The sequence below is a fragment of the Halobacillus sp. B23F22_1 genome (genome assembly GCF_043497005.1).
Lineage (GTDB): Bacteria > Bacillota > Bacilli > Bacillales > Halobacillaceae > Halobacillus_A.
Genome location: NZ_JBIEKE010000002.1, coordinates 115,344 through 173,014, shown reverse-complemented (window position 1 = coordinate 173,014; position 57,671 = coordinate 115,344). Strand labels below are relative to the sequence as shown.

At 38.8% G+C, this 57,671-nt stretch carries 57 protein-coding genes, 2 tRNA genes, 1 pseudogene and 2 other annotated features (2 of these 62 cut by a window edge); of the genes and pseudogenes, 3 read left to right on the top strand and 57 right to left on the bottom strand.

Annotation, left to right across the window (positions count from 1 at the left end):
* The 20 genes from obgE to ACGTNH_RS08495 all read right to left on the bottom strand — a co-directional run.
* A protein-coding gene (obgE, locus tag ACGTNH_RS08590; protein WP_394586319.1) for a GTPase ObgE crosses the window boundary here: on the bottom strand, nt 1-355 show its 5' end (the start). The gene continues 929 nt to the left of window position 1, outside the view; only the first 355 of its 1,284 coding nucleotides appear in the window; the start codon lies at nt 353-355; its stop codon lies off the left edge, out of view.
* A gap of 13 nt (nt 356-368) precedes the next feature.
* Nucleotides 369-884 (bottom strand): Spo0B domain-containing protein, encoded by a 516-nt coding sequence (locus tag ACGTNH_RS08585; RefSeq protein ID WP_394586318.1) that lies wholly within the window; start codon nt 882-884, stop codon nt 369-371.
* Nucleotides 885-1,029: 145 nt separating this feature from the next.
* Entirely contained in the window at nt 1,030-1,320 is a 291-nt protein-coding gene (rpmA, locus tag ACGTNH_RS08580) for a 50S ribosomal protein L27 (protein WP_079530402.1), read from the bottom strand.
* A 13-nt stretch (nt 1,321-1,333) separates the two neighbouring features.
* Nucleotides 1,334-1,663, bottom strand: coding sequence for a ribosomal-processing cysteine protease Prp (locus ACGTNH_RS08575; protein WP_394586317.1), 330 nt, complete (start codon nt 1,661-1,663; stop codon nt 1,334-1,336).
* 8 nt (nt 1,664-1,671) lie between these two features.
* Entirely contained in the window at nt 1,672-1,980 is a 309-nt protein-coding gene (gene rplU, locus ACGTNH_RS08570) for a 50S ribosomal protein L21 (RefSeq protein ID WP_394586316.1), read from the bottom strand.
* A 13-nt stretch (nt 1,981-1,993) separates the two neighbouring features.
* Nucleotides 1,994-2,066 (bottom strand) — a sequence feature (ribosomal protein L21 leader region).
* Between the two features lie 35 nt (nt 2,067-2,101).
* A complete protein-coding gene (locus ACGTNH_RS08565; RefSeq protein ID WP_394586315.1) occupies nt 2,102-3,517 on the bottom strand; it encodes a ribonuclease E/G in 1,416 nt (471 codons plus the stop codon).
* 16 nt (nt 3,518-3,533) lie between these two features.
* On the bottom strand, nt 3,534-4,391 hold the full coding sequence (locus tag ACGTNH_RS08560) for a site-2 protease family protein (protein WP_394586314.1): 858 nt from the start codon (nt 4,389-4,391) through the stop codon (nt 3,534-3,536).
* A complete protein-coding gene (locus tag ACGTNH_RS08555; protein ID WP_394586313.1) occupies nt 4,378-5,130 on the bottom strand; it encodes a peptidoglycan DD-metalloendopeptidase family protein in 753 nt (250 codons plus the stop codon). Before ACGTNH_RS08555 ends, ACGTNH_RS08560 begins: the two co-directional genes overlap by 14 nt.
* Before the next feature lie 118 nt (nt 5,131-5,248).
* A complete protein-coding gene (gene minD / locus ACGTNH_RS08550) occupies nt 5,249-6,046 on the bottom strand; it encodes a septum site-determining protein MinD (protein WP_394586312.1) in 798 nt (265 codons plus the stop codon).
* The gene (minC, locus tag ACGTNH_RS08545) at nt 6,039-6,725 is read right to left on the bottom strand and encodes a septum site-determining protein MinC (RefSeq protein WP_394586311.1); all 687 of its coding nucleotides are present in this window, start codon (nt 6,723-6,725) and stop codon (nt 6,039-6,041) included. The genes minD and minC overlap by 8 nt, the downstream gene beginning before the upstream one ends.
* A 36-nt stretch (nt 6,726-6,761) precedes the next feature.
* Nucleotides 6,762-7,289: a rod shape-determining protein MreD gene (gene mreD, locus ACGTNH_RS08540; protein WP_394586310.1), complete on the bottom strand. Its 528-nt coding sequence runs from the start codon at nt 7,287-7,289 to the stop codon at nt 6,762-6,764.
* Complete coding sequence (mreC, locus tag ACGTNH_RS08535) at nt 7,286-8,167, bottom strand: rod shape-determining protein MreC (RefSeq protein WP_394586309.1); 882 nt, start codon at nt 8,165-8,167, stop codon at nt 7,286-7,288. The genes mreD and mreC overlap by 4 nt, the downstream gene beginning before the upstream one ends.
* A 12-nt stretch (nt 8,168-8,179) precedes the next feature.
* Nucleotides 8,180-9,220 carry a rod shape-determining protein gene (locus ACGTNH_RS08530; RefSeq protein ID WP_394586308.1) on the bottom strand — a complete coding sequence of 347 codons (1,041 nt, stop codon included), beginning with the start codon at nt 9,218-9,220 and terminating at the stop codon, nt 8,180-8,182.
* Nucleotides 9,221-9,371: 151 nt separating this feature from the next.
* The gene (gene radC / locus ACGTNH_RS08525) at nt 9,372-10,061 is read right to left on the bottom strand and encodes a RadC family protein (RefSeq protein WP_394586307.1); all 690 of its coding nucleotides are present in this window, start codon (nt 10,059-10,061) and stop codon (nt 9,372-9,374) included.
* 190 nt (nt 10,062-10,251) lie between these two features.
* A complete protein-coding gene (locus ACGTNH_RS08520; protein ID WP_394586306.1) occupies nt 10,252-11,085 on the bottom strand; it encodes a hypothetical protein in 834 nt (277 codons plus the stop codon).
* Between the two features lie 163 nt (nt 11,086-11,248).
* Entirely contained in the window at nt 11,249-12,004 is a 756-nt protein-coding gene (locus ACGTNH_RS08515; RefSeq protein ID WP_394586305.1) for a prepilin peptidase, read from the bottom strand.
* 180 nt (nt 12,005-12,184) lie between these two features.
* Nucleotides 12,185-13,708, bottom strand: coding sequence for a sensor domain-containing diguanylate cyclase (locus tag ACGTNH_RS08510; RefSeq protein WP_394586304.1), 1,524 nt, complete (start codon nt 13,706-13,708; stop codon nt 12,185-12,187).
* A complete protein-coding gene (locus tag ACGTNH_RS08505) occupies nt 13,674-13,916 on the bottom strand; it encodes a hypothetical protein (RefSeq protein WP_394586303.1) in 243 nt (80 codons plus the stop codon). The genes ACGTNH_RS08510 and ACGTNH_RS08505 overlap by 35 nt, the downstream gene beginning before the upstream one ends.
* Before the next feature lie 73 nt (nt 13,917-13,989).
* Nucleotides 13,990-15,270, bottom strand: coding sequence for a bifunctional folylpolyglutamate synthase/dihydrofolate synthase (locus ACGTNH_RS08500; RefSeq protein ID WP_394586302.1), 1,281 nt, complete (start codon nt 15,268-15,270; stop codon nt 13,990-13,992).
* Between the two features lie 64 nt (nt 15,271-15,334).
* A complete protein-coding gene (locus tag ACGTNH_RS08495; protein ID WP_394586301.1) occupies nt 15,335-17,977 on the bottom strand; it encodes a valine--tRNA ligase in 2,643 nt (880 codons plus the stop codon).
* A gap of 49 nt (nt 17,978-18,026) precedes the next feature.
* Nucleotides 18,027-18,251 (bottom strand) — a binding site (T-box leader).
* An 86-nt stretch (nt 18,252-18,337) separates the two neighbouring features.
* Between ACGTNH_RS08495 and ACGTNH_RS08490 the strand changes: the two genes are divergently transcribed.
* Nucleotides 18,338-18,526: a YszA family small membrane protein gene (locus ACGTNH_RS08490; RefSeq protein WP_188375555.1), complete on the top strand. Its 189-nt coding sequence runs from the start codon at nt 18,338-18,340 to the stop codon at nt 18,524-18,526.
* Here ACGTNH_RS08490 and ACGTNH_RS08485 read toward each other — a convergent pair.
* The 7 genes from ACGTNH_RS08485 to hemA form a co-directional block, all read right to left on the bottom strand.
* Nucleotides 18,523-19,443, bottom strand: a complete 921-nt coding sequence (locus ACGTNH_RS08485) for a LysM peptidoglycan-binding domain-containing protein (protein ID WP_394586300.1) — start codon at nt 19,441-19,443, stop codon at nt 18,523-18,525. The genes ACGTNH_RS08490 and ACGTNH_RS08485 overlap by 4 nt on opposite strands.
* Before the next feature lie 389 nt (nt 19,444-19,832).
* Nucleotides 19,833-21,116, bottom strand: a complete 1,284-nt coding sequence (hemL, locus tag ACGTNH_RS08480) for a glutamate-1-semialdehyde 2,1-aminomutase (protein WP_394586299.1) — start codon at nt 21,114-21,116, stop codon at nt 19,833-19,835.
* Nucleotides 21,117-21,138: 22 nt separating this feature from the next.
* Entirely contained in the window at nt 21,139-22,116 is a 978-nt protein-coding gene (hemB, locus tag ACGTNH_RS08475) for a porphobilinogen synthase (RefSeq protein WP_394586298.1), read from the bottom strand.
* Nucleotides 22,117-22,120: 4 nt separating this feature from the next.
* Nucleotides 22,121-22,879: a uroporphyrinogen-III synthase gene (locus tag ACGTNH_RS08470; protein ID WP_394586297.1), complete on the bottom strand. Its 759-nt coding sequence runs from the start codon at nt 22,877-22,879 to the stop codon at nt 22,121-22,123.
* Nucleotides 22,879-23,808 (bottom strand): hydroxymethylbilane synthase, encoded by a 930-nt coding sequence (gene hemC, locus ACGTNH_RS08465; RefSeq protein ID WP_394586296.1) that lies wholly within the window; start codon nt 23,806-23,808, stop codon nt 22,879-22,881. The genes ACGTNH_RS08470 and hemC overlap by 1 nt, the downstream gene beginning before the upstream one ends.
* 19 nt (nt 23,809-23,827) lie before the next feature.
* Nucleotides 23,828-24,646, bottom strand: coding sequence for a cytochrome c biogenesis protein (locus ACGTNH_RS08460; protein ID WP_394586295.1), 819 nt, complete (start codon nt 24,644-24,646; stop codon nt 23,828-23,830).
* Between the two features lie 14 nt (nt 24,647-24,660).
* Nucleotides 24,661-26,034: a glutamyl-tRNA reductase gene (hemA, locus tag ACGTNH_RS08455; protein WP_394586294.1), complete on the bottom strand. Its 1,374-nt coding sequence runs from the start codon at nt 26,032-26,034 to the stop codon at nt 24,661-24,663.
* 256 nt (nt 26,035-26,290) lie between these two features.
* On the opposite strand from hemA, the gene ACGTNH_RS08450 reads away from it, so the two are divergent.
* Entirely contained in the window at nt 26,291-26,773 is a 483-nt protein-coding gene (locus ACGTNH_RS08450; RefSeq protein ID WP_394586293.1) for a LiaI-LiaF-like domain-containing protein, read from the top strand.
* Nucleotides 26,774-26,851: 78 nt separating this feature from the next.
* On the opposite strand, the pseudogene ACGTNH_RS08445 reads toward ACGTNH_RS08450, so the two are convergent.
* From ACGTNH_RS08445 to ACGTNH_RS08335, 23 genes and pseudogenes are all read right to left on the bottom strand, one after another.
* Nucleotides 26,852-27,553, bottom strand: a pseudogene (locus ACGTNH_RS08445) (amino acid ABC transporter ATP-binding protein).
* A 63-nt stretch (nt 27,554-27,616) separates the two neighbouring features.
* Nucleotides 27,617-28,204 (bottom strand): ribosome biogenesis GTP-binding protein YihA/YsxC, encoded by a 588-nt coding sequence (gene yihA, locus ACGTNH_RS08440; RefSeq protein WP_394586292.1) that lies wholly within the window; start codon nt 28,202-28,204, stop codon nt 27,617-27,619.
* Nucleotides 28,194-30,458 carry an endopeptidase La gene (gene lon, locus ACGTNH_RS08435; protein WP_394587675.1) on the bottom strand — a complete coding sequence of 755 codons (2,265 nt, stop codon included), beginning with the start codon at nt 30,456-30,458 and terminating at the stop codon, nt 28,194-28,196. Before lon ends, yihA begins: the two co-directional genes overlap by 11 nt.
* A 302-nt stretch (nt 30,459-30,760) precedes the next feature.
* On the bottom strand, nt 30,761-32,038 hold the full coding sequence (gene clpX / locus ACGTNH_RS08430; protein WP_394586291.1) for an ATP-dependent protease ATP-binding subunit ClpX: 1,278 nt from the start codon (nt 32,036-32,038) through the stop codon (nt 30,761-30,763).
* A gap of 298 nt (nt 32,039-32,336) precedes the next feature.
* A complete protein-coding gene (tig, locus tag ACGTNH_RS08425) occupies nt 32,337-33,623 on the bottom strand; it encodes a trigger factor (RefSeq protein ID WP_394586290.1) in 1,287 nt (428 codons plus the stop codon).
* A 172-nt stretch (nt 33,624-33,795) separates the two neighbouring features.
* Nucleotides 33,796-34,776, bottom strand: coding sequence for a tetratricopeptide repeat protein (locus tag ACGTNH_RS08420; protein ID WP_394586289.1), 981 nt, complete (start codon nt 34,774-34,776; stop codon nt 33,796-33,798).
* Nucleotides 34,777-35,058: 282 nt separating this feature from the next.
* Nucleotides 35,059-35,661, bottom strand: coding sequence for a YitT family protein (locus ACGTNH_RS08415; protein ID WP_394586288.1), 603 nt, complete (start codon nt 35,659-35,661; stop codon nt 35,059-35,061).
* A gap of 145 nt (nt 35,662-35,806) precedes the next feature.
* Nucleotides 35,807-36,514, bottom strand: a complete 708-nt coding sequence (locus tag ACGTNH_RS08410) for a hypothetical protein (RefSeq protein WP_394586287.1) — start codon at nt 36,512-36,514, stop codon at nt 35,807-35,809.
* Nucleotides 36,515-36,727: 213 nt separating this feature from the next.
* Nucleotides 36,728-37,951 (bottom strand): C40 family peptidase, encoded by a 1,224-nt coding sequence (locus ACGTNH_RS08405; RefSeq protein ID WP_394587674.1) that lies wholly within the window; start codon nt 37,949-37,951, stop codon nt 36,728-36,730.
* 285 nt (nt 37,952-38,236) lie between these two features.
* A tRNA-Arg gene (locus ACGTNH_RS08400) sits at nt 38,237-38,310 on the bottom strand.
* Nucleotides 38,311-38,330: 20 nt separating this feature from the next.
* Nucleotides 38,331-38,404 (bottom strand) — tRNA-Gly (locus tag ACGTNH_RS08395).
* Nucleotides 38,405-38,554: 150 nt separating this feature from the next.
* Nucleotides 38,555-39,079: a metallophosphoesterase family protein gene (locus ACGTNH_RS08390; protein ID WP_394586286.1), complete on the bottom strand. Its 525-nt coding sequence runs from the start codon at nt 39,077-39,079 to the stop codon at nt 38,555-38,557.
* Nucleotides 39,080-39,091: 12 nt separating this feature from the next.
* Nucleotides 39,092-39,688 (bottom strand): XTP/dITP diphosphatase, encoded by a 597-nt coding sequence (locus ACGTNH_RS08385; RefSeq protein ID WP_394586285.1) that lies wholly within the window; start codon nt 39,686-39,688, stop codon nt 39,092-39,094.
* A 3-nt stretch (nt 39,689-39,691) separates the two neighbouring features.
* Nucleotides 39,692-40,459 (bottom strand): ribonuclease PH, encoded by a 768-nt coding sequence (gene rph, locus ACGTNH_RS08380; RefSeq protein WP_394586284.1) that lies wholly within the window; start codon nt 40,457-40,459, stop codon nt 39,692-39,694.
* Nucleotides 40,460-40,577: 118 nt separating this feature from the next.
* The gene (locus ACGTNH_RS08375; RefSeq protein ID WP_394586283.1) at nt 40,578-41,645 is read right to left on the bottom strand and encodes a GerMN domain-containing protein; all 1,068 of its coding nucleotides are present in this window, start codon (nt 41,643-41,645) and stop codon (nt 40,578-40,580) included.
* 84 nt (nt 41,646-41,729) lie between these two features.
* Nucleotides 41,730-42,551 carry a glutamate racemase gene (gene racE, locus ACGTNH_RS08370; RefSeq protein ID WP_394586282.1) on the bottom strand — a complete coding sequence of 274 codons (822 nt, stop codon included), beginning with the start codon at nt 42,549-42,551 and terminating at the stop codon, nt 41,730-41,732.
* Between the two features lie 25 nt (nt 42,552-42,576).
* Nucleotides 42,577-43,020, bottom strand: a complete 444-nt coding sequence (locus tag ACGTNH_RS08365; protein ID WP_394586281.1) for a MarR family winged helix-turn-helix transcriptional regulator — start codon at nt 43,018-43,020, stop codon at nt 42,577-42,579.
* Between the two features lie 151 nt (nt 43,021-43,171).
* Complete coding sequence (locus ACGTNH_RS08360) at nt 43,172-43,396, bottom strand: helix-turn-helix domain-containing protein (RefSeq protein WP_101844523.1); 225 nt, start codon at nt 43,394-43,396, stop codon at nt 43,172-43,174.
* A gap of 93 nt (nt 43,397-43,489) precedes the next feature.
* A complete protein-coding gene (locus ACGTNH_RS08355; RefSeq protein ID WP_394586280.1) occupies nt 43,490-44,137 on the bottom strand; it encodes a response regulator transcription factor in 648 nt (215 codons plus the stop codon).
* Nucleotides 44,134-46,458 carry a sensor histidine kinase gene (locus tag ACGTNH_RS08350; protein WP_394586279.1) on the bottom strand — a complete coding sequence of 775 codons (2,325 nt, stop codon included), beginning with the start codon at nt 46,456-46,458 and terminating at the stop codon, nt 44,134-44,136. Before ACGTNH_RS08350 ends, ACGTNH_RS08355 begins: the two co-directional genes overlap by 4 nt.
* A 124-nt stretch (nt 46,459-46,582) precedes the next feature.
* Entirely contained in the window at nt 46,583-47,347 is a 765-nt protein-coding gene (gene sdhB, locus ACGTNH_RS08345; protein ID WP_188375530.1) for a succinate dehydrogenase iron-sulfur subunit, read from the bottom strand.
* Nucleotides 47,348-47,362: 15 nt separating this feature from the next.
* Nucleotides 47,363-49,114: a succinate dehydrogenase flavoprotein subunit gene (gene sdhA, locus ACGTNH_RS08340; RefSeq protein WP_394586278.1), complete on the bottom strand. Its 1,752-nt coding sequence runs from the start codon at nt 49,112-49,114 to the stop codon at nt 47,363-47,365.
* A gap of 54 nt (nt 49,115-49,168) precedes the next feature.
* Nucleotides 49,169-49,789, bottom strand: coding sequence for a succinate dehydrogenase cytochrome b558 subunit (locus tag ACGTNH_RS08335; RefSeq protein WP_188375528.1), 621 nt, complete (start codon nt 49,787-49,789; stop codon nt 49,169-49,171).
* 283 nt (nt 49,790-50,072) lie between these two features.
* On the opposite strand from ACGTNH_RS08335, the gene ACGTNH_RS08330 reads away from it, so the two are divergent.
* Nucleotides 50,073-50,519: a YslB family protein gene (locus ACGTNH_RS08330; protein WP_394586277.1), complete on the top strand. Its 447-nt coding sequence runs from the start codon at nt 50,073-50,075 to the stop codon at nt 50,517-50,519.
* Nucleotides 50,520-50,534: 15 nt separating this feature from the next.
* Here ACGTNH_RS08330 and uvrC read toward each other — a convergent pair whose 3' ends face one another.
* The 7 genes from uvrC to ACGTNH_RS08295 form a co-directional block, all read right to left on the bottom strand.
* Nucleotides 50,535-52,328 (bottom strand): excinuclease ABC subunit UvrC, encoded by a 1,794-nt coding sequence (gene uvrC / locus ACGTNH_RS08325; protein WP_394586276.1) that lies wholly within the window; start codon nt 52,326-52,328, stop codon nt 50,535-50,537.
* A 115-nt stretch (nt 52,329-52,443) separates the two neighbouring features.
* Nucleotides 52,444-52,758, bottom strand: coding sequence for a thioredoxin (trxA, locus tag ACGTNH_RS08320; protein ID WP_173915900.1), 315 nt, complete (start codon nt 52,756-52,758; stop codon nt 52,444-52,446).
* 186 nt (nt 52,759-52,944) lie between these two features.
* Nucleotides 52,945-53,925 carry an electron transfer flavoprotein subunit alpha/FixB family protein gene (locus ACGTNH_RS08315; protein WP_394586275.1) on the bottom strand — a complete coding sequence of 327 codons (981 nt, stop codon included), beginning with the start codon at nt 53,923-53,925 and terminating at the stop codon, nt 52,945-52,947.
* Between the two features lie 27 nt (nt 53,926-53,952).
* Entirely contained in the window at nt 53,953-54,726 is a 774-nt protein-coding gene (locus ACGTNH_RS08310) for an electron transfer flavoprotein subunit beta/FixA family protein (RefSeq protein WP_394586274.1), read from the bottom strand.
* Between the two features lie 17 nt (nt 54,727-54,743).
* Nucleotides 54,744-55,517 carry an enoyl-CoA hydratase gene (locus tag ACGTNH_RS08305; protein WP_394586273.1) on the bottom strand — a complete coding sequence of 258 codons (774 nt, stop codon included), beginning with the start codon at nt 55,515-55,517 and terminating at the stop codon, nt 54,744-54,746.
* A 16-nt stretch (nt 55,518-55,533) separates the two neighbouring features.
* Nucleotides 55,534-56,121 carry a fatty acid metabolism transcriptional regulator FadR gene (gene fadR, locus ACGTNH_RS08300; RefSeq protein WP_394586272.1) on the bottom strand — a complete coding sequence of 196 codons (588 nt, stop codon included), beginning with the start codon at nt 56,119-56,121 and terminating at the stop codon, nt 55,534-55,536.
* Between the two features lie 85 nt (nt 56,122-56,206).
* Nucleotides 56,207-57,671: the 3' portion of a long-chain-fatty-acid--CoA ligase gene (locus ACGTNH_RS08295; RefSeq protein ID WP_394586271.1), read on the bottom strand. 245 nt of this gene lie beyond the right edge of the window; the window shows 1,465 of its 1,710 coding nt (coding positions 246-1,710); the start codon falls outside the window, past its right edge; its stop codon occupies nt 56,207-56,209.

Here is a 57,671-nt window from a genome sequence, read left to right as displayed (position 1 = left end):
CTTTAGCAATTATAGCTTGCTGTCTATGCTCAGTTAAATCAGCAAGTACTCTTCCTGTTTCAGTATCTTTCACTGTTGTACCTGGAGGCACACTTACAATTAGTGGGGAAGCATTTTTACCATGCTGCTTCTGGTTCATTCCATTTTCCCCGCGTTTCGCTTTAAAATGATGCTGGTAGCGAAAATCCATCAACGTATTCAGACCTTCATCTACTTCAAATATAACATCGCCGCCATTCCCACCGTCGCCTCCGGCGGGTCCCCCCATAGGAACATATTTCTCACGTCGATAGGCAACGAGTCCATTTCCTCCATCGCCGCCTTTTACAAATACTTTAACCTGATCGACAAACATATTTTCCACCTCTTTACTCTAGCTTACAGTTAATTTTCAGTTCATGATGGTGGTCGACAAAAACAGTCATTCCTTCATCATTTGTGAGTTTATCAGCTAAATCTGCTGTATCTTTAAATTCACCAGTCCAGCTCCAATTTATTTCAAACTTTTCTTTAGTTTTTAAAAAATGAATGAACCCTTCATAGAGTTCATCAGATGAGCTATGTTCATTCAAAACCGTTATGACCTTCTCAGCATAAGCTGTTAGTTGATCGTCATGACTTGATAAATCAACATCCCCGTCCAGCAGATATGTGAGTTGATAGTGACTATGACTCCAATTAAATGTAAGCAGCCAAAGCGTGAAATTCTCTGCTCCACTATTCAATAACCGTCTCTCATGCTCAGACTGTTCGATAATTTGATAAAGTTGCTCTTTCACACGCTCCATTTTATCCATAGAAGCATACCCTTGTAGTAGTTGGATTTGATTCATCCAGTCATGACGCTTATGCCTTAAGATATGAAGGATCTCTTTAATTTCCACAACAACCAGCTCCCCTTAGCTTGCCATACTAACAAAAGTATAGCAAAATTGGCGGGAAACTGAAATGAGTGTTAAATAAATAAGCCGCGCATATGCAATGGCATAGCGCGGCTTACATTTTTGTATGACTATCATACGTAAAATATTACGCTTCCTGAGCTACAGGATAAACGCTAACTTTTTTACGGTTACGACCATAACGTTCGAACTTAACAACACCGTCTACTTTAGCAAACAAAGTGTCGTCTCCTCCGCGTCCAACGTTCTCGCCAGGATACACTTTGGTACCGCGTTGACGATAAAGGATAGATCCGCCTGTGACAGATTGACCGTCGGCACGCTTAGCTCCAAGACGCTTAGACTCAGAATCACGGCCGTTCTTCGTACTACTTACACCTTTTTTAGAGGCAAAAAACTGAAGATCTAGACGTAGCATGTGTCCCACCTCCTTACATGTTAGTAATTTTTATATATTCGTGATATTCATTCTCGATGGATTGTAAGGAAACCAGCATTCCTTCAAGAAGCAATCGGGCATTTATTAAAGCTTCCTGCTCTAGGTGAAGCGGGAGTTTGACTTGTAAATATCCTCCTTCACCGCCTTGAGTAATGACAGGTTCAATATCACAAAGGCTTATGATGGCATTCACAGCTCCGAATGAAACCGCTGAAACCGCAGCACATACTAAGTCATAACCATAAGGTCCACTTTCTGCATGTCCTGAAATTTCAAATCCACTTAAATGACCTTGTGAGCGATACATCGATACGTTAATCATCGTCTCGCTTACGCCTTGATGCTTTCAACAACAAGCTTTGTATACGGTTGACGGTGACCTTGTTTGCGTTTGTAGTTCTTCTTCGGCTTATATTTAAAAACAGTCAGCTTCTTCTGACGACCTTGTTTTTCAACTTTAGCCGTAACGGAAGCACCGTCTACGAATGGAACACCAACTTTAGTGTCATCTCCACCCACGAAAAGAACTTTGTCAAAAGTTACTGTCTCGCCAGCTTCTACGTTTACTTTCTCTACGTAGATCTCCTGACCTTCTTGAACTTTAATTTGCTTACCACCAGTTTCAATAATTGCGTACATACTTGCACCTCCTCAATTTACTCAGACTCGCCATCCAGGTACCGTCTCCGGTTTAGTAAACCTGTTCTGTGCGGTTGTAGCATGGAGTGCTACTTGAATAACATAATGATGTTACCACAGATCAAAACAGTTTGTCAACATTATACCCGCGCCTGTGCGCCGCTTCTCGTATAATGTCAAGCGACCCTTCAAGCTCAATTTGCCAGCCAGTTAAATGATCATTCTGTCTAACAAACAGCTCCTGTGGAATTTTACTAGAAATCGGCTCTAAAAGCAATTGTTTTTTCAGGTTATACAGGTCAGGACTTACTGATACGAGAACGGCTTCCTGGTGTTCCTGACTCATTAAATAACGCTCTAAACGGTACCATAGGGTAGGAAGATTATATTTTGTCTCAGGTAGTTGAAGCAACTGAGCATGTACACTTGGCAGCTGCCGGGTACGAGTCATTTCAACTAAGCCCAGTTTTGTCATTCCATGTACTTTACAAGTAATAGGGTCTTTTTTTATTTCTTGTCGCAGCCATTGGAGTAGCTCTTGATTATGTGCTGAACTTTTCATGGAAATAAAATCGATCAAGATCATTCCTGATTCATTACGCAGTCTAACTTGTTTAGCAATTTCAGAAGCAGCACGCTTATTGACTTTAAGAGGATCATCACTGGACAAGCTCCTGTCCATATATCTATGACTATTTACGTCCACTACTGTCATCGCCTCGGTTTTATCAAAAACGAGTTGAACCCCTTCATCCGTTGTAATTGTTCTCTTCGTTAATAGATCCTGAAGTTCATTAATTGAATGATTTGTATACTGCGCCATATTCTTGCGCCATTTAATTTTATTTTCCATGTAAGGGAAACGTTTCTTTAAAAACTGGCTAATCTCACTGTCGTCAACAACAACCTCATCACTGCCATTAGCATATTTACGTATTAGTTGATTAAGAAGAACATCATCCCTCCACATTACCCCGGGTTTTTTACGATCGTTTAAGGAGTTCCATTCACTTTTTAACCTTTTCAGTTCTCCTTTTATCAAAGAAAGGTCTGTATCCGCTGCATTTGTACGTAGGATCGCCCCTTCGCCTTCCTCGAGGAAGTTACTTACTTGTTCCTTCAAGTGAGCAGCCTGATGCTTTTCTATCTTTCTGGATACGGAGACTTTCTTGCCATACGGTTGATAAATAGTGAACAAGCCTGGCAGGGTAAGATCTGCTGTTACTTGTGCTCCTTTGCTGTCGATCGGTTCTTTGGTCACTTGAACGTAAAGGCTTTGGCCTTCAGTTATCGAATTCTCTATTGTCTTTCTGCCCCAGGGAATTAATTCTTTCTTTAAAAAAGCTTGTCTTGATTCCCCAATATCAACAAACGCAGCCTGCATGCTTTTGTGAATTGTTTTAACGGTCCCTTTAAAAATAGAACCCGAAAGCTGAGAGGCCTCCGGGCGTGTCGCCATGTATTCGATTAATTGACCATTATCAATAACAAGCCCGACCTTTTCGCTAGTTTTTGTATGTATAGCTATTGTTCTCAATAGTAAGTCATCCTCTTCACTTTGGATAATCAGCAATGTCTTTTAAGCAAAGCTTTGCTTGACTTTTCCTTAGAAAATAATAGAGACATTCCTGTTCATCTACTATATATAAACCTTCGCCCTGTTTCAACACATAATAATGATGACGATTAGATCTTATGTTTTTAATAGCAGCGTAAATTGTCGTTTTAGGGTGAACGTTTAAATATTTTACTTTCATATTAGAAACGTCTCGTTCTAAGCAATGTACAATATACCGCATAAATACGTACATTTGACGCTTCCACTCTAATATATTTTCTAAAAGTAAAAAACCTGCAAGTAATGTTCCAGCTAACGTCATTCTTTCACTTGTCATCAACCATACTAGACAAATCAATAAGCTGGTCATTGAGATGAAAAGCGACAGCCTTAAACTTTGCTTAAAGCTCATACGCTGACATAATGCATAAAATAATAACTTTCCCCCATCTAAAGGCCATACAGGTATAAGATTAAGCAGTAAGATAATGCTATTGTAAGTAAAGGCAACGGAAAGCAAGGGGTGTGGACCAATAATTACTGTAAGAACTTGAAGAAGAATAAATATCCAGACATGCTGAAGTGGTCCTGCCAGTGTCACATTCACCTGTTCCTTTACGGGACGAGTCGTGTGTTCTTCACTCACAACCTTACCTCCAAGAAGCCAAAACTCAATATGAGAAACACGCCAGCCATAAGCACGGGCAGTGATATAATGTCCCATCTCATGGATGGCCACAATGCTAAAAAGAATAATAAATTCGTAAATAGCGCCCGTTAACATAGCAGATAAAGCCAGCAGAAAGAAAAGTGGGTGAACGTGAATAGACTGATTGATTCTAAGAGCCTTCATCGACTTTTATCACTTCAATCGGGTCTAAGTATTGCTTGTCTTTCTCAACAGCAAAGAAAAATTCATTTTCTTCTTTATTATCCAGTGTGCCGATTGTTTCCTGGGAAGGGATATGCTCATATAAATGCACATCAATGGTCGAGAGATATCCATAGATTGTGTTTGAGTCATCTTCGTGCTGGATAATGATAGTCTTATCTGTTTCTGGGTCGTTTCCAGCAAAAATAACAGTTCCCCCTTTTACCGCTTTCACTTGTTCTCCCTGGTCCGTACTCATAATGACTCCGCGTCCATGAAGTTCAAATGGCTGAGTGACTACGCCATTTACTGGTAATGCGGTCTCTTCAGTACTCTCACTATTATTAGATTCTACCAGCTGTAATGCTCCTCCAAAACGATCACTATACCAGGCGGTTACTTTAGCAAATGGAAATTCTTCCTGCAACTGAGACGACACCCATTGTCTTGGCTTTTCAGCAATAGCTATAGACGATTGCTCACTTACCAAAACAGCTACAAAAAATAAAATAGAAGCAAAAGCTTGTACACGAATAATTGATGACGTTTTCTTAGAATTGCTGTTCAATTTTTCAGTGACTACTAGTGGAGGATATCCATGCATTTCTTCATCTTGAGGAGCAGAAAACACGGGGCTCTTCTTATGGTGGACTGAATGAATGACTTTCTTCCGTTTTCGATCTGCAATATTTTTTCTCACATTATCAATGTTCTTCCTCAATTTAACCCCTTCTCTCTTCGCCCGTTTTTACTAATCTATGGTGAGAGAGTAAAGATTATGATTAGGCTTAGGGAAGAATGAAAAGACAAAAAAACTGCGAACTCAGTTCGCAGCAAAGTTAAGCACGCATCCCGAAAAACTTCTTCACTTTTGCTAAAAGACCCAGGTCTTCTTCTAATTTTAATAGAGGAACTGACTCCCCTAAAATTCTTCTAGCTATATTACGATAGGCAAGTGAAGCTTTTGTATCTGGTGTAAAAGCCACAGGTTCCCCATTATTAGCCCCTTTGATTACAGCATCGTCATCGACTACAATCCCTAACAAATCGATTGATAAAATGTTGACGATTTCATCAACATCCATCATTTCACCTGATTTCATCATATGATTCCTAATTCGGTTAATCACTAATTTAGGTGGCTCAAGATCTTCTTGTTCTAACAAGCCGATAATACGATCGGCATCTCTCACACTGGACTTCTCAGGCGTAGTAACTACTACAGCCTTGTCTGCTCCAGCAACAGCATTTTTATATCCTTGTTCTATACCTGCCGGGCAGTCGATCACCACATAATCGTATTCTTTTTTTAGCTCATCAATAATCTGCTTAACAGCTTCAGGTGTCACTGAAGTTTTGTCAGAAGTTTGGGCAGCAGGCAATAAGTGAAGACAATCAAATCGTTTATCAGTAATGAGCGCCTGTTTTGTTTTACAGCGTTCTTCCACAACATCCACGATGTCATAAATTATCCGGTTCTCAAGCCCCATAACTACATCTAGATTGCGCAGTCCTATATCCGTATCCACGAGACACACCTTTTTATTTTGTAATGCTAAGGCTGTACCTAAATTCGCTGTTGTGGTCGTTTTACCTACGCCACCCTTTCCAGATGTAATAACGATGGCTTCACCCATTAAGCATTCTCCTTTCAAAACTCACTAAATCAGGCTTCTGTTTCAGGACGTCCTGAAGGGGAGCAATCCTAATAGCCTCATTCTGTTTATCTACAAATCCACATTCAATATATAGACCATCCGAATCTTGATCAGGAGCTCTTGAGATTTGATCTGCAATTCTCAGTTGATTAGGCTTCATATAAGAAGCTGCAATCACAGCTTCTTCGTTACCCTGAGAGCCGGCATGAGCGATACCTCGCAAATGACCTAATATAAAGATGTTTCCAGAAGCAATAGCCTTTCCTCCTGGATTTATATCACCCAATAATAGCAAGTCACCCTTCACTTCAATCACTTGCCCAGAGCGAATAGTTTTTGTTATTGGCGTAACTTCTGTATTCTCTTTCCATGATAATGCTTCATCTTTCGTTATAACATTAGATTCGATTTGATCAACAACCAACTTTTGCTTCTCTCGAACAATCTTTCTTAACGTTTCTTGCTGGTCTTTGGTTAAGAATCGATTTCCTAATTGAATGGTAACTCGGATCATCGGTTGATTGTCATCAATACCACTAACAGAAAGTTTCTCTTCTAAATCTTGTAAGATAGACTCATAGGAACATTGATCATTTAACTGAAGAGTCAGACCATCTCTAGTCCCTTTTATAGTCACCACTTGACTATTAGCCGACATAAGGCTTCACCTCAAACTCTGCACATTTATACATCATTACGCACTCTGCCAGCGATCTGACCATTGTTCTACTCGATTTTTCAACAAAGGATATAGCAATAAGAAAAAGATAGCATTCGCTAAGACAGTAGGGAGAAGTCGTAAAGTTATATAGTCCCCCCAAGCCATGCTTGTAACTTCGACAAACGAGTAAATCACATATAAAATCGCATCTGCTAAAGCTACGCCGAAAATTGCCAACAGCAAGGAAGCAGTAAAATTAGCATGAAACCACTTCTTAAGACCATGGGTAACGTAGGCTACACTAGCGTACGTTACCATGTAAACACCTAATACTCCCGTATATACCACATCAATAAGCAGGCCGAATAGAAGGCCGTACCATACACAGTGGTATGTTTCATCTTTATCAAAGAATATAGCAATTAGCATAATTAAACATAAAACCCAGTGAGGAGTAACCAGCAGTTCTGAATATACAATTCTCGCGGGTAAGAGGCTCATTGCCATGCCTTGCAGAACAAGCAGTATGACGAGGAATATGGATATCCAAAACCTAATCATTGGTCATCGCCTTCTTCTTGCTCTTCTTCACTAACAGTCTGCATATCTCGATTTACTACCATTACATGACTAATGTCAAACAAATCTGCAAAGGGTTCTACATAAGCCGTCTTCGTTAATCCTGAACGATCATTTTGTACTTCGTCTACAGTTCCAATCCGTAAATCACTTGGAAAGACCCCTCCGAGCCCAGTAGACATTACCACATCGCCTTCTTCCAACTCCTCATCTAGATTAATTCCTTCAAGCAGTAATCTGCCGCTTTCACTATCATATCCTTCGATTAATCCAAATGCGTTGTCTTCATCTTCTCTTACAACCCAGGAAGAAATTTTATTAGATTCATCAAATCCACTAAGAAGCTGGACATTGGAATGGAAAGCTCCAGCAGATTGTATTTTACCTACCATACCTTCACTTGTAATGACCGCCATATCTTTCTCTACACCATGCTCTTCTCCTTTATTAATCGTCATTTGTTCAAACCAACGATCGGAACTGCGGGCAATAACCGTTCCTTGAATAGGTGTATAATCACTCATTGATTCTGTTTTTTCTAATGTAGCTCGTAGATCACGGTTGTCCTTGATTAATTGCTGATTCTCTTGAATAAGACCTTTGTATTCATCTAACCGGGTTTTCAATACTTCATTTTGTTCATATACATTTAACATGTTCTGTATATTTTGATATGCATTATCTACTAGTTGTACAGGTGAATGGAAGACAGTTTGCACCCACCCTACAGAATCTTGAAGAAACTTTTCTGGCACGGATAACTCACTGCGCTCCCTCGTAGAATAACCAATAAGGGTTACTAAAATAATAAATCCAATTAATACGGTCATAAGTCCTTTTCTTCGAAACAAAGAGGGCATACAAAAGACTCCTTAATCCGTTTTCGGTCGGGTGGCAACGTTAGGTTGAGACTTGAAGTGCTGAATATATTCGAGTGATTTTCCAGTCCCAATAGCTACACAATCAAGAGGTTCATCCGCAATGAATACCGGCATGTTCGTTTCTTCACTTATAACACGATCAAGATGTTTCAGAAGTGCTCCACCGCCGTTAAGCACTATGCCTCGTTCCATAATATCTGCTGAAAGCTCTGGAGGTGTCTTCTCTAATGTATTTTTGACCGTTTCCACAATAGAATCAACGGTATCTTTTAACGCTCGAACGATTTCTTCCGCATGGATCTCAATTGTTTTTGGGAGACCACTAAGAAGGTCACGCCCACGTATTTCCATTGTTTCATTCACGTCTATCTTTCCAGCACCGCCGACTTCAAATTTGATCTCTTCAGCAGTTCGCTCACCAATCATCAAGTTATACTGCTTACGTACGTGTTGAATGATTGCATCATCCATCTCGTCGCCTGCCACTCGAATCGATTGGCTAGTGACAATTCCCCCTAGTGAAATAATTGCTACTTCAGTTGTTCCTCCACCAACATCAACAACCATACTTCCTGTAGGCTCCCACACAGGTAAACCGGCTCCAATGGCTGCTGCAAAAGGTTCGGCAATGGGAAAAGCTTCTTTTGCCCCTGCCTGCTTAGTTGCATCAATAACAGCTCTTTCCTCGACCATCGTAATACCTGAAGGTACACACACCATAACATTAGGTTTGCTTGCAAAAGAGGAACGATTGCGTAAAGCCTGCTTAATGTAATATTTCATCATTTGTGCTGTTGTGTCATAGTCTGCAATGACCCCATCTTTCATAGGACGAATAACGGATATGTAGTTCGGGGTACGCCCAATCATGTTTCTTGCATCATTACCCACTGCTTCAATATCACCTGTTTGGTTGTTTTTAGCTACCACAGACGGCTCTCTTAGAATAACACCTTTATTTCTTAAAAATACTAGTGTATTTGCTGTTCCTAAATCGATCCCTAAATCTTGCGAAAAACCAAATAGACCCAATAATATCTTCCTTTCTCCTACACATTCATGTTGAATTCAATAGTCAATATATCATGAGAAGAAGCGCCATATTATAAGATAAGCCTTATAAATGGCGCTTGATTTTTTTCATCTATTCAATTATACGAAAAATAATAAAAAATAGATAGTGTTATAGATATCCTTTTTCTTTGAGAGAAATGAATTTCCGATCACCGATAACTAAGTGATCAAGCAATTCAATCCCTATCATTTTACCGCACTCACTTAATCTTTGCGTAACTTGAATATCTTCTTGTGATGGAGAAGGGTCCCCCGAGGGGTGGTTATGGGCACATATAATCGAAGCGGCGGAACGTTTCACCGCTTCTTTGAAAACTTCGCGAGGGTGTACAATCGATGCATTCAGACTGCCTATAAAAACTGTTTGCCGGTGCAGCACTTGATTCTTCGTATTTAGAAAAAGGCACACGAAGTGTTCTTGTTTTAAATCTCTCATTTCTTCCATTACAAAATCTGCTCCATCCTCTGGGCTACGAATTACATACTTTTCTACAGGCTTCATTTGCTGCAGTCTTTTTCCAAATTCAATTGCCGAAAGCAACAAAACAGCCTTGGCAGCACCTATTCCCTTAATCGCAGTTAACTCCTCAATCGTCGCATCTTTTAATAGCATAATTCCCTCAAAATGAATAAGAATATGCTGAGCCAGTGAAGTAACCGACTCTTTTTTTGATCCACTTCCAAGAAGAATTGCTAAGAGTTCTTGATTGGATAAATTGTGCGCGCCATATTTCACTAAACGTTCCCTGGGCCGATCTTCTTTTGGGACATCTCGAATCATTATACTTGTTGGAGACATTGATGATTCGCTTCCTTCCTGTTAAATTCCTCAATCATTTAATAGAGGTATTAACAGTTTATTAAAAATCTGAGGTTTCAGAGAGCACAGACTTTTTTATAATAAGAGTTAGTAATTAAATAATAAAGCATTTCTTTATAGGAAATTTTTTTGTTTTACATGTTTTCATTACGATATAAAACAAAAATAGTTAGTTTTTTAAAGATTCTAGTGAATGAGCTATATACAGCCAGCTCATCCCATTTTCCGTATCGCTCACCCACGCTTGGAGAGCCTTTTCAAACTGCTCATTTCCCGCACTTGAATTTTCCCATCCGCTTAGCAACTTCTCCCGCTCTTCAATCGGAACAGTGTGTAACGTATGATTCTGCAAATGAGAAAGCAAGTTCTCTATTGCAGATAGCTGCGACTCAGGTATTTCTAATGGTCCTCCAGATACTTCCCACGATTTCCGATATGTAGGAATGTCTTCTGCTGCCAACTCATCAGCTACCTGGGCTATATTTGATTCAGCATCTTCGCTTCCAGATAATAGAAAGAATTGTTCATCCTTCTTCCATACCATCGATGGAACCGACTGTTCTTCTAACTTTCCTTTCCATTCTTCCGCTGTCTCCTTATTCGTAAAAACTCCGCTCTGAACTACTTCTGATTCAAGGCTTGGCATATCTATCTGTACTATTTCGGCAGTTGTACTTTGGACTTGTCCCCCTGACATACTTTCCACTGGTGGAGATGTCTCTTCAGTTACCGATACAAATAGTTTCAATAAAATAAAACCAAGTGCAAAACTCACGATTATAGCTGTTATCACCGATAAACTTACGCGTTTAAAAGAATAAGGAGTTAACCTTTTACGGAATGAAGGTAATTTATATACTTTGGAGTATGAGTCGAGTTTGCCCGACTGTTTTAATTCTTTCACATCCGCAGCAGCTTGTTCTTTTTTTGCTTGTACTATTTCCTGTTCAGTCTCTTTATTTTTATTATAGGAAATAACTATTTTATTATTTTTTTCAGCCAATGGTCGCTTCCCCTCCTTTACTTTTATACAACGTACCACAGCTTATAGGAAAAGGACGTTGAAATTTGTCAGTAGCCCTTCGACAATTATTCCACAAAAAAAGACTTGCATTACAAGTCTTTCAGGATGGAAATCCTACAAGGGAAAATTAATAACAAATAGCTTAAAAGAAACGATTGAGATACCAATCTATAAGAAAAGATCCATGAAAAATGGCGGCTGCTCCTCCAACTGCAATGTAAGGACCAAATGGTACAGGACTCTTCCTTGATATCACCTTAAAAAAGATCAGGATTAAATTTACAATGGCGCCAACAGAAATAGCGAGAAAGAAAGTTAGTAACAGCAGTTCTGTTCCTAATGCTAATCCTATAACTCCAAGCAACTTCATATCTCCGCCTCCCATCCCCCCTTTGCTGATCGCTATAATAACAGCTGTCGCAATTAGTCCTGTCAGTGCTCCCGATAATGAGCCCCACCACGGAACAGTTGGATAAAAGAAGCGGTAAACTATGAATAATACGGTGAAGAATAACAATACCTTATCAGGGATTACCATATACCGTAAATCACTTACTATAATAATGTGGAACATGGACAATACCAATAAAGCGAGGAAAAGAGAAGGGTGAAACCCGAAAACCCAGTAACTATAAGAAAAGCTTAAGCCACTGAATAGTTCCATAAGAGGATAAAGAGGTGAAATTTTTTGCAGGCAATGGAGGCAGCGTCCTTTTTGAAGAAGATAAGAAAAGATCGGTAAAAGCTCATACCAGCATAGTGCTTGGTGACAATTTGGACAATAAGACCGTTCTTGTTTGAAAAGTTCTCTTTTGGGAACTCTCAAACCAACAACATTATAAAAAGATCCAAAAATCAAACCAATTAAAAAAATATATAACGACATAAAAATTGACATGTTTCACCCCTCATTGTATAGATGAACATCACCCGATCAAGATACTTATCCTGAATGGAGTTATTCATCTTTTTAGTTTTACGACGAATATTTGCCCCCTTAATCGTCGGAAAATCTTCTAAAAGATCCTTAATATTCAAAACATAAACTCCATTTCTTTGAAAGTACAGCTGAATGCTGTCATTCAGCTGTTTGCTTTATTCTTTCATAACTTGCGACACGGTTTCTCCCTCTTTGCTTAGCACCAACGTACATCGCGCGATCGGCATGACGAGTTAGTTCTAATAAATCCTCACAATTCTCAGGGTAAGAAGCAACCCCGATGCTAGCCGAGATAAAAACTTCAACAGATTCCCCAGTTTGTAAGATGTGATCGTGAATAATAAAAGGAGAACTTGTTATCATTACTTTTATTTCTTCTGCTACATTTAAGGCTTCTGAGCTCGAATAATCGGGAAGCAAGATAACAAACTCTTCGCCCCCATACCGTGCAACTATCCCTCTAGGACCGATTATAGTTTCTAGACGGTTAGCTAATTCGCAGAGAATTTCATTTCCTGCTTCATGACCGAAGTCATCGTTTACGAGTTTAAAATGATCAATATCTAATAGGATCTGGGAAACGGGACGGTGTTTCTCTTCCGTTCTCCACTCTTCTGAAATCAATTGTAAATAGTTTTCAAAGTAACGGTAATTGTATAAGGAGGTTAGCGGACAGCGTTCACTTTCATTTTTTGTTCTTTCATAATGCCTTGCATTTTCAATAGCTACAGCTAGATAACTGCCGAGGATATTTAATATCATATACTGATACTTAAAAAAGGCACGAGGCTGAGTCGAATACATTGTGATAATACCAACTGTTTTGTTCTGGCGGGTAATTGGAATAGACATAACGCTCTCTACATTCTCCGGTGTGTGAGTATTCTCTAAATGCTTCCATTTTTTTCGCGTGTGATAATGCTTTCCTTTTCCGTATTTCCATGTATCAATACTTATACTCTTCTGTTCCACTAAATTAAGTTCAGGAAGTTCCACATTATCTATACGATCAAAAAAGCGTATTAAAGTCATTGTATGATCAGTCTTCACATCAAATATGTATAAATAGTCTAAAGGGAGTAAAGAGGTGACTCTTTTTACAAAAACATCCAGAACCTCCTCTACACCTAGCTTTCCTGTTAGTTCATGACCAATGTCACCTGTTTTTTGAAGGTATTGGTTGACTTGGCTCGTTTTATGAAATTGCCTTAACATAATGGAGATAAGCAAAAAAGGAAAACCAATCAAGTAAATTGAAGAAAGTCCAATTTCTGTATAAACGTAATACAGCATTAATCCTGCAGGTGCCACTAGCGCAGTAGTAAGAAGCTCCCATTTAACACCTTGATCGACCCACTTTACTTTTCTTTTATACAGATAGCGGCCAATTAATTGAAGTAAAATCTGGTTAACAACTATCTGTGTTATAGCATAAGCCACAACAGCAACTGCCCCTGATTGAAGGGCTTGCTCCCCATGACTTCCGCCAAGGGAGTGAAAAACGCCCGCTGTAATTAAGGAAATAATAAGAAACATCAGCATGTTTAAAGGAATGCGAAAGAAATTTGTCTTACCTACTCTTAGCTTGATCATTAGAAAAATGAGAGATACTTGGATAACAAGTATTTCAACAAACAGCCCAAAATATAAAAAAAGCGGCAAAGCTGACTCCATTTGTTAGAAAAACAGGGTGGTCACCCATTAATAATGGAAATATGGCAACGATGGAAGCAAGAATAATAAATCCTATAATATCTATTTTATAATTAAAAATCGGAAAGGAAGTGTTTGCAAAAACCACATATAAAATAAACGGCCAAACAGCAAGCCAAATTCCATATATGGTGAGCTTCTTTTTCGTTGATATCAATAGAGCTTCACTCCTTCTCTTTTTATCAAATTAGAAATTTCAAACAATTATAATAATAACACAATACTTCTTTCTATTCAAAATATTTCCTGATTTCGGAAATAAAATAAAGCGAACCAGAGATAACTAGGACATCCTCCCCTGTTAACTTTCCCATAATTTGTTGTAAAGCTTCTTCTTGTTGCTCTATTACATAACTAGGATTAATCGACGAAATATCTGCCATATCCTTTGCTTTCACAGCTTTTGGAAATTCAAAATTTGTAAACCAGGCTTCTTTCACAATGGGTTTAAATTGATTTAACATTTGTTCAATTGGTTTATCTAGAACTGCTCCATAAAGTAGGTATATCGACTTATCAGAGTAGTGAGCCTTTAATGTTTCAACTAAAGCTTCCGTGCCTTCTTTATTGTGAGCCCCATCTAATATAACGATTGGATTTTTTTGAACAATTTCAAATCTTGCTGGCCAAGTTGTAGAATGAATCGCATCAGCATAAAAATCTTGCTGCACTAAATATCCCATTTTTCTCAACTGTTCCATTGCCGCCAATGCTAATCCTGCATTGTATATTTGATGGATCCCTTTCATTCTAGTAGCCATTAACGGTGAAGAATAGTCTTCGATCTTAAAATAAAAAGATTCTCCGTCTGAGGTATGAGACACATGCTCAAGAAAAAAATCTTCTCCCTCTACTGATAAAGGAGCTCTCTGCTTATCTGCCTCTTCTTTTATCACTTGTAAAGCCTCTTCTTCTTTTACACAAGTAAACACAGGGCGGGATACCTTAATAATCCCGGCTTTTTGATAAGCAATCTCTTTATAGGTCTCTCCTAATATCGCAGTGTGATCTTTTCCGATATTCGTGATGATAGAGAGGATTGGATCAATAATATTTGTTGAATCATATCTTCCGCCTAAACCTGTTTCAAAAAGGGCAAAGTCCACATTTTTTTGCTGGAAAAATAGTACGGACATGACAGTAATAACTTCGAATTCAGTAGGCTCGCCTATTTCTGTTTTACATAGCTCATCCACCAAAGGTTTGACTAACTCTACTAAATCAATGAGTTCGTAATCTGATACAGGCAGCCCGTTAATACTCATTCTCTCATTAAACCGTATAATATATGGAGAGGTGAATGTACCCACTGTGTAACCTTGAGCTTGCAGGAGATTTCTTAAGAAAGATACAGTGGAACCTTTACCGTTCGTACCTGCTACATGAATAGTATTTAGACTTTTTTCAGGGTTTTGCAGCCTTTCTAACATCCATTTCATGCGAACTAGTCCAGGTTTTACTTTAAATTTTTCTCTTGTATGTATCCATTCTAATGCTTCAACGTACTTCATCTATTTAACTCCCCATTTCATAAAAGAGGAGAGTATTCTACTAAGAATACCCTCCATCTCTATTTTAAGCTTTTAATTCTTTCATACGTGCTTCTACCTTAGCACGTTTATCTAAATAATCACTTTCTTTCTTACGTTCCTCTTCAACCACATGCTCTGGAGCTTTACTAACAAATCCTTCGTTAGATAATTTTTTCTGAACTCGAGAGACTTCCTTATCCCACTTTTCCCACTCTTTTTCTAAACGCTTGATTTCGTCATCGATGTTAATGAGTCCAGCAAGTGGCAAGTACAATTCAGCACCGGTTACAACAGCAGACATCGCTTTTTCAGGTGCTTGAAGATCCGTACTTATAGCTAACTCGCTGGGATTACAGAAACGCTCTAGATAACTGCGATTCTTCTCAAGCTCAGCTACGACTTTATCGTCCTTTGCTTGAATCATGAGCTGGATCTCTTTAGACATTGGTGTGTCTACTTCTGCTCGAATGTTTCGAACCGAACGAATAATAGAGACCAGGCGTTCCATCTCCTCCACAGCTTTCTCGTTGTGGAAATCATCATTTACTTTTGGCCATGATGCCTGAGTGATGGACTCCCCTTCATGAGGTAAATGCTGCCAGATTTCTTCAGTAATAAACGGCATAAATGGATGAAGCATTCTCATCGTTTGATCCAAAACGTAAGCCAAGATTGAGCGAGTTGTATGGATTCTCTGTTTGTCTTCCCCGTATAGTGGAAGTTTCGCCATTTCGATATACCAGTCACAAAACTCATCCCAAATAAAGTTATATAAATGGCGGCCAGCTTCTCCAAATTCATAGCGATCGATGTTTTTCGTTACTTGCTCTACGGTTTGATTCAAACGAGTTAATATCCACTCATCAGCAACTGACTTTTCACCAGTTAAATCAATGTCTTCATACTTAATATCTCCCATGTTCATAAGGGCAAAGCGTGAAGCGTTCCAAATCTTATTTGCAAAGTTCCAAGTAGATTCAACTTTCTCCCATTGAAAACGCAAATCCTGCCCCGGAGAAGACCCCGTTGATAAGAAATAACGAAGAGAGTCTGCACCATACTTCTCGATTACATCCATTGGGTCCACACCGTTACCTAGAGATTTACTCATTTTTCTTCCTTCTGCATCTCTTACTAGCCCGTGAATTAAGACATCTTCAAAAGGACGACGATTAGTGAATTCAATAGATTGAAAAATCATTCGGCTTACCCAGAAGAAAATGATATCATAACCAGTTACAAGGACATTAGTAGGAAAGTATCTTTGAAAATCTTCATTAGCTTCGTCCGGCCAGCCCATTGTTGAGAATGGCCATAATGCTGAAGAGAACCATGTATCAAGTACGTCTTCATCCTGTTCCCAATTCTCTTCATCTGCAGGGGCTTCTTTACCTACATAAATCTCACCTGTTTCTTTATGATACCAGGCAGGAATACGGTGGCCCCACCAAAGCTGACGAGAGATACACCAGTCACGAATATTTCCCATCCAGTTTAAATATGTTTTCTCAAATCGATCAGGTACGAAGTTAACCTTATCATCTGAAGATTGTAAGTCAACAGCCTGCTTTGCTAGAGGTTCCATATTTACAAACCATTGAGTGGATAAATAGGGCTCTACTACTGCCCCACTGCGCTCGGAGTGTCCGACAGAATGAACATGTTCTTCAATCTCAAATAGAACATTGCTTTCCTGTAGATCTTCTACAATTTGAGTCCTGCACTCGAAGCGATCCATTCCTTTATATTTACCTGCATTTTCGTTCATCGTTCCATCTTCATTCATTACGAGCACACGTTCCAAGTCATGACGGTTTCCGATTTCAAAGTCATTTGGATCATGAGCGGGTGTGATTTTCACTGCACCAGAACCAAAATCCATGTCGACATAATCGTCGGCCACGATTTCAATTTCACGACCAATAATAGGCAATATGGCTTTTTTGCCAATCAAATGCTTATACCTTTCATCTTTAGGGTGGACAGCTACAGCTGTATCCCCAAGCATGGTCTCTGGACGAGTAGTTGCAACTTCGATAGCACCGTCCTCATTCTTAAGAGGGTAACGCATATGATAAAAAGCACCTTGCACATCTTTGTATTCAACCTCGATATCAGAAAGTGCTGTTTTGGTAGAAGGATCCCAGTTGATAATGTATTCTCCACGGTAAATAAGATCGCGCTCATATAATTTTACGAAAACCTCTTTTACTGCTTCAGATAATCCTTTATCCAACGTAAACCTTTCACGCGAATAGTCTAATCCTAAACCAAGTTTTTCCCATTGGGTGCGGATAAACTGAGCATACTCTTTCTTCCATTCCCAAGATTTCTCTAAAAACGCTTCACGGCCTAAATCATAACGCGATGTTCCTTGCTCCTTTAATTTAGCCTCTACTTTAGCCTGAGTAGCAATTCCTGCATGATCCATTCCCGGCAGCCAAAGAACGTCATAACCTTGCATACGCTTTACACGAGTTAAAATATCCTGCAGCGTTGTATCCCATGCATGACCTAAGTGTAATTTGCCTGTTACATTTGGAGGAGGAATCACTACCGTATAAGGTTCTTTTCCCTTATCTCCAGTTGCTTCAAAAAACTTTCCATCTACCCAATATTGATAACGATTTTGCTCGACGGCTGAAGGATCATATTTTGTCGGCATTGATAATTCTTTATGTTCCATTTATTATCCTCCTTCATTTCTGTAAATATAAAAAAATCCTTTTCATCCTAAAAAGGACGAAAAGGATTACTTTTCCGTGGTACCACCTTTATTTGCAAAAAATTATTTGCACACTCATAACAGATAACGGCTTCTAACCGGCTTCCTCTACTATTTTTTCAAAGAAGCTGCATCCTGGGCGACATTCCATAAATCCAATTCCTAGAAGACTCTCACCAGCTGTCTTCCTCTCTGAAGGTTTGATTAATGTACTCTTCCCAATCAAGGCATTTCACATATAGTCATTAATATTCATATTGTATATAGAATATATGTATGAAGTCAACTATTTCTAAAAATAAATTGAAAGGAGGGAAAATAATGAGCCGCATGTATCGTTATCGTCTCCCCCCATGGTGCCGCCACTGGTTATATGTGATTGAAAAAGCAACTATGCCTATATGTGTATATCAGCTTATCCGTACTTTAATATTCCCCACTACAATAGATGTTTTTTTACTTGGATTATGCATAGGTCTGCACTTAGCTTTCCGTTTTAAATGGATTTAATTCGGAATATAAACAATTTGACCTGGCTCTACTTCTTCTTCAACTTGATTCACCTTTTCTAATTGCTTAACGGGGACTTCATACCGTTCAGCAATCATCTCAATCGTTTCGTCTTCCTGCACAATATACATTTTCATTTGTGAGTACGTTTCATCTCTGTTTGGAAATAGGTGCTGAAAAATTTGCTTAAATCCATTAACGGATGGGGAGGGTGCATCTTGCTCAAATTCTGCTGACTCCACCTCTTCGTAAGATTCAGCACCTTCTTCTTGATCAATATATTCTTCGTTTTCTTCTAATTCTTCTGCCATTTGAGGTTTGAAAAAATCTGAGAATGATTGAGTGTGTTCTTTTCGACCGCTTTCTTCTTGCTCTTCATCCGATTCCTCTCTAAATTCTTCTCCTGCAGGAGCTTCCTGTTCTTCATTTTTGTATTGTACCGGCCCTATGGTAATAACATTATGGTCTGCTTCGAAAGAATCTGTACTTCGTGCTTGAAGGATGCCGTTCATACTCAACTGAGCATGAAGCGTTAAATTATTGGGCTCAGGCAGTTCGTAATCAAAGCTTTCGATATCTATTACCACTTCCTCTAAATTCGTGACGCGATCTTTTGAGACGGTAATTTCGACAGGAAATGAATGGGTGAATTCAGAAATCCCTTCTTCTTCTCCATTATCCACATCTAGCACTCTCCCCACCGGAGGCGTATCTGCATGCCTATAAGGCTCCACCTTTTCATCAGCCATGTATTCTCCAAATAACTCTACCGAACCATGAAGCCTGACCTCATCACCTAAATCAGCAATCGATACATTGGGTTCAAGCGAAATGCCAATTAATTCACTGACGCCCTGTCCTTCCTTAAACCAAAGTGATTCATCTAAATAAAAAGAAAACTCCTGATTTTTTTGCATTACAATGTCCCCTCCCTAGTTAATCAACAAAGTCATCTATTACCACTTTATGCATCAACTTTGATGATATACGTAAGAAGAGAATTTCATAGAAAAAGTCATAGTAATGAACTAAAGAAAGGGTTCTTAGCCGTTTATGTGAAAAAGAGAAAGTGAAGGAGCAATCGCTGATGACGGCTGCCTGCCGGATTGCCCTACGTCTAGCAAGGTGAACTAGATGTTAGGGTCTTTATCTGATCACCGAGCGTGGATTTCAGTGGAAACTTGGGCGCTCGTCCGCTGAAAGGGGAGGCTTATCGCTCCTGACGGGCAAGTAAAAAAGCTTGCAGAAAACAGGGGGGGGTCTCCACAAGCTGAAGACATAGTCATGGACTATGTCTTTATTATCATTATAAGGTTTTAAATACCGCTTCAACCGCTTCAATAGTTCGTTCGATATCATCTTTTGTATGAGCAACAGATAAAAATAAACCTTCAAATTGAGATGGCGGTAAAAAGATCCCTTGCTCAATCATCCCTCTATAATATTTAGCAAACCGATGCAAATCCGATTGGTTAGCAGTTTCAAAATTTTCTACGGGGCCATCCGTGAAGAAAACGCCAACCATTGAACCTGCTCGATTAATGGTTAAGGGAATATCATATTTCTCAGCTGCGACTTTAAAGCCTTCTACAAGACGATCCACATTTTCATTAATCTTTTTATAAGCAGATTCGTCCATAGCTTTAAGCGTTTCATAACCTGCAGTCATTGCTAATGGGTTTCCAGAAAGGGTTCCAGCTTGATAAATATCACCTACAGGAGCCACTCGCTCCATAATCTCACGCTTACCTCCATAAGCTCCAACTGGCAGGCCCCCCCCAATTACTTTTCCTAAGCACGTCATATCCGGCGTAACGTCAAAGTGGCCTTGGGCACAATAATATCCCACTCTAAAGCCGGTCATCACTTCATCAAAAATCAACACCGTACCATTATCCTTCGTTAACTTACGCAGTTCTGTAAGAAATTCCTGGTTAGGAGGGACCACTCCCATATTTCCTGAAACAGGTTCGATGATGACAGCAGCTAAATCATCCCCAAATTCTTCAAAAACATAATTCACGCTTTCTAAATCGTTATATGGGACGGTAATCGTATTTTCAGCAATAGACTGAGGTACACCAGGCGAATCAGGAAGACCTAATGTAGCTACTCCAGATCCTGCTTTTATGAGTAGGGAATCACCATGACCATGATAGTTCCCTTCAAATTTAAGAATTTTATTCCTTCCTGTATACCCTCTGGCAACACGAAGAGCGCTCATCGTGGCTTCTGTTCCTGAATTCACCATACGAAGCATTTCTATAGAAGGTACACGGTCAATGACAAGGTTAGCTAAATCATTTTCCAAAGTTGTCGGTGCTCCAAAGCTCGTCCCCAGCTCTGCTGCTTTTTTCAAAGACTCGACTACACGGTCATCCGCATGACCAAGAATTAGAGGGCCCCAGCTCAACACATAGTCAATATATTCATTTCCATCAATATCAGTAATTTTTGAACCTTTGGCTTTTTCCATAAAAATAGGGTCCATGTCTACAGAGTTAAACGCACGCACAGGTGAATTTACTCCTCCCGGCATTAAATCTACGGCTTCTTTGTATGCTTCAATAGAACGATTAAAATTTCTCATAACTAACTATCATTCCCTTCCGTTACTGATCTAGATAATTGGCTGCATCCTTCGCAAAATAAGTAATGATTAAGTCCGCCCCTGCCCGTTTCATAGAAGTTAATTTTTCCATAACGATTTCTTCTTCATTCACCCATCCATTGGAAGCAGCAGCTTTAATCATAGAGTATTCTCCGCTTACATTGTAAGCAACAAGTGGAAGGTTAAACCGGTCTTTTACTTCACGCATAATGTCCAAATAAGACAAAGCAGGTTTTACAATCAGAAAATCGGCTCCTTCTTCGACATCAGACTCGGCTTCACGAATAGCTTCCAAACGGTTAGCTGGATCCATCTGATACGCTCGACGATCACCAAATTGAGGCGAACTGTGTGCCGCATCACGGAAGGGTCCGTAAAAGGCGGAAGCATATTTGACTGCATATGACATAACCGGGATGTGACTATAACCTGCTTTATCCAATCCCTTTCTAATAGCAGCTACAAATCCATCCATCATATTTGAAGGAGCAATAATATCGGCTCCAGCTTCTGCTTGACTAACAGCTGTCTTCGTAAGTAACTCCAATGACTCATCGTTTGCAATATCTCCATCACGCACAATTCCACAATGGCCATGATCAGTGTATTGACATAGACAGGTATCAGCTACCACTGTCAACGACGGATGAGCTTCTTTTATGTGACGAATGGCTTTTTGCACAATACCAGAATCGTGATAAGCTTCACTTCCTACCTCGTCTTTCTCCTTAGGTACACCAAACACAATTACGGAACGAATGCCTAACTGCTCTAATTCAGTCATTTCATTTGATAAGTAATCCAGGGAAACTTGATGTACACCAGGCATCGATTTTACAGCATTTTTGACGTTTTCCCCTTCCACAATAAAGATCGGATAAATTAAATCTTCTTTTTGTAGTTTCGTCTCCCGCACTAAAGAACGCATGGATTCAGTTCTTCTTAAGCGTCTGTGTCTCTTAAATTGTAAATCATTCATACTGTTAACCTTCTTTCGAAAAGTAATTCACCAATTGTTGAACCATTTCTTCTGCAATGAAGACATTAGGATAATATACCTTCTTAAACCCAAGTTTTACTGCTTCATCTGCTGTTGTAGAACCTATACAAAAACAAGGTATTGTTAGAGCAGTTTCTCTATTCTTTCCAACAGAATGAAGGAAAGCTTGCAAGGTCGAAGGACTAGTAAACGTAACTGCATCTAAAGAATTTAAGTGCTTACCAATAATGGCTGACTCTTTAATTAGTAGAGTATCATATACCGTCATCGATTGAAAAAGAATGCTGCGATTTTTAAATTCATTCAATAACGTATCCCGCGAACGATTCCCCCTTACGTATAAGATGGAGCCAGGCTCCTCATAGGAGTGAAAGAATTCTTCAGCCATCTTCTCTGCTTGAAATTCAGATGGAGTAAAATCTACTAGTAAATGATAACACTCAGCCGCTTTCTTCGTTTTTTCACCCACTACAGCAACTTGACAAGCAGCCGGGAAATTCTCCTTCATTTTTTGTAACCATTCGAAAAAAAACTTCACGCCATTGGAGCTTGTAAAAAACACCCATTTAAAGTCGTGAAGTTTAGATAAAATACGCTCATTTTCTTTAGATTCATGTAATTGAAATTCAATAAGAGGTACATGGAGAGGGCTGGCACCAGCTCTTTCTAACCTCTTAAGCAATCCACCCGCTTGAGAAGAAGGTCTTGTGACTAAGACCTTCTTGCCTTCTAAGGGGTTCATTATTGATCGTACTCCTCTTTAGCTCTCTCGACAATTTCAACAGCCCCTTGCTCCTTAAGAAGGTCAGCAGCTTGCTTTCCTACAGCAATTGGGTCCTTACCTTTTACCGTTTCTTGCAGAATAGCTGAACCATCCGGCTTACCTACTAGTGCAGTAAGTGTAATCTCATCACCTTTTAAATAAGCATAGCCTCCGATCGGAACTTGACAACCTCCATTTAAGTCATGAAGAAACTTACGCTCTGCAGCTACGGTAACGTCGGTATAGTCATGATTAATCTTCTTTAAATACTCTACAAGCTCAGTATCTTCCTCACGACATTGAATAGCTAAAGCCCCTTGACCTACAGCAGGAACACATACGTCCGGCTCTAAGTATTCTGTTACAAGGTCATCACTCCAGCCCATTCTTTTTAATCCAGCAGCAGCTAGTATAATCGCATCAAAATCTTCTTCTTTAAGTTTTCTTAGACGAGTATCTATATTTCCACGAATCCATTGGATTTCCAAGTCAGGGCGGAAAGCTTTAATTTGCGCTCCTCTACGTAAACTGCTTGTACCTACAATTGCGCCTTCTTTTAAGTCTTTCAACCCAATGTTTCCATTTGAAATAAAAGCGTCACGATGATCTTCACGTTCCGGCACGGAGGCCACCATTAATCCTTCAGCTACCACAGCAGGCATATCCTTCATACTGTGCACAGCCATATCGATTTCTTTATCGTACATCGCCTGTTCAATTTCTTTTATAAAAAGCCCTTTCCCGCCCACTTTAGAAAGTGTCACATCCAAGATGCGATCTCCTTTGGTCGAAATTCTTTTAATTTCGAAATCATAAGATGGGTCCACTTTTTTTAATTGTTCAATTACCCATTCTGTTTGAGTAATAGCTAGATTACTTTTACGCGATCCTATAACGATTTTACGCACTGAAAGTCCTCCTCAGAGATTAAAAATGAAAGTTTGATAATGAGCCAAATAAAAAGAAATTTATTAATAGAAATAGAAATGCTGCGCTATTAAAAATAGAAATTGCTCTTCCCTGATAGCCTCTTACCACTCTTAAAAATAGATAAATTCCATATACGATAAGAACTAGTATAGAACCTAATGTTTTCGAATCATACCAATAAAACGTATCTTCAGAGACATATCCCCACGTCACCCCTAAAATAAGGGCAATGAGAAGGAGCGGCATACCAGAAATCACAGCTATATAAGAGAAGTGATCGAGTCTCGTCAAGTCACCTAAACGAAACAGTTTGGCATTCCACTTCTTTTGTTTTAGTAATCGATATTGCAATAAATACAGCAGTGAGAAAATAAATGAGAGTGTGAAAAATCCATACGAGATAAGAGCGAGTGTAATATGCACGACTAACATTTCATGTACAAGTGCAACCCCCTGATCGTCCATTACACTTTGGGCTCTCGTTGATAAATGGATTAACATTACAAAAAAACCGAGTAAATTAGTAAAGAACACCAGGAAGTCCACTCTGAATAAACGGTTAATGATTAACGAAAACGTTACTAGAATCCAAGCGTAGAAAAAAAGTCCATCATAAATGTTCATAATAGGAAAATTCTCATTCACAAAAACTTGAACGAATAAAAAAAGGGATTGCAACCCCCAGACCAAACTAAGTAACCAGAAGGCAGCTTGGTTGGCCTTCCGGTTATTTTGAATAAAATCAATAAAATATCCAATTAAACTTAGACCATATAGCAATAGGACTAATTCATAAACCCATTTAAAATCAAACATGGCTGTCTCCACCCTTAAGAGTTCACAATCTTACTAAGTGTGGGAAGGGAAAAAGTTTCTTTATCATTTGACTTTACTATATTCTCGTTTTTTTTCTCTTGTTCATGTAGTTCCTTTTCTACTTCTTCCTCAATACCAAAGATTTGAGTGAACAGACGTAGAGATTCCTCTGCTTCAGGCTTGGCACTTAACTCTTTAGCTTGAAGGATTGGTTCCTTAAGCATTTGATTAATAATGCTTTTCGTGTGCTTACGTAATACTTTCTTTTCCCGCTCAGTTAAATCTGGAATCTTTCGTTCAATGCTCTCCATGGTTTCTGATTGAATGTTCAATGCTTTTGAACGCAGAGCGGAAATCACTGGGACGACCCCAATCGTTTGAAGCCATTCTTTAAACTCCACAATTTCTGCCTCGATCATTAATCCAATCTCTTCCGCGGCTTGTTTTCTAACCGCCAGGTTTGCATCAACAATCCCTTGTAGATCATCTATATCATATAAAAACACGCTGTCCAAGTTTTCCATTGCAGGATCAAGGTCTCGCGGTACCGCAATATCAACAAAGAAAAGCGGTTTACCTTTACGGCTTTTATGAACAGGCTCCATTTGTTCTTTCGTTAAAACATAACCGGAAGCACCTGTAGAACTAATCACTATATCTGCATCCTTTAATACATGATTAAGATCTTCCATTGTTGTAGCTTGTCCATTAAATTGTTTAGCAACCGTTTGCGCTTTTGATAACGTTCTATTCATTACTGTAACTTTTTTTACTCCAGAACCATGTAAGTTTTTTGCAGCAAGCTCGCCCATCTTGCCAGCACCAATAATAACAATATGCTTATGAACAAGATCGCCAAATATTTTACGTGCTAATTCTACGGCCGCATAACTAACGGATACAGCATTTTCACCGATTCCTGTATCTTTGTGGCCTTTCTTGGCAGTCGTAACAGCCTGCTTGAACAACTGGTTAAAAATAGTTCCACTCGTATTAAGCTGCTGCGCCTTTTGAAAGACTTGCTTAACCTGACCTAAAATTTGTGTCTCACCTAGCACCATGGAATCAAGCCCAGACGTTACACGGAATAAATGTTCCATTGCTCCATCTGCTTCATAAATCGTAAGAAATGGAGAGAAATCTTCTTTATCTATATCAAACCAGTCCGCTAAAAACTGTTTGATATAGTAACGTCCAGTATGAAGCTGATCCACCACTGCATAAATCTCCGTACGATTGCAGGTAGATATAATTACATTTTCGAGTACGCTTTTTTGACGATTCAAGTTCATCATCGCCTCTGGAAGCTGCTCTTCGGAAAATGTAAGCTTTTCTCGAATTTCCACAGGGGCTGTCTTAAAATTTAGGCCTATTGTTAAAATATGCATTCCATCCACCCCATCTCAACGTTCCTATCTAATCACATATCACTTATTATAACATGAGCATTCCCTATTCTAAGAGAAAAATATGAACAGATTTTGAAATCCTTATGTTAGGATATATTTATCATAATTATTAATGTTTATTAAGTTATTTTCAAATTAGAACGAGTATAAATTATAACCCGTCTGTAATATATCAAATCATGCCGAATTGCGCAAGATAATCACTCGAAAGTATGTATTTTGGAGGATTTTACCAATGAAAAAACAAAATGCATTTGCTGGCTACTTATTAATTGGTTTAGGATTATATTTTCTGCTACGCCAACTAAATATTTCCTATTTCACTGCTTTTTACTCATGGCCTACAATTTTAATTATAATTGGTGCTGCTTTCCTGCTGCATAGTTACCTGACCAAAGACTATTCAAATATTATTGCCGGTGTGATATTACTCGGGTTAGGGATTCACTTTCACAGTAAAGACCGCTATTCATTTTGGATTGATGATTGGGCAGTTTATCCTATGATTGTCGGCTTGGCTTTTTTATTGAAGTACATAAAAACAAAATCAGGTATCCTTCCTGCTCTAGTATTACTAGGTATAACTGGGTTCGGATTTTTTTCCACATCTAATCCCAGCTGGTTCAGCTTTATTTACACTCTTATTAGCTGGATTGAACAATACTGGCCCATTATATTAGTTATTTTAGGAGTATATCTATTAAAGAAACGTTCTTAATTAATTTTCGCGTTGATTGAATCTGACCCAGCTGCCACCTCCCCCATGAAAAGCAAGCTTTTCATGGGGGAGGTGTTTTTATCCGTTTTCTATTGTCAGTTCCCTCTTGTTACGCCGCTTTTTCAGGTTTTTTATAACATTGACTTCGACAGGACTGCCTACTTCTACAATCTGTCCTTCATGTATGTATACAACGCGATCAGCTACCTCTCTAGCAAATCCCATCTCATGAGTAACGACAATCATGAGCATCCCTTCTTTCGCCAACGTTTTAATCGTTTGTAGAACTTCAGCTACAAGTTCGGGTCCAGGGCAGAAGTAGGTTCATCAAACATCATAACTTTTGGTTTCATGGCTAAAGCTCGAGCTATCGTAACCCTTTGTTGTTGACCTCCCGACAATCTGGAAGGATACTTATAGGCTTTATTTCCTAAACCTACTTTTTTAAAAGAGCTCTTCTTTCATTCTCTGCTTGTTTCTTTTTCACTTTTTTTACGTGTATAAGTGCTTCTGTAACATTTTCGATCACTCTTTTGTATGGAAATAAATTAAATGCTGAAACACCATACCTATATTTTGACGAATATTATTTAAACGAACTTTCCTGTATGCTCACTTTCCCGCTGTCTATTATCTCTAAAAAATTCAAACACCCTAGTAATGTACTTTTACCAGAACCGCTGGCTCCACTTAAACAAACGCATTTTGATAAACTGAAAAATTTATGTTCTTCAGTACTGGCAGATTACCAAAAGACTTATATAAGTCTTTTACCACAATTTTTTCTCACACATTCGAATATTTACCTCCTAAAAAGCACCACCCCTTAAGGGGCGGTGCTGCTTATAACCTTAAATGAGACAGCATGGATCTCCACGCCACTTCCTTACCTTCACCGGTCTCAGATGAGAACGGTATGAGCTGATCTTCCTCTTCCATTTCAAGGGTGGTAGCGATCAATTGCAGTTGCTTGTTACGCTGTCCTTTTTTAATCTTATCTAGTTTCGTTGCGATAACCATAACAGGTAAATCGAAGTGTTTTATATAATCGTACATCATACAATCGTCTTCAGTAGGTTTATGACGAATATCAATCACCAGAGCAGTCGCACGTAATTGATCACGTTCGGCAAAATATTCCTCCATCATCTTTCCCCATTTTGCACGTTCTTTCTTTGACACTTTAGCATAACCATAACCAGGTACATCAACAAAATGAAACTTTTCGTTGATGAGATAGAAATTCAATGTTTGTGTCTTTCCAGGTTTTGAAGAAGTTCTCGCTAAATTTTTTCGTTGAATCATTTTATTGATAAAGGATGATTTCCCAACATTTGATCGACCAGCCAGGGCAATCTCGGGAATTGGCTCAGATGGGTATTGTTTTTTACTAGCAGCACTAATAATAATCTCTGCTTGATTAACCTTCATAGCCATTCTCCGTTAATGCTTGCTCTAGCACTTCATCTAAATGTTTAACAGGGATAAATGTAAGTCCGTCACGTACACTCTCCGGAATGTCTTCTAAATCCTTTTCATTATCTGACGGAATAATGATTTTCGATAAACCAGCTCTATGAGCGCTTAACGATTTCTCCTTAAGTCCGCCTATAGGGAGGACCCGGCCTCGCAGTGTAATTTCACCTGTCATTCCTACTTCCTTTTTCACGGCTCTGCCTGTTAAAGCTGAAACTAAAGCGGTAGCCATTGTAATGCCTGCTGAGGGACCATCTTTGGGCGTAGCTCCTTCTGGGACATGGATATGAATGTCATTTTTTTCGACAAAATCACGGTCAATTTTTAAATCGTCTGCTCTAGATCTTATATAGCTAAAGGCAGCCTGAGCAGATTCCTTCATTACGTCGCCTAGTTTACCTGTAAGGGTAAGATTTCCTTTACCTGGATAAATGGAGACTTCAATAGATAAGGTATCTCCTCCAGCAGCTGTGTAAGCAAGACCAGTAGCTGCCCCTATTTGATCCTCAAGCTCCGCCTGACCATAACGGAACTTAGGACGTCCTATCAGCTCTTCTAGCTGCTTCGCTGTAACGACAACGCGCTTTTTCTCTCCTGAGACAATGATTTTAGCCGCCTTCCGGCACACACCGGCTAACTGACGTTCTAAATTACGCACCCCAGCTTCTCGAGTATACATCCGAATTAATTTTAATAGGGCTTCATCTTTAAATTGAACCTTACTTTTCGTTAATCCGTTCTCTTTAATTTGTTTTGGAAGCAAATGTTCTTTCGCAATATGAAGTTTTTCCACTTCCGTATATCCAGCAATTGATATAACCTCCATACGATCCAATAGAGGGCCTGGTATTGAAGTCATTGTATTTGCAGTAGCAACAAACATAACGTTAGAAAGATCGTAGTGTTCTTCAATAAAATGATCACTAAAGGTGCTATTTTGCTCAGGATCTAATACTTCAAGCATAGCTGAAGAGGGATCACCGCGAAAGTCACTCGCCATTTTATCAATTTCATCAAGTAAAAAAACTGGATTAATTGTTTCTGCCCGTTTCATTCCTTGAATAATTCGACCAGGCATGGCTCCAATGTACGTCCTTCTATGCCCGCGGATTTCAGCCTCATCACGGACACCGCCAAGAGAAACCCTGACAAATTTACGGTTAATGGCTCGTGCGATTGACTTAGCCAAAGAAGTTTTTCCCACTCCTGGTGGTCCAACCAAACATAAGATAGGTCCTTTAATGGATTGAGTCAGCTGTTGAACAGCTAAATATTCTAGGACGCGTTCCTTAACCTTTTCTAAACCATAATGATCTTCATCTAAAATCGTTTCAGCATGATTAACATCTAAATTATCTTCTGTTTCTTCTGCCCAAGGTAAAGACACAAGCCATTCGATATAATTACGAATAACTGAGCTTTCTGCAGAGCTTTGAGGAACTTTTTCATATCTCCCCAGTTCTTTTTCTGCTACTTTAAGTACACGCTCCGGCATTTGTGATTCTTGAATTTTTTTCCGAAGCTCACTGACTTCACCTGTTTTTCCATCTTTATCGCCTAATTCATTTTGAATGGCCTTCATCTGTTCACGAAGGTAATATTCTTTTTGTGTCTTCTCCATTGACTTCTTCACACGCTGGCCAATCTTTTGTTCAATTTGAAGTACGTCTCTTTCATTCCCAATTAATTCAATTAAGTGTTTTAATCGCTGTTTAACATGAGGAATTTCAAGTACTTTCTGTTTATCTTTAATTTTTATAGGTAAATGAGAAGTAATTAAATCAGCCAAGTGTCCCGGTGACTCTACATCAGCTACAGTATTAAACGTTTCTTTACTTACTTTCTTAGATACTTTTACATACTGCTCAAACTGGCTAAGAAGCGTACGCATAAGCGCCTCTTCTTCATTTCGATCTTCATAGATATCTTCAAGTTTCGTAATATCAGCTTCGTAGTATGTCTCGCCTTCTTCGATATGGTCAACGGTTGCTCGAAAAAGACCTTCGACCAACACTCGATTTGTACCATTAGGGAGTTTTACCATTTGCTTCACTCGCGCTACCGTACCAATTTCGTACATATCACTAGTTGAAGGATCATCAATATTTACTTCTTTTTGAGATACAAGAAAAATTTGATTATCATCAATCATTGCTTGTTCTAGAGCATTGACCGATTTATCACGACCTACATCAAGGTGCAGTACCATCGAAGGGTACACTAAAAGACCTCTTAGAGGAAGGAGGGGAAGCTTAAAATTATGTTTTTCAGACAAAGTGTGCACCTCCAAATAATGCGAATTGTAAGTTAATCATATAGAAATCTAATAAGAAAGTAAAACGTAAGGAATAGGTCAAAAGCCTGCGGTTACATTCGTAAAGCTTAGTTTTATTATAAACACGGAGCAGCATTATCATGCCAACAAAACAGTTATGTAAAACAGAAACCGCGCTACAATTATTCGCAGCGCGGTCTTTAAATAAAGATTAAATTGCCCTAAGAGTTGGCTGTTTAAGCACTTTCTTTCGGAGTTTCTTTATTCTCATCTTCCACTGTTCCATCGGTTAGAATTAACTTAGGATAACTGCTTTCTTCTTTAACGGTATCCTTCGTAATAATACATTTCTCAATATCATCACGAGAAGGCAGTTCATACATGACGTCAAGCATAATTCCTTCGATAATGGAACGCAACCCACGTGCTCCCGTTTTACGTTCAATCGCTAGCCGTGCAATTTCCCGTAAAGCATCTTCTTCAAATTCTAATTCTACGTGGTCAATCTGAAGAAGCTTCTGATACTGTTTAACAAGAGCGTTTTTAGGTGCAGTTAGAATCTCGACAAGGGCTTCCTCATCTAATTGTTCAAGACTTCCAATGACAGGCAGACGTCCAATAAATTCCGGAATAAGGCCATAGCTTAACAGGTCCTCAGGAAGCACTTTTGTAAGAAGCTCACTTTTCTCTGCTTCTACATCCGGTTGACCTGCGCCAAAGCCAATAACTTTCTTACCTAAACGACGTTTGATAATTTGTTCGATACCATCAAACGCTCCTCCAACAATGAAGAGTACATTTGTTGTATCAATTTGAATAAATTCTTGATGAGGATGCTTTCTTCCTCCTTGAGGAGGAACACTGGCTTGCGTACCTTCAAGAATTTTAAGCAATGCTTGCTGTACACCTTCACCTGAAACATCACGAGTAATTGAAGGATTTTCAGACTTTCGAGCAACCTTATCAATTTCATCGATATAAATAATGCCTTTTTCTGCTTTCTCAACATCATAATCTGCTGCTTGGATAAGTTTTAGAAGAATATTCTCTACATCTTCACCAACATAACCAGCTTCTGTTAGTGATGTAGCATCTGCAATGGCAAACGGCACATTTAAAATGCGGGCCAATGTCTGAGCAAGTAATGTTTTACCGCTGCCTGTTGGTCCAAGCATAAGAATGTTACTTTTTGCAAGTTCTACATCATCATTTTTAACACCGGAATTAATACGCTTGTAGTGATTGTAAACAGCCACAGATAAGTTCTTTTTCGCTTGATCCTGACCAATTACATAGTCATTTAAAATGCTGCGAATCTCTTGTGGCTTTGGAACTTCTTTAAATTCCACTTCCTCTTCATTGCCGAGCTCTTCTTCTACAATTTCAGTACATAATTCAATACATTCGTCACATATATAAACGCCAGGACCAGCTACTAACTTACGAACTTGTTCTTGGCTTTTTCCGCAAAATGAGCATTTAAGCTGACCTTTTTCTTCATTAAATTTAAACATACCATTCACCCCTTTATAAAATGACGCAATAGCTGCGACTACGAAAATCAACCTTGGCTGTTGTGCATTCGTGTCTTTTGCCCATCATACCAGATTAACTAATAACAAAAAAGCAATACCTATATAGAGGTGTGCATTTACTATTACATCAACCTCATTATGTAGACATATCGAATATAAGTCAAATAATAGGTACATGGTTAGTATATGTAAAAACAAGAGAGATTCATTCATCTTACCTTAGGAATGAAAAATATAGGAGAAGACAAGGGCAGTTGCTCCTTGTCTTCTAGACTTATTATTCAGCTTGACTATTTTCAGCTAATACGTCTATTGCTTTACGTACTTTAAGATCCTCTTTCACCATATCAGTATTGCCACCAAGCATTTGAGTTAACTGTGCAACATCTGTCTGGTACATAGAAGCCATGTTTTCTAGTTCAGCATTAACGTCTTCTTCGTTAGCTTCCACATTCTCTGCTTCAGCGATAGCTTCAAGTGTTAAGTTTGTCTTCACACGCTTGCCAGCATCCTCTTGCATTTGCTCGCGTAAAGCATCTTCGTCTTGACCAGTAAACTGGAAGTACATGTCTTTTGTCATGCCTTGCATTTGAAGACGTTGTTCAAATTCACTAACCATGCGGTCAAGCTCTGTATCGACCATGGCTTGTGGAATTTCAACTTCTGCATTTTCAGAAGCCTTTTGCACTAGAGTATCACGCTTTTGATTTTCAGCATCAGTTTTCTTCTGCTCTTCTAAACGTTCACGTGTTTTCTTTTTAAGTTCATCTAAAGATTCAACTTCTTCGTCCACATCTTTAGCAAATTCGTCGTCAAGCTCAGGAAGTTCTTTCCCTTTAACTTCGTGAATTTTAACTTTAAAAGTAGCTTCTTTACCAGCAAGGTCTTCTGCATGGTACTCTTCAGGGAACGTTACTTGAACGTCTGCTTCTTCGCCAGTAGCTTTACCGATAAGTTGTTCTTCAAAGCCAGGTATAAAAGATCCAGAACCGATTTCCAGAGAGTAGTTATCAGCTTGACCGCCTTCGAATGCTTCGCCATCAACGAAGCCTTCAAAATCCATAACAACTGTGTCGCCATCTTCTACTTTTCCTTCTTCCTTTACAACTAGTTCAGCCTGGCGTTCTTGCTGTTGTTTAAGTTCATTTTCAACATCTTCATCTGAAACTTCTGTGCTTTGTTCTTCATACGTAAGACCTTTGTAGTCTCCAAGCTTCACTTCAGGTTTAACAATAACATCAGCTGTGAATACAAGAGGTTGACCTTTTTCAATTTGCTCTACGTCAACTTCAGGACGATCAACTGGCTCGATTCCAGTTTCTTCAACAGCATCGGAGTAAGCCTTTGGAAGTACGATATCAATCGCATCTTGATAAAGAGATTCAACACCAAAACGCTGTTCAAATAGTTTACGAGGTACTTTACCTTTACGGAAACCTGGTACCTGAACCTGTTTTACTACCTTCTTAAATGCTTCATCTAAAGCTTTGTTAAAGTCTTCAGCAGGCACTTCTACAGTAAGTGTACCCTGATTACCTTCTTTTTTTTCCCACTTTGCTGACATAAAAAATTCCCTCCAACATCTATAATTTCCTGTTCTTCAAATGACGATCAATGATTGTTTCTATGATTCTATTTTCAACGAATCTCATTTGCAACCACTATATTATAACATAATGTAAGTTGCTTTCAACATTTGTCCTATAGCTATGAGCAAAAACTTAATGGAAAAAGGATTACTCCCCTATTAAAATCATATAGTGCTGTTCACAAAGCTCAATTTCTTCCTTATATCTATCTACTTGTAGAATATTATCTTGTGCATCATAAGGGATTTGAAGATAGTCATGACCTAATTGCTTTAACGCTTCAACAATAGTATCGACTTCTTCTTCTGAAGGAAACAATGGGTATCTGACATAACAATAATGCTTTAACAAATCATTAATCATTTTAAACATCGTTGGATTGCTTTGTTCTATAGCACCCAGTCTCATTTTAATTTGCTGAATTATATAATCGGATTGAAAACTGTTTAAATTCGAAGGAGATATTTTCAATTGATGCCCAAATTTATGAATAGTCATTTCTTCTGAGAAACCTTCATCTCTTAACCAGAAAACTATTCCTGTTTTTATAATCGGATGTATCTTTTCGTCAATTAACCATTCTTGAAAAATGGTTAAATCCGAAGGTAACGGCTGCTTTTTCAATTGGTTAACAGCTACCCATTGTTTTTGAAGGTCGCCCTTCTCTATAGAGCTTTTCAACTCATCGATGAGCTGATCACTCTCTTTTTTATGTACATCTTGCAGAAGCTTTTTCGTCACTTCGTACATCTGCCATAACTGTGTTCTGTTTTGAGTCGGAACATCTTCAGTCTCAAATACTTCATCTATTAGATCAATTAATTCTCGATAACGATTAGACTGAAACAAAATCGTAATATATATATGTAGATACTCATAATAATGGTTTTCTTCATTTTTCATCTGTTCTTGACACAACTCTTCAGCTTCCGCAAAGTTACCTAATTCAATCCAGCTCATTAACAGCCCTGTAATAACTTCATGATTAGCTACTTGATGTTCTACCAGCGGTACAAAACTTTCCACGGCATCTTTGTATCTTTTTTCTTTAACCGCTTGAAACCCTGTGTTTTCTAATGTCGATTTCCATTTTGGGAACAGTACAATATCCCCGTTATGTTTTTCCATAAGACACCCTTCCTATTTTCTTTACCATCACCCATTTATTTTATCCAATAGGTCCACTCTTAAACAAAATATCTACAAATTTAAATATTAATTCTTCTCGACGCCCTTATTTTAAAACGAAAGGCCGAACAACTATTAACGTACCTCCCCCTAAAAAATATAGAACAGATAAGAGGCGTCGATCCAGACGCCTCTTTGTCTTTATTATCTTCAAAGTATGTATTGCGGCAATTATAGCACATAACATCGCTTCATTTCATTTCCCCAAACTTTTCAAGCCGGTTACTCCATGTGGGAGAAAAGAGCTGCTACTCTATTAGATGTGATCAGCATTGTTGTAAGAGCTACACTAGTAATAGTGATGATTGATAACATTAACGTTTGAGCGGAAAACAAATAACCTCCAGCGATAATCACAGCTAAATCGATAAATAATATAACAAAACCCACATTCAGCTTAAAAAGCTTGGCGATCATTTGAGCAAGTAAATCCGTTCCACCAGTGCTTGTCTGATGTCTCAGCATATATCCGATACCACCTCCCACAAATATCCCGCCAACAATTGAACTTATCGCTGGGTCTAATGGAAAATGATAAGCTCTCACATTACTAAAGAAGTCTATAAGAAAAGATGAAATTAATAATCCATGTAAGCTATTATAGAAATAAGAACGAAAAGTAAACCATGCCAGCATAAAAATCGGAAAACTTATACAAATAATCGTAAAGCCTACTTTTATATTCCACATATAGTTTGCGATTAATCCTAGACCGATCACCCCTCCGTCTAATACCCGATCTGGAATGAGAAATAAATTAATCCCTACAGCTAATAGCAGACTCCCTACAACGATAGCCAACATTTTTTTATAGAGAACTTTCATGTTTATTCTCCTTAGGGATAATATCTTACTCTATACTTATGTCACTGCAAGAGACTTCATGAAGTCAGATCTAACGTAAATACATCAATTACTTTAAAAAAAGAAAGCCCGATTGTTAAAATTTCGGGCTTTCTTTCTTGTTAATCTATAAAATTTCTTTTTTATTCATCTTCTTCGTTAGAGTATGCTTTGAATTTAAGATTAGTTGGTAATGGCCGCCGTTAATACTTAATGAGCTGCTCATTCTACTATCCCAATATAATTCATAAACGGTTTTCCAAATTCTTTGATCTGTGTCTTTACAATAAATCGTTAACTCTAACTTTGGAAAAGGAATACTTGACAGAGAGAAAAAATCCAATCTGCTGTTAGGATTTTTCAACAAATAATTAGTTAGAATAATAAAGTAACTCGGCAGGTTCACCTCTATTTCTTTCTCAGGACTAATAGGGTTGCCATTTAATATAGGCCTGTTAATCTTATACACAATTTTCATTTCACCGTCAATTCCGACTAATATTGCTTGCTTTAAAAGTAACTCTTTTTGTTTTTTAATGAACGTGGGGTCTTTCATTTCTAAGCTACATTCCTTATTTAAATCGATCTTCATAAGATAAGTATTTATAGTTTCGTAGTTTTTAAATGTATACCTATAGTTCATGTCAATAACTGGCTCTTTACCAAAGTTTTTAAGTTGAAAAGTAACGTCGGACCATTTCTTATCCACTTTACGAAGCGTTTTCCAATCCGTTAATAGGTCTACGCTGGTCAATTCATACTTCTTAACCAAAGGAGAAATTATAGGTTTTCTTTCCTTATCGTATTTATACTTCTGAAACCACACAGTGATCACCGCCACAACTGCCGCCAAAACCGAAGCGATTGAACCTGCAATTGCCCACCAGTTAACATAACTCGTCTGCTCTAAGATGATCAGACCCCCCCTTACTTACTTTTACTATATTACCCAATTACTTTAATTAGTTTTATAAACCAAAAAATGCTGAACCTTTTATTGGGTTCAGCATTTTTAAGGCAGCCAGGAAAGTTAGAATTGATGCCGTACTCATTTTTGCACTCGTTTCGCACCAAAAAACTTCGGTCCCCAGTAATTGCTGGCTTCTAAATTTGTTACTGTCACACCATCTTCCGGGGTCATATGAACGACTTGATGGCTTCCTGCATAAATTGCAGGATTCAAATAAGTGGCTTTAAGAAACACAAGATCTCCTGGCTGAAGGTCTTCCCTATCAACACGTGCCCCTTCTTTCCACTGTTGCTCAGCGGTTCTCGGAAGTTGGATCCCTTCTGCTTCTTGGAATATATACTTAATAAACCCGGCTGTATCAAACCCTTCCCGCGTTGTCCCTCCACTTTGATAAGGTACTTCTCCAATATACCGAGCAGCTTCTGTTACTATAGATTCGTCACTATTTATTTTTAGCTGATTAAATCTTTTGACGCCCGTAAATTTCTCCTGCCAATATTCTTCACTCACGTAGGAGATCGTGACTTCCTGTGTTCTGGAAGCATGAATGAATTGCCCGCCACCTATATAAATTCCATTATGAGAAATACCTTCCCGGTACGTATCACTATAAAATAAAACGTCTCCCGGCTGGATATCTTCCACCCCAATTTCTTCCCCAGTTTTCCACTGCTGATCAGTCGTACGGGGTAAATAAATGTCACTTACTTTTTCAAATACATACTGTACAAACCCGGAACAGTCAAAGCCGTTTGGAGTCTCTCCTCCAAATTCATAAGGTACACCTAAATATTGTTGAGCACCGGCTACAATATTATTATCTTCTGCAATATCAGGGGGTTCTGATATTCTTCTTGCTTCAATGAAGTTGCCGCTCCAGTAGCCGTTATCCTCGAATCGGGTAACTTCTACACCATTTGGAACGGTTGGGTGGATGAGACGATCATTTCCCATATATATAGCGGAGTGAGAGACGCTTCCGCCATCTTTACTGAAAAACAAGACATCACCTTTTTCAATCTCTGCGCGCTCTACTTCTTTACCTTGTTCCATTTGCTGCTCGAGAGTACGAGGAAGCATAAAACCAAGTACTTCATTGAAAACGTATTGAATAAAACCTGAACTGTCAAAGCCCTGCTCTGGGAATTCTCCACCTTCCCGGTGTGCAACTCCTATATGCTTCTCCGCTTCTTGAATCAATGGATTGGAGGTTGAAAAATATGTTTCGAAAGTATATATTCCTATTCCTAAAGATAAGGATATAATAATAAATACTATTGATTTCTTGAAGAACTTCATCATCCGCAAATCAAGGTCTCCTTAGTAATTATGACTTGGTTATTTTATAAAAATTTTAATTATCACACCATAGTTTGTGCAAGGGATAGAAAGCTCGGAATTTTATATTCAACCGACACAGTACTAATCTACAATTTTACAATATTTTTCATTACATTATCACATTAATAATTAAGTACAGAAAAACCATGGCCAAAATCTACCCCAATGATATTTTTCCTCCACCTCTTCAAAAAATAAAACGCTGAATCCCTTGATACACAAGAGATTCAGCGTTTTTTGGTTTAGCGTCCCAGGCAGGATTCGAACCTGCGACCCACAGCTTAGAAGGCTGTTGCTCTATCCAGCTGAGCTACTGGGACAAAATTAGTATGTATTGTAATGGAGCGGGTGAAGGGAATCGAACCCTCGTCATCAGCTTGGAAGGCTGAGGTTTTACCATTAAACTACACCCGCATTAAATAAAGTTTCATTAGCTATGCGTTTTCATGCCTCTTCTAATTGAAGCAATTTGTTAGTAAAATAATTATGTAAGGTCTGTTTTTTCGGACAAGAATAAGTATATAAATTTATAAGCTGTTTGTCAATAACCTTACAGCAAAGATTTTAATTCTTTGCTGTAAGTGAAGTTTCCATTTTAAGCTCCGGCAACGGGTTACCGTTTACTTGATAAAATTGCAAGTATACTTTATTTAAGGATTCCCACTCTAAAATAGCATAGGTCGGTTCCTTACGATCGCGAGGAAGATGAGCACTTCCTGGGTTAATAAGAAGCTTGCTGTCAACCTTTTCTGCGCCTGCCATATGGGAGTGCCCAAAACATGCAACAGAGGCCCCTGTTTCTTCCGCCCGGTAGCATAGAGGCATCAAGGTGGATTTTATTTGATGCAAGTGGCCATGAACGACCAAGAAAGTTACATCCCCTACTGAAAAAACTTGTTCATTTTCCATTTCTGCTTCAAAATCGCAGTTCCCTTTGGCATAATGGAAACCTTCTAATTCTTTAGAATTCCAAGCTAACTCTGAATCTCCACAATGGATCATTGCATCTACATCCTGGTGACGTTGTTTTATCTCAGAAATTTCTTTAGTAAGCCCGTGAGTATCACTTATAATTAAAACTTTTGGCATGGTGATCACCTCTTAGGAAAGTTGTTGCAGCCATTGCTCTATCTTAACAATAGCATTTTTTCGATGACTGATCGAATTTTTTTCCTCTGATGAATACTCAGCCATCGTACGGTCTGATCCTTTAGGAATAAAAATTGCGTCGTATCCAAACCCTTCAGTACCACGCGGAAATTTGGCTATCGCCCCTTCACATGTTCCTCTTTTCACAAATGTTTCTTGGTTTGGTCGAGCCACGGCTACGGCACATACGAATCTGGCTGTTCGTTCACTTTCTGGAACATCCTTCAACTCGCTAAGTACCTTCTTAAGGTTTTTTTGGTCATTTTTATCTTCACCGGCATATCTTGCTGAGTATACGCCTGGTTGCCCATTTAAAGCATCAATTTCTAATCCAGAGTCATCAGCTACGACAGGGATGTTATATTGGGAGGCTATAGCTTCAGCTTTAATTACTGCATTATCTTCAAATGTATCCCCATCTTCTACAATGTCCTTGATTGTTTCATCGAAGTCTAATAATGATTTTACCTCAATATCATACTTTGAAAACATTGAGCGAAATTCTGCCACTTTCCCTTGGTTCTTAGTAGCTACGACAAGTTCCTTCATCTATTATTCACCTGCTATTTTTGAAGTTTGTTTACGATCAATTACTTCTGCCCATTTTCCAATCGCTTCTTTTTGTAAGTCTACTAGGTCATTTACCCCATTTTCAGCTAATGAGAGCATTTTTTGTAACTGATTCATTGAGAATGTAGCTTCTTCTCCAGTACCTTGAAGTTCGACAAACTCACCTTTGCCCGTCATAACTACATTCATATCAACTTCTGCTTTACTGTCTTCTTCATAACATAGATCCAAGATTTCTTTTTCATTTTCAGTGACACCGACAGAAATTGCTGTAAGATAATCTTTAATTGGAAACTCCTTAATCGTACCTTTATCTACTAATTTTCCGAAAGCTAATACCACAGCAACGAAAGCACCAGTGATCGATGCTGTTCTTGTTCCGCCATCAGCTTGAATTACATCACAATCCACCCATAGCGTGCGTTCCCCAATTTTATCAAGATTTACAACCGCCCGTAAGGCACGACCAATTAAACGTTGAATTTCCATCGTACGGCCAGACACTTTCCCTTTTGAAGATTCTCTTATGTTTCTTTGTTCCGTTGCTCTAGGAAGCATTGCGTATTCCGCAGTAATCCAACCTTTACCCTGGCCTCTAAGAAAAGGAGGTACTCGATCTTCAACACTTGCATTACATATAACTTTTGTATCACCAAAGCTAATTAACACGGAACCCTCCGGATGTTTTACATAGTCTGTCTCTATAGTAATTTTTCTTAATTCGTTATGCTCTCTCTGGTCACTTCTCATTAACTTTTCCTCCCTAAACAGTCAAGGTTCATCCTTGCTTATCTTAACATAATCAACTTCTGGTTTACAGAATCAAAAAAGAGCCACTAGGTTTTAGAGTGGCTCTCCCCGTACAAAATTATAAGCCTTTTACTTTTGTCACATCATTTAATGTTACTGGTTCGCTTATTACTTCACCAGCTTCATTCATGACTTCTTCTACACCTTCCACTTTGACTTGAACGGATTCAACGTCAGGTAAATTCGTTAGACTCATGACCAAGCTGGTTAGCGCTTCTTCAGAGAGAGCTTTCGTTTCTTCCCCGGTCAGCATGGCTTCGTTAAAAGAAACAGTCAGTACACCTTCACTTAATTCAGCATCCACCACTTCAGCCCCTGCATTAAAAGGCTGCAAAAGTGACGTTCCAAGTTCAGGGCCATTTAGTAAAGATTTTACAACTGAAGTATATAGGTCATCTTCACTTGTGACTCGTGTAGTAACTGGAACCTGGTAAGCTTCTTGTCCATCCTGTTGAGAAGGATAATATACGGTCACAGGTTCACTATTGACTAAATCATTCACAGAACTTTCTTGATGGTTAATCCCGTCAGAGCGGGATACCCCTTTAGAAATCGGGGTTCCGCTCACAGGCATTGTCTCTTGCTCATGACCATTTATCCATAGCTTAATCCGATCGACTCCATCAAACTGTGTTAGTGTATACGTCATCGCTTGAAGAATTTTTTCCTCATCTTCTGCTTCGTATTCTTCAAATTCTTGAGAAACGTCTACAATCATTATGCCATCGTCCTTTAAGTTCACTCCTTGGATTTGAGTGCCAGCCGGAAGGACAGCTTGAAAACCAGATGGCAATAACTCTGTTACCGGACCATCCTTCACCAAATATTCTAAAGCTTGTGCAGCCACCGTTTCAGACGCTGGTAGTTCAAGCGTTTGAGGAACCACCATTCCATTTGAATCAAGTAAATATAACTCTCTTTGTACAGTAGTTGATGTCTCTTCTTCTATGTCTTCTCCCTCATCATTCTCCATATTATCGCTTGTTACATCTGTATTGGTTGCTTCTTCTTCAGGAGGTCCATCCATCTCCTCTAAGGTTTGTTCTCCCTCAAACAGGCAGCCTGTCAGCAACCCAATACTTATAAAAGCAATAATAGATAAGGGCCTTATCCCCCATGTTTTCATGCCTTTCCCTCCCATGATAGTTTGTACTATCATATATACGAGCTATTTACGGGAATAGACCATGCACAAAGAAAAAACTCCGCTTTAGTTAGCGGAGCTTTGCTTTGTATCAAGATTAACGCGTTCTAATATTTGTATAGGGGCCCCAAACCAACTATTGGCTATATCCCTGAATTTTTCCATATTGCCTGTAGTGTAAAATTCATGCGTTGGAAGCATATTCCCCTGTTCAAGTAAACCGTGATAAGCTAATATTAAACTCACTTCTCGAGCTGTCTCTTCCCCTGAACTAATCACTTGAATAGCAGATCCCATCTCAGTTTGAACTAAATGTTTAATGAGTGGATAATGGGTACAGCCTAGGATTAGTGTATCCATTTCATTCTTATTCTTTAAAGGCTGTAATGTTTCTGCCACAATTCTTTCAGCTTCATACCCTGATAATATTCCGTTTTCAATCATTGGAACAAAAGGGGGGCACGCTAATCCATCCACTGAAATAGAATGATCAATTGCTTTTAATGTTCTTGGATAAGCTTCACTGCTGATCGTACCTTCTGTTCCGATTACACCAATCTGCTTATTCTGACTGTTTTTAATGGCTGCTCTCGCACCCGGCTCAATCACACCTATAACTGGTATAGACAATGTTGATTGAAGTTCCTGCAGCGTATATGCTGTGGCTGTATTACAAGCTACAATTAACATTTTAATATCTTTTTCTAGTAAGTAACGAACCATTTGCCACGTATAACGTTTCACTTGTTCTTTAGGACGAGGACCATAAGGACAGCGCTGTGTATCACCTAGGTAAATAAACTTTTCTTTAGGCAGCTGCCTCATTAGTTCTCTTGCTACTGTAAGTCCTCCCACACCTGAATCAATAACTCCAATTGGCTGTCGCAATTCAACCCCTCTTTTCGTGTTGTCTCTACTTAGATGGCTCCAACATATTTTCGTGCAAAAGACTTAATAGTTGATTAAGTCTTTCCACATCCTCTTTTGACATGTCGTTAAGTACACCGTGGAGGTAATCCTGTCGCTTTTCTATCACTTCGTGTATAATTTGCTTTCCTTTATTTAAAACGTGAATACGAACTACACGACGATCTTTAGGATCACGTACACGTTCAACTAAAACATTTTTTTCCATTCGATCTACTAAATCTGTCGTTGTGCTGCATGCTAAATGAATGTGATTAGAAAGTTCACCAATTGTTAAATCACCTTTTTCTAATAACCATTGAAGCGCAACAAACTGAGGAGCAGTAATCGGATAATGGTCTAATATCTCCCTGCCCTTCTGTTTAATAATTCCTGCTATGTACCTTAATTCCTTTTCAATATCAGCAATAGTAGATGATGGATGTGACACATAAAGCACTCCTCACAAATTAGTCTATTCCTTATATTCTCACTGTTTTCTCCTTATAATTCAAGGTAAACTTCATAAAAATGAAAATCCTCCCAGGCATGAAACTTTAAGGTTCCAATGCCTGAAAGGTTTTCTACGACGCCTTATTCCGCTAAAGTTTAAGTTCACCCATACGTAGTAACTCCACTACTGCTTGAGATCTCCCTTTTACGCCTAACTTTTGCATCGCATTAGAGATGTGATTCCTCACCGTTTTTTCCGAAATGAACAATTCTTCAGCAATTTCTTTCGTCGTCTTATCTTGCACTAAAAGCTCGAAAACCTCGCGCTCGCGTTTCGTAAGAATTTGTGCTGGCCTATAGCCCTCCTCCTTCACAAGCGTACCCCTCCTTGTTATCTAGAGCTTTATCGGAGGGAATTATTTAGTCATAATATCGTATGAAGGGAGGGATGGCCCTGTGCCGGTCGTTTATGTTTTAGACACTAATCCTAATTCTTGCGCTTTAAACAAGGCTTCAGTTCGCGATTTTACAGACAGTTTATTAAATATCCCGGTAAGCGTGTATTCAACGCTTCGCTGTGACATATGAAGGGTCTGAGCGATTTCTCTATTGGTCAGACCTGATGCGACTTCTTTTAAAATGGATTGCTCTTTCTCATTTAAAGAAAGGTTAAGCCCCTCATTTTCTGTATAGTGACTGACACTTGCTTCAGAGCGACGCAGTTGCTTAAAAAGATGAAGCGGAAGCACCACTTCATCACGAAGTGCACAGCGAATAACATTGATAAGCTGTTCACTGGAGGCTGTTTTACTTACAAATCCATTAATATTTGCTTCCACCAGCATATTAAAATGAGTGCTTAAATCAAACCCAGTATAAATCAGGATAGCTAAATCCGGATGATGTTTACGTAATTTTTTTGCGAGATCGACTCCGCTCATTCCCGGCATATATAAATCAAGAAGCACAATATTATACATTTTGGAAGCTAACATCGCTTCTGCCTCTTCCGGTTGATCGATTACGTCAACTTTCATATCTTCTTCCTGTTCCAGCATTGCTTTTGTTCCAGCCCCTACTGCAGGGTGGTCGTCTACGATTAATACTTGCGTCATACTGTTGCCTCCTTGCTAACGGTGTAAGGGAAAGAAATCGTTGATTTAAACCCTTTGCCCGGGGACGTGTCTATCGTAAGACTTCCATTTAGGCCATGTACTCGTTGTTCGATACCCGATAAACCAATGTGAGAAAACAAATCTCTTTGAAAAGAGTAATCCATTCCTTGTCCATCATCGGAGTATATAAGTGTAACCCCTTCATGATCATTCGCAAGACTTAATTTAACAATTTTCGCTTCCGAATGTTTCATCGCATTCGATAATAGCTCTTGTACAATTCGAAAGATAGCCAGGACTCTTTCTTGATCCAAGTCTGCATGAAAGCCTTCATGCGTAAAGTATACCGTAAAGTTCGAACGCAACTGATATTGTTCAATTAAATCTTCTAATGCATGCACTAACCCTAATTCTTCAATAAAAGCAGGACGCAGTTCATTACAAGTCTCTCTAATGAGATGGATACTATCTAAAATGGATTCTTTAAACATATTTAACTCAGAGCTTAACGTTTTCGGTAAGTCTTTGCGTTTGCCGATCAAATCGTCCATTCTCCTGTATAAATAAAGCTGTTCTTGTAATACAGTATCATGAAGATCGATGGATAGCTGTTTTCTTTGGTTTTCTGCAATTGAGAATAACAGGCGAGACAACCACGCTGGATACTGCTGAGTTTGATCACTTCTTAACGTTCTAAGTTCCTTGAGAAGATCTTCAATAAGGTTCATATTCTCAATAGCGATATTGGCATTGTGAGAAATCGTTTGTAAATAGGTTTTTTCATCACGATTTAACGTAGTGAAGTCTTTTTTTCCTCTACACCAAATCATTGTAATTTTTTCTAATGAGTAGCCTACAATAACCCCAAAGCCTTTCTCCGTTTCAATAATAGAGCCGATATCATAGCTATGAGTAGAGAAATAATCTTCAAAGTGATCTAATATGTCTTCAGGGATAGGGTCATATACACAGTACAATGTTTTCTTGTTGTGTTTCGAGTAAATATAGATGTCACGCACATTTAAAACATTGCTGATTTCATTTCTCAACACTTTCATTAAATCAACTGCATTCGTTTGATCTTTCATATTTTTTGACATGCGGTGCATACTTTCTTGATAACTGTAGCGTGCTGCAAATAGATATTGCTGCAACTTAAAGTCCAGCACTTCTTTAATCGAGAGAAAAATAATTAGGATCACATTAATCACGACGAAAATCTCAAGATAATAAACAAACGACAACGATCGATTTATTATAAGAGATATTGAAATTGTAATTAAAAGGCTTGGTACAACTGACAATAATACGTAATACCTTAATCTTCCCATATAGAAATTAATATCTATTAGCTGCTCTCTAGTTACGAGGTACATAAACGTTACAGGCAGAGCAATAAGAAAAGAAGCTGCAAATTCTATAGGAATTAATTTGTTACCTATCGTTAATGCTGGAATAAGGTAAAGAGAAATATAAGGAAGGAATGCAATTGTCATTCCGATACATACGTATTTAAACAACGTACGATATGAATTATCTCGGTGTAAATAAAGCCCACTATAGATAATGAAAAATAAAATAATGTATAAGCCCAACAATAGTATTCGGGGAATATGGTAAATAAATGTCGGATATTCACCATTCATTAAAAATATACTTTCAACAATAGTTACTACTCCTACAAACAAGTAAAGTGCATAATACCAACGTTTAGAAAACCAATATATACCAAGTTCAGAAAAATACCTGTATAAAAAATGAATTAAAATCACTATAGAGATTAAGAAAAGAAACGCGTTTAAAAAAACGCTGTACATGTTATCTCTCACAGCTCCACTATTGCTAATGTAGCCTAAACCAATCGTTAGAAAAAAGAGCATGAGTAAATGGACAGAATAGCGGCGATCCACTTTTTGATAGACAAGATGAGAAATCCAGATCACGCCCATCAAAAACAATAACGGAATAATCACAAAAAATATCCAGTGAGTAGCTGAAGTTTGCTCGATCCCGTTATAATATAAATGCTTACCCTCATGTTCTAAAGTGAAAGAATCCGCATTTTCCAGGTTTTGAAACATTATAATTGAATAGTGCTGTTCAGGTTCTTTCCCATTTACAGTTTCAATTGTCGCGCCTACAGGAATATTTTCTTCATTTGCCCAACTATCTCCATTTATATTTGAAATAACCCACTCGTCTTCATTCTTAGCCACTTCAATCCCTAAATACGGCTGAGTAATAGAAATAAATGTAATATAACTTGCAGATCCTAAAATAAACAACAGAATAAATAGTTCTTTTTTATTAATTGAAGCCATTCTTACTCCACCTTTTAACTTGTGAATCCCTTCTATTATACTACTCCCATCAAGTGCGACAACCCTTTTTTCCCAAGAAAAAATACCTCCGCTAAATCGCAGAGGTATTATTAAAGAATTTCTTTTATACGCGCTGGTCACTTCCAAAAAAGCTCTTAAATGACTCGATTGCCGTATCACGATTTAAAGCCGCAATAGAAGTTGTTAGAGGAATACCCTTAGGACAAGACTCTACACAGTTTTGAGCGTTACCGCATCCCATTAAACCTTCCTCATCCATAATCGTTTGTAATCGTTCACTCTTATTCATTGCCCCTGTTGGGTGAGAGTTAAACAGACGTACTTGAGAAAGAGGTGCTGGACCAATAAAGTCTGACTTACTATTTACATTTGGACAAGCTTCTAAGCAAACGCCGCAAGTCATACACTTAGAAAGTTCATAAGCCCATTGGCGTTTACTTTCGGGCATTTTTGGACCTGGGCCTAAATCGTGAGTTCCGTCAATAGGAACCCAAGCTTTTACTTTTTTCAATGAATCGAACATACGGCTCCGATCTACAGCTAGGTCACGCATTACCGGGAACGTAGTCATTGGTGCCAATCGAATTGGCTGCTCTAATTTATCAACTAAAGCTGTACATGATTGCCTAGGGGAACCATTAATAACCATCGAACAAGCTCCACACACTTCTTCCAAACAACCCATATCCCAATACACAGGAGTAGTAGATTTTCCATCTGCATTCACTGGGTTACGGCGTATTTCCATTAAAGCAGAAATAACGTTCATATTCTTACGATAAGGAATCTCAAAAGTTTCCTCATAAGGCTGGGATTCCGGATCGTCCTGACGAGTGATAATAAACGTTATCGATTTATCTTCGCTCATGATGATGGACCTCCTTTATTTGCTCTTCGAGTAATCACGTTTACGAGGCTCAATTAGACTCGTGTCTACTGGGTCGTAACGGAAAACCGGCTTATTATTTTCTTTATCATAGCTAGCAACGGTAGTTTTTAAGAACTCTTCGTCATTACGGTCTGGAAACGCTGGCTTATAGTGAGCTCCGCGACTTTCGTTACGGTTGTAAGCACCTTGAGTAACCACGCGGGCAAGCTGAAGCATATTCCATAATTGACGCGTAAACATAGCACCCTGGTTACTCCATCTAGATGTATCGTTAATGTTGATCCGTTGATAACGTTCCATTAACTCTACAATTTTCTCGTCAGTTTGAAGAAGCTTATCATTATCCCGGACCACCGTCACATTATCGGTCATCCATTCACCTAATTCTCTATGAAGTTGGTAAGCATTCTCGTCGCCATCCATATTCATAATAGTTTCAAATTTATCTTGTTCTTCCTTAACTTTTTGGTCAAACAAAGCTGACGTCATTTCATCAGAAATCGTTTCCAAGTCTTCCGTATACTTCACGGCATTAGGTCCTGCTACCATTCCGCCATAAATAGAAGATAACAGCGAGTTTGCTCCCAAACGGTTCGCTCCATGCTGACTATAATCACATTCACCTGCAGCAAAAATGCCTGGAACATTTGTCATTTGATCAAAATCAACCCACATGCCGCCCATAGAATAGTGCACAGCTGGGAAGATCTTCATAGGAACTTTCCTTGGGTCTTCCCCTACAAATTTTTCATAGATTTCAATAATCCCGCCAAGTTTAACATCTAGTTCCTTAGGGTCTTTGTGTGATAAATCAAGATAAACCATGTTTTCACCGTTGATTCCTAACTTCTGGTTCACGCAGACATCAAAGATTTCACGAGTTGCAATATCTCGCGGCACAAGGTTGCCGTATGCCGGGTATTTTTCTTCTAAGAAATACCATGGTTCTCCATCTTTATATGTCCACACTCGTCCACCTTCACCACGAGCAGATTCACTCATTAAACGAAGCTTATCGTCTCCTGGAATTGCCGTCGGATGAATTTGTATAAATTCCCCGTTAGCATAATCAACACCTTGCTGGTACAAGGCAGCAGCTGCTGAACCTGTATTAATAACTGAGTTTGTTGATTTTCCGAAGATAATCCCCGGACCACCAGTGGCCATAATAACGGCGTCTGCTGGAAAAGCTTTAATCTCATGGTTGCTTAAGTTTTGCCCTACAACACCACGGCCTACCCCTTTATCATCAATAATGGCGGATAAGAACTCCCAATTTTCATACTTCGTTACAAGCCCATTAACCTCGTGACGACGAACTTGTTCATCTAAAGCGTAGAGCAGCTGCTGGCCGGTAGTTGCTCCGGCAAATGCTGTTCTATGGTGCTGGGTACCTCCAAAGCGGCGAAAATCAAGAAGTCCTTCCGGCGTACGGTTAAACATAACACCCATACGATCTAATAAGTGGATAATACCTGGCGCCGCATCACACATTGCTTTAACTGGCGGCTGGTTTGCTAAAAAGTCTCCTCCATATACCGTATCATCAAAGTGTTCCCAAGGTGAATCTCCCTCACCTTTTGTATTAACGGCACCGTTAATACCACCTTGTGCACAAACAGAGTGAGAGCGCTTAACAGGCACTACTGAGAGCAAGTCAACATGAACACCCTGCTCTGCCGCTTTAATTGTTGCCATCAGGCCTGCAAGACCTCCACCAACAATTACTATATTTCTATTACTCATAATTAATGCTCACTCCCTTGACTTTCTCTATCGCTTTTCAGTGAAATGAAAATTTTAAACTCCGTAGGCAAATTGAATTAATGTACGTACACCTACGTAGGAAATAGCAACAAATACAATAATACTCACATAAGTCATAATTTGTTGTGAACGTGGTGAAACTGTAATACCCCAGCTTACAAAGAAGGACCATAGGCCATTAGAAAAGTGGAACGTAGTGGAAATTACCCCTACTATGTAGAACCAGAAAAAGAATGGATCAGTAAGGATGCCTTCCATCAACTGATAGTTCAATTCTGCCCAGCCAAATCCAATCGCTATACGAGTTTCCCACACGTGCCACGCAATGAAAATGAGCGTTATGATACCTGTGAATCTTTGTAACATGAACATCCAGTTTCTAAAATGACCAAAGGTCTTCAGATTACTTTTAGCCGTGAATGCAATGTATACTCCATAAATGGAGTGAAACAACAGTGGTAAGAAGATAATAAAAATCTCCAGAACGTAACGATACGGTAAGCTCTCCATAAAATGAGCTGCCGAGTTAAACGCTTCTGGACCACGTGTTGCAAAAAAGTTCACAGTTAAGTGCTGGATTAGGAATATTCCGATTGGGACTACCCCTAATAATGAATGTAATCTTCGGTTAACGTATCCGCGTGTTCCTGCCATGTTTACCCCCCTCAAGATGATTGCAAAAAATAATCATGCACACTTTTCAGTCAGTTAAGCGCTTTTATAAGCGGATAAAAAAGATAGGAAATCCCCATGTTTCCTTTTCCATAACTGCTAAAAGTACAATTTGTAACACGTTTATTGTACTTCTATCGAGTAATACCGTCAAGAAAACCTGTCCATAAATTCATTAAATGAAGCATTTATCACAATTCCTTAAAATGTATGAAATACTATTGCCACTTTCTCTTTTTCAAGCGATAATAATGGATAGAAAGGAATGAGCGTCATGAAAGATACAGCTAAGTTATCAACAGAAAATATTTCATCGCTAGTTGCTACCGGAGCGGGTTTCGATTTATTGCGATATTATACTTTGCCAGACTTTCTTGGTAAAGATGCTCCTTACCTGCTTTATTTTATGGGGAAGAATATTGCTCGCGAAACAACAATAGAAACGTTTGAAGAATTATATGAATTCTTTCAATACATGGGTTGGGGAGAACTTCAGCTGAAAAAAGAAAAAAGAAAAGAATTAGTTTTTCACTTGCAGGGACACATCGTGGAGAAACGGCTGAATCAAAAGATTTTTCCCGTAGACTTTAGACTAGAATGCGGTTTTCTTGCAGAAGCTGCGCAATCGATAACTGGTGATACATATGAATGTATGGAAGACATATTAGCGAAAGATAACATAATCGAAATTACAGCAACAAAAGAGAAATAAGAGAAGAGCCAGCTGTTATTCATCAGCTGGCTCTTCTTCTTGATTTAAAGCATCTAATATTGTCTGAGCTACTGGAGTAGGCACTCCTAGTTTAGTTAAATCTTCTGGTGAAGCTTCTTTGATTTCTTTAATAGACTTAAAGTGGCGCAATAATAACCTTCTTCGCTTTTGACCCACGCCTGGAATTTGATCCAGTTCAGATTGAATGGCTCCTTTACCTCTAAGCTGTCTGTGGAAGGATATAGCAAAACGGTGAACTTCATCTTGGATGCGCTGGACTAAATAAAATTCTTGAGAATTACGCTCCAGATCCACAATTGCAGGAGGGGATCCGTAAAGTAATTCACTCGTTTTGTGTTTATCGTCCTTTGCTAAACCACAAAGTGGAATTTCCAGACCAAGCTCGTTTTCCAATACATCTAAGGCTGCCGTCATTTGTCCTTTCCCTCCGTCTACGACGATTAAATCCGGCAGCGGAAGCTTCTCTTTTAGTACACGCGTATAACGTCTTCTAATAACCTCTCTCATTGTCTCATAGTCATCAGGTCCTTGTACATTTTTCACTTTGTATTTACGATATTCTTTCTTATTAGGCTTTCCATCTATAAACGCTACCATAGCTGAAACAGGGTCAGCTCCCTGGATGTTCGAGTTATCAAACGCTTCAATACGATGAGGTGTTTCTATATTTAACTTTTCTCCGAGTGTTTCTACGGCTTTTATCGTTCGCTCTTCGTCTCTCTCAATCAAAGCAAACTTCTCTTCTAATGAAATTTCAGCGTTCTTCATAGCTAATTGGACTAACTCTTTCTTACGTCCGCGCATTGGTATAACTACTTTTGAGTCTACTACGCCTTCTAGAACTTCCGTATTCGTTCCTACAGGTACAAGTATTTCTTTTGGGTATGGATGGTTTTGATGCAGGTAAAACCGCCCAATATAACTTAAGAATGTATCCTCAGGGTCATCAAAGAATGGAAATAAAGCTACATCACGTTCTATTAATTTTCCTTGTCGTACAAAAAATACCTGTACGCACATCCAGCCTTTATTGTAAGAGTAGCCAAACACATCACGATCTACTTGATCGTTCATCGTCATTTTCTGCTGCTCCATAACAGATTCAATATGTTCGATTTGATCACGGTATTCTTTTGCTCTTTCAAAATCCAGCTTTTCTGAGGCTTCGTGCATTTTATTCCTTAAGTCGTGCTTTATCTCTTTGTGCCCGCCTCCTAAAAAGGAAGTTATGCTTTGTACAATATCTTGATTAGTTTCTTTAGATACATGGAATTCACACGGACCAAGGCATTGGTGCATGTGATAATATAAGCAAACACGATCGGGCATAGTATTACATTTTCGAAGGGGATATAGACGATCCAACAACTTTTTAGTTTCTCTTGCCGCAATGACGTTAGGATAAGGACCGAAGTATTTGCCTTTATCTTTTTTCACTTTACGCGTTACAATCAGCTTCGGATGACGTTCCGATGTAACTTTTAGGTATGGATAAGTTTTATCATCTTTCAGCATTACATTGTACTTAGGATCATGCTTCTTAATTAAATTCATTTCTAATATTAAAGCTTCAATCTCTGAAGTCGTTACAATATACTCAAAATCTTTTATCTCCTGCACAAGACGCTGCGTCTTACCATCATGAGCGCCAGTAAAATAAGACCTCACTCTATTCTTTAATACTTTAGCTTTCCCTACATAGATAATGGTATTGTGTCTGTCTTTCATTAAATAGCAGCCCGGCTGTCCAGGTAGTACAGCCAGCTTTTCTTTAATAGTGTTATTCATGGTTGTACACCCCGCTCTCCTAGAGGTTCTTATAAGAAAGGTACCACATTTAGGAAATGTATGACAGCAAAAAGCCACGCTGCTAAGCAGCGTGGCCTTGTAATGTTCATTACGATTAAGAATGCTTTGTAATTAATTCAGCTAACGCTTCTTTTGGTTGGAAGCCTATTACTTGATCTACTACTTTACCATCTTTGAAAAGCAGTAATGTAGGGATACTCATTACCCCGAACTTACTTGCAGTTTCTTGGTTTTCATCTACATCAAGTTTAACAATTTTAACTTGATCACTCATTTCCTCATCAAGTTCTTCAAGTACTGGAGCAATCATTTTGCAAGGGCCGCACCAAGGCGCCCAAAAATCTGCAAGGACTAAGCCTTCACTAGTTTCTTCTGTAAAGTTTTGATCTGTTGCTTTAACAAGTGCCATTGAAAAAACCTCCTCGTTCTTTTAGTCTTTACAAAGTATATCACTTTCTATTTTAACTGCCTAACAATTTGTTTATGCGACAAAAACAGAAGCTGAAGATAAGAAAATATTCATTAAACCTTGTTAAAATAGAAAAGGCTAAAGCAGGTACACTCCTACTTTAACCTTTTTTATTATAAATAAAACTTACGCGTTTACCTTCATCTCTTTAATCTCTTCAATCAGTTTTGGTACGACATCAAATAAATCTCCTACAATGCCATAGTCTGCGACATTAAAAATATTGGCTTCCGGATCTTTATTAATGGCCACGATGACTTTCGAATTAGACATTCCTGCTAAGTGTTGAATGGCTCCTGAGATCCCACAAGCAATGTAAAGATCTGGTGTAACTACTTTTCCTGTTTGGCCGATCTGCAAGGAATAATCACAGTACCCCGCATCACACGCTCCACGAGAAGCCCCAACTGTACCTCCAAGAACTTCGGCAAGCTGTTCTAACGGCTCAAAGCCTTCCTCGCTTTTCACACCGCGTCCCCCAGCTATAATGACTTTTGCTTCTGAAAGATCCACACCATCCGAAGACTTACGGATAATGTCTTTAATAATGGTACGAATATTACCGACTTCTACGCTTTTCTCTGTAACCTCTCCAGAGCGGGAATCATCTCTCTGGCCAGACGGAATATTATTCGGTCGGATCGTCGCAAAAATAATACCATCAGTGATCTCTTTCTTTTCAAATGCTTTACCAGAGTAAATCGGTCTCGTAAATAAAATCTTTCCGTCTTCTGCTACAACTTCTGTAGCATCTGAAATCAGCCCTGATTCCAATCTGCTGGCAAGCTTAGGCGTTATATCCTTACCAATAGAAGTGTGTCCCATGACGATCCCTTCAGGAGATTCATCATCTATCACGGCTTGTAGAGCTTGGCCGTATCCATCAGATGTATACGTTTTCAAATTTTCGTTTGCTACAGTAATTACACGGTCAGCACCATAATAAATCATTTCTTTACCCATTTCTTCTAACTGTCCTTCACCACAGAGAACACCAACTACTTCTCCACCATCACTAATAATATTCGCAGCTGCGATTGCTTCAAATGTTACATTTCTTAGGGTACCTTCACGAGCTTCCCCAATTACCAATACTTTTTTACTCATTATAAGTCTCCTTTCCGAAAAACTTTCTTAAAGAACTTTAGCTTCTGACTTTAACAGCGACACTAATTCTTTTACTTGATCATCCGTTTCTCCTTCAAGGACCTTACCTGCTTGCTTTTCCGGAGGCAAGAAGATTTCAGTCGTTCTCGTCTTAGCTTCCACATCATCTTCATCCAAATCTAAGTCGTCTATTTCAAGTTCTTCTAATGGTTTCTTTTTCGCTTTCATAATACCCGGTAAAGAAGGATAGCGAGGTTCGTTTAATCCTTGCTGACAAGTTACTATAAGTGGCAGAGTCGTTTCTACTTTTTCAACGTCACCTTCCACATCGCGTTCGATTTGAACGTTACTGTCTTCAATTTCAATACTAGTAATCGTTGTGACACAAGGCATATTCAATCGTTCAGCCAGCCGGGGTCCTACCTGTCCGCTCGCTTCATCGATGGCCACATTACCACCAAGGATGAGATCCACTTCTTTGTCTTTAAAGAAGGCCTCCAAAATTTTGACGGTTGTAAATTGGTCACCTTCCTCGAGGTCATCTTCCGTGTTCACTAATACAGCTTTATCCGCTCCCATAGCCAAAGCTGTTCGCAGCTGTTTCTCCGCATCTTCTTCGCCAATGGTAACAACGGTCACCTCTCCTCCATGAGCATCACGTAAGTTAATTGCTTCTTCTACCGCATACTCATCGTAAGGATTAATGATAAATTCAGCCCCATCATCATCAATTCTACCATTGTTAATAGAAATTTTTTCTTCCGTATCAAATGTTCTTTTTAGCAGTACATAAATATTCATTGCTATTCCCTCCTAAACTATTGATCCTTAAATTCAGGTTTTCTCTTTTCAATGAAAGCCTGCACACCCTCGCGTGCATCTTCATTTTTAAATACATCACCAAAGGCTTCAGCTTCTTTCTTAATTCCATCATTTAATTGAGTGGTATATGCATAAGGAATTAAGTTCATCACTTGTTTAATAGTTGGTCCACTCTTAGAAGCGATAAGGTGAGCAGTTTTTTCAGCCTCAGTAAATAGGCTATCATTACTGAAACTTTGATTAGCTAAGCCAGCTTTTACAGCCTCCTCACCTGCTATTGGCACTCCTGTTAAAATCATTTCATAAGCTTTAGCAGCCCCTACGTGCCTGGGAAGCCTTTGAGTGCCTGCGAACCCAGGGATAATTCCAAGATTTAGTTCAGGCAGACCAAGTTTTGCATCATCAGCTACATAACGGATATGGCAAGCCATAGCGAGCTCCAGCCCGCCCCCTAAAGCCGCTCCATGAATAGCTGCGATAATTGGAATATGAAAATGTTCAATTCGATCGAACAGTTCCTGCCCTTTACCAGCTAATCCCCCAGAATCTGAGGAACTTTGAAAAGATGTAAATTCTTTAATATCAGCTCCAGCTGAAAAGAATTTCCCTTCCCCTTTTAGTAATATAGCTTTAATTGCTTTATTCTGTTCAACCTTGTCTAATTCAATTGATAAATCCTTTAATATCGAACTTGAAAGTGCATTTGCTGGCGGGCTCTGAATTGTGATAGTTGCTACGTTCTCAGTTGTTTCAACATGTAAAGTAGACAATCTTATCTCTCCTTCATCATCTTGGTTCGGCCAGACCATAGACAATTAAGCTATGGACATCTTTCGCTTGGTCTTCTAAGTTATATTTTTGTTCCTTCATAACCCAATTCGTAACGGCTTCATCCATCATTCCAAAAATAAGCTGGCGAACGAGCCTGCGGTTTAGATTATTTCGAAACAGTTTCTCCTGAATTCCCTCATCCACGATATGATCAATAACGGCCAAGTAACGTTTTAACACATTATTAATCTTATAACGCAGCTCTTTATTGGATTGTCTAAGCTCAAGCTGTGTTACAATAGCTAAATGATGATCAGCAGCCAACTGTTTAAAATGAGTTTCAACTAAAGTCAATAACTTCTCTTCAGCTGACTGCTTGGATGTGGTTTCATGTTCGATCTTCTCTATGAACTGGCCCATTTTGTCTTGAAATAGTGAAACTAAAATATCTTCCTTATTTTTGAAATATAAGTAAATGGTTCCATCCGCCACTCCTGCTTTCTTAGCGATTTTAGATACTTGCGAGGAGTGATATCCATTTTCAGCAATAACTACAACCGCTGCATCGATAATTTGTTTGTACTTAGGTTTGTTTTTATTCATGTTATCCCCTGCCTTAACGAAAATGAATGAATGGTCATTCACTAATTATATTACATTCCAAAAATAGTTCTGTCAATAAAGAAAACTAGGAACTCTGCAGCGGTTCAGAATCCTCCATTTTCTTTTTTTCTTCTTCCACCAACGTCCTTCTTAATATTTTACCTACAGCTGTTTTTGGCAGTTCATTACGGAATTCATAGATTCTAGGCACTTTAAAAGCAGCCATGTTATTTCTGCAAAACTTATTTAACTCTTCTTCCGTAACGGTTTTACCTGGTTTTTTAACGATAAATGCTTTCACCGTTTCACCTCTATATGGGTCAGGTACACCGATAATAACCGCCTCTTGAACGGCTTCATGTTCGTACAGTACTTCTTCTACTTCACGAGGGTATATGTTAAATCCTCCTGCAATGATCATATCTTTCTTACGATCGACCACATAGAAATATCCATCATCACTCATATATCCCATATCACCTGTACGAAACCAGCCATCTTCACTTAAAACTTGATTCGTTTCTTCTTTTTTCTTCCAGTAACCTTTCATGACTTGCGGTCCTTTTACTACGATTTCTCCAATTTCTCCATGATCTGCCTCTTCATCTGCTTCCATTTTAAAGATTTTCGCATCGGTATCCGGCCAAGGTACACCAATACTGCCACTCACCCGATTCGTCCAAATAAAGTTGGAGTGTGTCACTGGAGACGTTTCTGTTAAACCATAGCCTTCTACTAATTTTCCGCCTGTTACTTCTTCAAACCTTTCCTGAACTTCCACGGGAAGAGGTGCAGATCCACTTAAACAAGCTTCAATGGATGACAAATCATATTTCTTTAGATCAGGGTGATTCAAAAGAGCTATATAAATAGTCGGGGCTCCCGGAAATAAAGTCGGCTTCTGTTTATTAATTACTTTAAGCACATCTTCAGGTTCAAATTTAGGCATTAGAATCATTTTATTCCCCATCATGACTGATAGATTCATCACAGAAGTCATTCCATACACATGGAAAAATGGCAAAATAGCTAATACTGACTCTTTTCCTGGTTTACATTGGTAGAGCCACTTCATAGACATTTGAGTATTAGAAACAAGATTATAGTGAGTCAGCATGACCCCTTTTGGAAATCCAGTAGTACCTCCAGTGTATTGTAATAAAGCTAGATCTTCTTTAGCATCTATGTCTACCGGTGATACTTGGCCACTGCTTTCATTTAACATGTGGTGCCACAAATGCGTGTCTGTCGATTGTTCAGGCTTTACTAACATTTGGTACTGCCGACGTTGAATAAAAGGGTATATTTTATTTTTTGGAAATGGTAAATAGTCTTTTATACCGGTTACAATTACATGATTCAGCTCTGTGTTCGCTTTTACATTAGCCACTTTCGGATAAAGCACATCTAAACATACGATCATGTTAGCTCCCGAGTCTTTAAGCTGATATTCCAACTCTCTTTCCATATACAATGGATTTGTTTGAACGACGATCCCTCCTGCCATCAGAATAGCGTAGTAAGCGATTACTGACTGCGGGCAGTTAGGC

Excerpts from the sequence above, each read along its gene's own strand:
- rpmA (WP_079530402.1), bottom strand. The coding sequence starts at position 1,320 with ATGCTACGTCTAGATCTTCAGTTTTTTGCCTCTAAAAAAGGTGTAAGT.
- ACGTNH_RS08575 (WP_394586317.1), bottom strand. The coding sequence starts at position 1,663 with ATGATTAACGTATCGATGTATCGCTCACAAGGTCATTTAAGTGGATTT.
- rplU (WP_394586316.1), bottom strand. The coding sequence starts at position 1,980 with ATGTACGCAATTATTGAAACTGGTGGTAAGCAAATTAAAGTTCAAGAA.
- ACGTNH_RS08560 (WP_394586314.1), bottom strand. The coding sequence starts at position 4,391 with ATGAAGGCTCTTAGAATCAATCAGTCTATTCACGTTCACCCACTTTTC.
- minD (WP_394586312.1), bottom strand. The coding sequence starts at position 6,046 with ATGGGTGAAGCCATCGTTATTACATCTGGAAAGGGTGGCGTAGGTAAA.
- minC (WP_394586311.1), bottom strand. The coding sequence starts at position 6,725 with ATGTCGGCTAATAGTCAAGTGGTGACTATAAAAGGGACTAGAGATGGT.
- mreD (WP_394586310.1), bottom strand. The coding sequence starts at position 7,289 with ATGATTAGGTTTTGGATATCCATATTCCTCGTCATACTGCTTGTTCTG.
- mreC (WP_394586309.1), bottom strand. The coding sequence starts at position 8,167 with ATGCCCTCTTTGTTTCGAAGAAAAGGACTTATGACCGTATTAATTGGA.
- radC (WP_394586307.1), bottom strand. The coding sequence starts at position 10,061 with ATGTCTCCAACAAGTATAATGATTCGAGATGTCCCAAAAGAAGATCGG.
- ACGTNH_RS08515 (WP_394586305.1), bottom strand. The coding sequence starts at position 12,004 with ATGTCAATTTTTATGTCGTTATATATTTTTTTAATTGGTTTGATTTTT.
- ACGTNH_RS08500 (WP_394586302.1), bottom strand. The coding sequence starts at position 15,270 with ATGAAGTACGTTGAAGCATTAGAATGGATACATACAAGAGAAAAATTT.
- ACGTNH_RS08495 (WP_394586301.1), bottom strand. The coding sequence starts at position 17,977 with ATGGAACATAAAGAATTATCAATGCCGACAAAATATGATCCTTCAGCC.
- ACGTNH_RS08490 (WP_188375555.1), top strand. The coding sequence starts at position 18,338 with ATGAGCCGCATGTATCGTTATCGTCTCCCCCCATGGTGCCGCCACTGG.
- ACGTNH_RS08485 (WP_394586300.1), bottom strand. The coding sequence starts at position 19,443 with ATGCAAAAAAATCAGGAGTTTTCTTTTTATTTAGATGAATCACTTTGG.
- hemL (WP_394586299.1), bottom strand. The coding sequence starts at position 21,116 with ATGAGAAATTTTAATCGTTCTATTGAAGCATACAAAGAAGCCGTAGAT.
- hemB (WP_394586298.1), bottom strand. The coding sequence starts at position 22,116 with ATGAATGATTTACAATTTAAGAGACACAGACGCTTAAGAAGAACTGAA.
- ACGTNH_RS08470 (WP_394586297.1), bottom strand. The coding sequence starts at position 22,879 with ATGAACCCCTTAGAAGGCAAGAAGGTCTTAGTCACAAGACCTTCTTCT.
- ACGTNH_RS08460 (WP_394586295.1), bottom strand. The coding sequence starts at position 24,646 with ATGTTTGATTTTAAATGGGTTTATGAATTAGTCCTATTGCTATATGGT.
- hemA (WP_394586294.1), bottom strand. The coding sequence starts at position 26,034 with ATGCATATTTTAACAATAGGCCTAAATTTTAAGACAGCCCCTGTGGAA.
- ACGTNH_RS08450 (WP_394586293.1), top strand. The coding sequence starts at position 26,291 with ATGAAAAAACAAAATGCATTTGCTGGCTACTTATTAATTGGTTTAGGA.
- yihA (WP_394586292.1), bottom strand. The coding sequence starts at position 28,204 with ATGAAGGTTAATCAAGCAGAGATTATTATTAGTGCTGCTAGTAAAAAA.
- lon (WP_394587675.1), bottom strand. The coding sequence starts at position 30,458 with ATGGTACTGCACCTTGATGTAGGTCGTGATAAATCGGTCAATGCTCTA.
- clpX (WP_394586291.1), bottom strand. The coding sequence starts at position 32,038 with ATGTTTAAATTTAATGAAGAAAAAGGTCAGCTTAAATGCTCATTTTGC.
- tig (WP_394586290.1), bottom strand. The coding sequence starts at position 33,623 with ATGTCAGCAAAGTGGGAAAAAAAAGAAGGTAATCAGGGTACACTTACT.
- ACGTNH_RS08420 (WP_394586289.1), bottom strand. The coding sequence starts at position 34,776 with ATGGAAAAACATAACGGGGATATTGTACTGTTCCCAAAATGGAAATCG.
- ACGTNH_RS08415 (WP_394586288.1), bottom strand. The coding sequence starts at position 35,661 with ATGAAAGTTCTCTATAAAAAAATGTTGGCTATCGTTGTAGGGAGTCTG.
- ACGTNH_RS08405 (WP_394587674.1), bottom strand. The coding sequence starts at position 37,951 with ATGATGAAGTTCTTCAAGAAATCAATAGTATTTATTATTATATCCTTA.
- ACGTNH_RS08390 (WP_394586286.1), bottom strand. The coding sequence starts at position 39,079 with ATGCCAAAAGTTTTAATTATAAGTGATACTCACGGGCTTACTAAAGAA.
- ACGTNH_RS08385 (WP_394586285.1), bottom strand. The coding sequence starts at position 39,688 with ATGAAGGAACTTGTCGTAGCTACTAAGAACCAAGGGAAAGTGGCAGAA.
- rph (WP_394586284.1), bottom strand. The coding sequence starts at position 40,459 with ATGAGAAGTGACCAGAGAGAGCATAACGAATTAAGAAAAATTACTATA.
- ACGTNH_RS08375 (WP_394586283.1), bottom strand. The coding sequence starts at position 41,645 with ATGAAAACATGGGGGATAAGGCCCTTATCTATTATTGCTTTTATAAGT.
- ACGTNH_RS08355 (WP_394586280.1), bottom strand. The coding sequence starts at position 44,137 with ATGACGCAAGTATTAATCGTAGACGACCACCCTGCAGTAGGGGCTGGA.
- ACGTNH_RS08350 (WP_394586279.1), bottom strand. The coding sequence starts at position 46,458 with ATGGCTTCAATTAATAAAAAAGAACTATTTATTCTGTTGTTTATTTTA.
- sdhB (WP_188375530.1), bottom strand. The coding sequence starts at position 47,347 with ATGAGCGAAGATAAATCGATAACGTTTATTATCACTCGTCAGGACGAT.
- sdhA (WP_394586278.1), bottom strand. The coding sequence starts at position 49,114 with ATGAGTAATAGAAATATAGTAATTGTTGGTGGAGGTCTTGCAGGCCTG.
- ACGTNH_RS08335 (WP_188375528.1), bottom strand. The coding sequence starts at position 49,789 with ATGGCAGGAACACGCGGATACGTTAACCGAAGATTACATTCATTATTA.
- ACGTNH_RS08330 (WP_394586277.1), top strand. The coding sequence starts at position 50,073 with ATGAGCGTCATGAAAGATACAGCTAAGTTATCAACAGAAAATATTTCA.
- uvrC (WP_394586276.1), bottom strand. The coding sequence starts at position 52,328 with ATGAATAACACTATTAAAGAAAAGCTGGCTGTACTACCTGGACAGCCG.
- trxA (WP_173915900.1), bottom strand. The coding sequence starts at position 52,758 with ATGGCACTTGTTAAAGCAACAGATCAAAACTTTACAGAAGAAACTAGT.
- ACGTNH_RS08315 (WP_394586275.1), bottom strand. The coding sequence starts at position 53,925 with ATGAGTAAAAAAGTATTGGTAATTGGGGAAGCTCGTGAAGGTACCCTA.
- ACGTNH_RS08310 (WP_394586274.1), bottom strand. The coding sequence starts at position 54,726 with ATGAATATTTATGTACTGCTAAAAAGAACATTTGATACGGAAGAAAAA.
- fadR (WP_394586272.1), bottom strand. The coding sequence starts at position 56,121 with ATGAATAAAAACAAACCTAAGTACAAACAAATTATCGATGCAGCGGTT.